The organism is Bacillus sp. OTU2372 (assembly GCF_038440275.1).
Taxonomy (GTDB): Bacteria; Bacillota; Bacilli; order Bacillales; family Cytobacillaceae; genus Neobacillus; species Neobacillus bataviensis_B.
In genome coordinates this window covers 1-47,969 of record NZ_JASATK010000031.1, presented here as the reverse complement: position 1 = coordinate 47,969, position 47,969 = coordinate 1, and the positions used below count along the sequence as shown (strand labels likewise).

The window sequence follows — 47,969 nt, the reverse complement described above, 5'->3', positions numbered from 1 at the left end:
AAAAATTTAATACCAAAACCCCCCCAAAAAAAAAAAACCACCACAACCCCCCAAACCCCCCCCCCAAAACCCCCCAATTCTCTTCTTTTTGTATTCAGCGCCTTTTTTGCAAAAAAATGTTGTTATTTCGTGGTTTCAGTCTTGTTTTGATAGCTTTTGTCAAGCGGCAGGAAAAGTATATACCCGATGGTGAATAACTAGATATATGACCAAAAATTTTCCTATATAAATAGAGAGAGGAATGAATCTTATGAAGACCTATACCTTAAAAGAAGTTTCTAAAAAAATAAATGTATCTCCTGGGACATTACGAAAATGGGAACAAGACTTTGAAGATTTACTTGATATCCCTCGTACAAAACAAGGAGCTAGAATATATACGGATTTAGAAATTGAATTATTGTTAGAAATAAAACAGATGGCTGACAAAAAGGTTAATAAAGAAGCCATCCGTCAAGAAATTCAAAAAATTGAAGAGCCTGAGGATGTCGAGATACCAGCTATGCAAGAGGATTCTTCAGAAATGTTCCTAAAAGAAGTCATGCCCTCGGAACCTGAGCTCTCTTTAGACATTCCCCTAGAAAAGTCCAGCGCTCCCGATCACGAAATACCTTTAGAAACTGTCACTGCTGAGGCCATAACACCGGTGCCAATTGAGGAGATTGCCATGAAAAATACAGAACTTTTTTTTGAGGCTATGGAAACCTACAAAAAAACGTTCTTAAGTGAAGTAAAGGATGAAATTCGAAGTGTCATGCGCAAAGAAGTTCTAGACGAAGTGAGAAAAGAAATTACGAAAGGTACTTATGTAACCGTAAAATCAATCTCTGATTCCATTTATAAATCCACAGAGAACACTAAGGCGGAGATTCAAGAATTATCGGAGTCTGTAGAAAAAATATCAGAGGAAACGACAGACAGCTTGAAGCAGCTTGCAAATAAAGTGACACATGCATCATTAGAAACCTCAGAAGAAATCTTTTCAATTTCAAAGCAGCTGTCGGAGACTTCTGAAGAACTTTCACATTATGTGGATGTAACTAACAACGAAATCTCTGGTCTAGCTGAAGCCATCACAAAAGACCGTGAAATCCTGATTGAAGAGCGAAATCAATACCGAAACGAAGTTACCCAAAGGGAATTAGCCTTCCAACAAATGTTAACCAATTTTCGTGATGTAGCCGCTGCAAAAGAAAAGAGATGGTGGAAGTTTTGGACATGAGTTCATTACTTATTATTTATTGTCATGTTCCTTTATTCTTTTAGGATTAATTATCGTTCGTCACTCTTGGTTTTTAGGCTTATTCTATCATTAAGGGGGATGCGGCATGAATACTAGTGAAGTAGCAAAATTATTAGGAGTATCCGCGAGCACCATCCAGCGATGGGTAAAGCAGCTTGAACTGCCTATGGAAAAAAATGAACGAGGACATTATCATTTTAGCAGCGAGGATATTCACCAATTAAAAGAAATTCATGAAAAACTGCAGGCCGGAACACTTCTTCATGAAATCAGCCCAGTTGGTGAGAAAAAAAGCATGCGAAAAGGGACTGTAAAGGCGGTTGAAAATGATAAAGCAATGGAAAAGTTATTTGAGAAGGTCCGAGAGTTAGAGCTTAGTTTACATGCAAAAGCAGATTCCGTTGCCTCCTATCAATTGCTGCAGCATCGGCGGGAAATAGAGGAGTTACAAGATCAAGTTAAAAAATTAACCCAGAAAATGGAACATCTCCAAGGCCAGCTGAACGAATTGAACTCACCATTACAAACTGAAAAACCTATCGTCTTTGACCAAACAAAAGCTAAACGGAAAAAGAAGAATTTAATGAGCAGTCTTTTAAGTTTTTTATAATTCAAAAGTCGAACGTATCGTACGTTCGACTTTTTATGTTCCATTATCCAGTTTTAACCTTAAGCTCCACCAGTGGCCGTGTATATTTTTTTATAAAATAACTGCCGAGTATTTGACAGATGAAAAACGACAGAAAGAAAAGTAAAATGTAGTTTCCTGATAGAAAAGCTAAACCTTCATCCGGCACGATTACTTGGATTGATTTTATAATAAAACCATGGAATAAATAGACGTATAATGTTCTTTCACCAATCTTTGTAAGTTTGTATTGTGTTGAAGGAATTAACGCTAAAAATCCAAACACTACCAATAATGTCAGAGCATACTGCATAATCCGCACAAGGCCATCCGACCATTGCATCCCGCCCATATTCGAGTAAGAGGTATCTCCTAACAGCCATGGCACTGCATCTTTTGGGAAGCCTAATCTGAAGAATAACATGGTCGCGATAATCACTAATATTCCAATTGGAAGTGAATACTTAGCCCGTACAACCCTTTTTAACTGATTAGCATTTAGTAGAAAGCCTAATAAGAAATAAGGGAAAAAGACAAAGGTTCTTGAAAGGCTTAAAAAACTCCCGGCATCCTCTACGTAACCAATCGCAATACCTAATATGATCGCTACTCCAAACCCCAGCCACTTTAGCTTAGCAAAGACATATAACAGTAAATTCCAAAAGAATAAACTTAACAAAAACCATAATGACCAATGAGGATGTAAGAAGTCAAAAGCTAACTTTTCTTCCTTACCAATTAGATAATAATAAATGGAGTAAATAATTTGAAAGATAAAATATGGTATTAATATCTTCTTTACTGACTTCTTAAAGTAGCCCTTCTTTTTATACCCTTTTGCAAAGTATCCTGAGATTAAGATAAATGCCGGCATATGGAATAAAAATATTGCCGTATACAAAGTAAAAAGTATTCCATTCTGCTCCTTAAGCGGACTAATGATATGTCCGAAAACAACAAGAAAAATTAAAATAAATTTGGCATTGTCGAAGAATTTACTCCTTTTTGAAGTTGCAGCCATTTTATCACCTCGGTTGTTTTTCGTTCAAAAAGGTATAGTAATAAGCTATTTAGTGTTAATCCTCATCACAATAGAAAACCTTTTATACTTTGTTAAAATGAAGATAATTATCCTTATACCAAGAATAGCATAAAAATATTACAGTAGTATGTATTAGATTTTACCAACTATTGCATATAAATTACAATTCTAAAATAACTATACTATTTACCTAAGAATAATTTACCAGTTACACCTTAAGAAAACCTTAATAACATAAAAAAAGAACTTAGGAGTCCTAAGCTCTTATATATTCATAATATCGACAAAGTTATTACTAATGATTTCGTTATAGTTTTCTTTCAACTCATCTATGGATAGATGAAGAAATGCTGACAACTGTTTCAAGTATTCTTGGTCAAATCGGAGCCATGAAGCATGATTTCTTTTCAGAGAGCGCTCAGCTTCAGGGAAACTGGAATACAGCGGTGCTTCCCTTTCCCCTTTATGGACAATATAAAAATTCCCATCCCCCGTTGGAACAATATAAGAAATTTCCCCATTATGGTTTTGATAACTTGTCCCGATTGCAGATTCCTTTACATTAAATTCGTTTCGGTCGGTGTCTGGCTTCAGTGGGTTTAAGCCAAATACCTCGACAACAAAAGTTTCGAAGGCCTCTTTAGACAAATCTGCTCCAGATGCCTTTGGATGTCCCCCACCACCAAATTTTTGGGCAAACTCTGCCACATTTACTTCATCATGAATGGTCCTGAAGCCCATTTTCTTACCCGAGACATTTAAAAGGACAATCATATCTAAATGAGTATAAATATTATTTAACGCGTTCCCAAGCTCAGACAAATACTGTTCAGCATGAACGATTCCAATACAATAATTATTCACAAAGGTCTGTATCGTCTGCCTGCTCTTTGAGTGGATATATCGATTAATCTTTTGTTCCTCAAGATCAAGAATCATATTTTCCGTGTCTGTTAACGAAAAGGATTCTTTATTTTCAGTCAGCCGCTTTAGCATTTCTTCTTCAAACTGTTCTCTGTTCAGTATGTAAAATAAGTCATTTAACCGCTTTGCTGTGACATTGTTATTTTCATCCCACTCCCAGGTGTCATATTGACGGACTAAATCAATAAACTGCTCTAAAGCTATATTTCTTTCCATTTTTTTATGTTCGATTAAATAATCATAAAATAAAGAGGTTGCACATGTCTTTTTCCCATTATCATATTCTGGAATCACTTTTCCCCATTTATATTCGTTAAAATGCATGGCGGTAACATGATGATCAATCATCTGAACAGGTCTTCCATGCCGATATCGTTCTTCAAGCATTTTCTCGACCGACTCATTCACCGCTAAATCGGTTATAAAAATTTCTTCCTGATTATTACCAGGATGTGTTATAACTGCTTCCACTCGTTTATTTAAATTCCGATAAGAACAGTAATAAACATTCGCCTGATCACCAAAGGCGATTTTGGCAATCAGCCCGCATCCTAGGCCGTCTAAGTCAATATCCGTAAAAAGTCTTACCATACAAGACACCATCCAATCTTATTTCCATAACGCTTATTTTGTTTTTGTTGAACGCTTCCTATTCAATTTTCAGTACATCCTGATTTACTCTTTTCTTTCTATTTGCTTAATATATCGCAAATGGCAGATAAAATCGAATATTTTTTTACCAAGAATCTATAACTTACATTTATGACCAGGTAACAATTATCACTTACATACTCCTCTTTCCATGATAAGATTCATGGGAAGTTTCTTATTTTTATGAAAAGGGGTAATCATTTGAATTTTCCACAACTAAAAATAGGGCATATGATGCCAAAGGTTCCGATTCTCCAAGGAGGAATGGGTGTGGGTATTTCGCTTAGCAAGCTAGCTTCAGCTGTTGCTAATGCAGGAGGTATTGGAATTATTTCCGGAACTGGTATTTCCGTCGAGGAGATGCGAACACATATAAGAAAAGCAAAGGACCTAATTAAAAATAAAGGATTTATTGGTGTGAATGTTCTATTTGCCATGAATGACTTTGCGGAAAAAATGAAGGCTGCCCTTGAAGAAAAGGTTGATTTTATTATCTCCGGTGCAGGCATTTCAAGGGATATGTACAGCTGGGGAAAACAAGCAGGGATCCCTGTTATCTCGATAGTTTCCTCAGCGAAGTTAGCGAGGATTTCAGAACGATTAGGTGCCTCTGCTGTTGTCGTTGAAGGCTTTGAAGCAGGAGGGCATCTTGGCACAGATCGTCCAATGTTTGATATCCTGCCAGAGGTAGTAGAAGCAGTATCCATACCAGTAATTGCTGCCGGTGGAATTATGAACGGAGAAGATATTGCAAAGGCAATAGCCTTGGGTGCCACTGGAGTGCAGATGGGAACTCGGTTTGTAGCAAGTGTGGAATGTGATGCACCAATTGCCTTTAAGCAAAAATATGTAAATGCAAATAAAGAGGATTTAGTATTGCTTAAAACAACCGTTGGCTTAAAAGGAAGGGCCATTAAGAATAACTTTTCCAACCTTATTTCCGGCGAAAATAAAGTAAGAATCACTAAATGTCAAGATTGTTTGAAGAATTGTTCCTATCGTTTTTGTACTCTCGATTCACTGCTTACATCCATGGATGGTGATGTCGAGAATGGTCTTGTTTTTGCGGGGGCACGAGTGGCTGAAATTAAAGATATATTACCTGTGCAAACTATTATTGATAATCTCACAATCGAGTATCGAAATTTTTTGAAAAACAGCTCTGGTTCTTCAACACTAACATAAATCCTTAAATATAAAATCCAGCCACCCGATAACATTGGCTGGATTTTACTTTAAGGTAACCTTTTTATCTTTTCAGCAATCGGCTTTCGCGGTTTTGGCTCTGGAATTATTTCCGGATAGCCAACCCCTAATACACCGATGACTTCATATCCATCCGGAACTCCAAGTATTTCCCTGTTTCGCTCTGAAGCCCCGATTGATGACCAAAATGTCCCCACACCGTCTGCCCAAGCAGCTAAGTTAAAATTTTGAATAAAGCATGCTGTCGCTAATGCATTTTCTATCAATTCTATTTGTGTCGCACCATCCTTAGATAAAACGGTCATAACCACAGGGGCATTGCCAAAGTTTGTTTTATGGTTTAATTTTTCTCTTGTTTCCTTCCCGAGAAAAAGAATTTCCCACGGTTCTGTCATGCGATGATTAGGTGCCATTGACGCAGCCTGCAGCCAAGTCATAAGGTCTTCCTCTTTCACTTCATCCGGTTTAAACTTTTTAATATTTCTACGTGATCTAATCACTTCTATCATCCTGACCCATCACTCCATTTCGGACTTTTATCGTTTTGGATAATATATGCTCAGATCTTTTAGCTTAGTTCGAGAAATAAAAACTAGATAAAAAAAACACTCCAGGTGCAAAATAAGCACCATAAATATAGAAAGGAGGAATTTTAATGACTAACCGCAATGATAATCGGGAGCGTATGAATAAATATCCTAACAACAAAAAACAGGATACTGAATTCTCCAAAGAAACTAGCATACGCAGCGAAATCACTAAAAAAGATTTACAAAAGTAACTATTGAATTAGGTGGACTTACTCAGGTTGAGAGCTAGGTCCGCCTTCGTTTATATACCTACCTTGTAATAACCTCGTTTAAATCCATAAAAACAAAACCAAAGTGATTGCAGGAAGAAAAACAGCCCCCAAAATGCCGCAGGAAGAACCCCTGTTAACTGGGCAAGATTAGCGGCATCCCCTGCAGCTTGTGGCTGTAGAATGCTAAGGAATAAAATTTCATATGTGCTTTGTACAGAATCCACTAATAGAATAGCTGCAATTAACAATAAAAGGTGGTCTCTAACACCCTGACTCCCCTTAATCAGTAAAAACAGGAAGGCACATGCAAAAGAGAAGAGCCAAAATACCCCATAAGGATTACGCACCCAAAATATCAAATTCAAAAAAATAAACGCTAGTAAAAGGTCAATCAGCAGTATTTCCTTTTTTCTCCTTAATAACAAAAAAGACAAAAAGGCCATGAAGGATGCGAAGGTATAGCCTGCAAGACTTGTAAAAAAACTGCCCATCCATGTTGATTGATCGCTAATCGTTGCGCCTTCAGAGTTCATAAATAAAGAAATGGTTTCCACCTTTCCCCCAAATAAAGCAATGATCGCATGACCCGTTTCATGGATCAGTGTATTAATTATTTTTACATAGTTTCCTATTATCGGTACATGGATCAAAATAAAGGCAATCGCGAGGAAAAGGAAAAACTTCGCACTGAATTTGTCCCGGACAAAGCCCAAGTTAATTCTCCTCTTTTATCGTAACTTTTCATATCTTTATTTTACATTTTATATAAAAAATATCGCAAATATTCACTATAAAAATCTTGGTTTCATTTTTAGTTTAACTGGGTATATCCTCATTAGCTTCATCTGGGGTCGACAACCAACAACTTATATGTTACAATTAAGTTGTTACTATATTGATCTAATAAATTTAAGGGGGAATGAAATTGATAGAATTCAAGAACATTGTTAAGAAATATCGGACTAAAACCATTATCAATCCATTTTCATTAAAAATTGATGCGGGACAGTTAGTTGTCTTTATTGGTCCAAGTGGCTGCGGTAAAACCACATTATTAAAAATGATTAATAAATTAATCCAACCATCATCCGGGCAGATTTTTGTAAATGGAACTGATATCACCTCAATGAATCCCATTGAACTCCGCCGTAATATTGGCTACGTCATTCAAAACACCGGTCTATTTCCACATATGTCTATCAAGGAGAATTTAGAATTAATACCGAAGTTAAAGGGCGAAGACCCTGCTTCCATTGAGAAAAAGACAAATGAATTACTGGAATTGGTAGGCCTCGAGCCAAAAGAATATTTACATCGATACCCGAAAGAATTAAGTGGCGGGCAGCAGCAAAGAATTGGTGTTGCGAGAGCCTTTTCCACAAACTCTGATATTATTCTGATGGATGAACCTTTCAGTGCACTAGACCCTGTAACCAGAAGCTCCCTTCAAGATGAATTGTTCCAGATGCAGAAGGAATTAAACAAAACGATTATTTTCGTTACCCATGATATGGATGAAGCGATAAAAATAGCTGATAAGATTTGTATTTTAAAAGATGGGGATATTCTTCAATATGACACTCCGGAAAATATTCTTAAAAATCCAGCTAATCAATTTGTCGAAGACTTTATTGGAAAAAGAAGGGTTTGGAATAATCCAGAATTATTAATGGCCGAGGATATCATGATCCAAAATCCCGTCAAGATAACCGCGATGCGTACTGTTTTGCAGGCCATCGAGGTTATGAAGGATCATAAGGTTGATAGTTTAATGGTGACAGACAAACATAATATCCTAAGAGGCCTGGTGACATTAAAAAGTATCCAATTACTCAATCGAAATTTATCTATTGAAATGGTTATGGAGCAAAATGTCCTGTCTGTTTCAGAGGATGCCAATTTAATCTCAGTGTTAGCCACTATGAACGAACATAAAATCGGATATCTGCCTGTTGTGAACAGTACCAGCCAATTAACAGGTTTAATAACAAGAAGCAGTATCTTATCTGCGTTAAGCAGTCAATTAATTGATTTGGAGGTGGCATTTTAATGAGTGGATTTTGGAATTATCTTACAGATAACTATAGTCAAATCCTTAGCTTACTAGGAGAGCATTTATATTTAAGTATCGTGTCCGTTTTAATTGCCATAATTATTGGGATTCCATTAGGAATATTAATTTCAAATGAACCTAAACTCTCAAAACCGATAATTGGGACCACAAACGTAATTCAGGCTATTCCAAGTTTAGCCTTACTTGGTTTTCTCATCCCGTTTATCGGAATCGGCAGTACGCCTGCCATTGTAATGGTTGTACTTTATTCCTTACTTCCAATCGTTAAAAACACTTATACAGGTTTAACAAATATTGATGGAGACATTCTGGAAGCCGCCAAAGGTATTGGTCTGACCAAGAGTCAAACGATGAAAAAGGTACAGTTACCACTGGCCTTCCCAATGATTATGGCGGGTATCAGAATTTCAGCGGTAACAGCAGTCGGTTTAATGACTATTGCGGCTTTCGTTGGAGCAGGTGGACTTGGATACCTGGTATTCTCAGGGGTTCAAACTGTTGATAATCACATGATTTTGGCCGGAGCAATTCCAGCTTGTATTCTCGCTCTGCTCATTGATTTCACAGTTGGTAAACTAGAATCATCTCTTTCTTATACTAGCAAGCAAAAATCAATATCGAAAAAGGGAAAAACAGCAAAAAGGTCATTAATTGCCTTTGCCGCTATTTTATTGGTTGCAGCTGTAGGATTTAAAGCATATTCTACTGCACAAGCTGAGGATAAAATTGTTATCGGTTCAAAGAACTTTAGTGAGCAATTAATATTAGGTAATATGCTGGCTGATGTTATAGAAGCTAAGACGGATATACAGGTAGAACGTAAATTAAATCTAGGAGGTACACAGGTCGCTTTTGGTGCATTAAATTCTGGAGATATTGACATGTATGTAGAATATACGGGCACAGGTTTGGTAAATATTTTAAATCAGCCTCCGGAAAGTGATCCAGATAAAGTCTATAATTATGTGCAGAAAGAATTTAAGCAAAAATATGGAATTGAACTATTAAAGCCGCTTGGATTTAATAACACTTATGCGTTAGCCGTTCGACAAGATACGGCAAAAGAGTATGGTCTAAATACTATCTCAGACTTAGCTAAGGTAAGTGGAAACTTAATTATGGGTCCTACCATTGAATTTCCAAACCGTGAAGATGGGTTAATCGGACTTTCAAAAACCTATAATATGGCATTTAAGGATGTTAAAGCAATTGATGGCGGCTTGCGCTACACTGCTTTAAAAAATCATAAAAGCGATGTTATTGATGCCTTTTCCACCGATGGTTTACTTCAAGCGTTTGACTTAAAAGTATTAAAAGATGACCAGCAGTTTTTCCCACCGTATTATGCGGTGCCTTTTATAAAAGAGGAAACTTTAAAAGAGCATCCCGAATTGAAAAAAGTACTCAATAGCTTATCCGGAAAACTAACGGATGAAAAAATGCGGGAACTTAACTACAAGGTTGACAGTCTTAAACAGTCTCCAGCTAAGGTTGCCAAAGAATTTTTAGAAAAAGAGGGATTATTAAATTAATAATTAAAGCCGGTCATCTTGACCGGCTTCTTTGTTATAGTCCAGCTTATGTAATTATGTGTTTCGATTAGTCTTCTAAAAAATGAACGACCCTATCATATGTCTCATCATCACCAATTACAAGTAAAACATCCCCTTCAAGGATTAGTGCATACGGTCCGGGTGAGATGATTAACTCCCCCTTACGCTTCATTCCTATAACCGTCCCACCTGTATTTTGCCAAAATTTCGTTTCTGAAATTGTTTTTCCGATATGAATGCACCCTGGAAAAATTTCCACCTCAATAGGTGCTAAGGGATTGGTGTGCCTGAGCTTCCCTGAATAATCCATGATTTTTCTTAACGTATCAAAAAGTTCCTCATCCAGCCTATTCCTCTCTGAAATGAGGCTGTTCATTTGTTTTTCTAGATCCTTTATACTGGCCAAATTGGAAAAACGGTGAATATATTTATAAGCATTCTCCCTCGATGAGATGATAATTCCACTTCCTTTAGTGGATTGGACAATCTCTACATCTTCTAGTATCTTGATTGCTCTTCGGACCGTTTCAGGTGAGACTTTATATTCACTTGCAAGGGTGGACCTTCCATGAATCTTTTCTCCTACTTTAAACTTTCCATCGTAGATTCTATTTGCTAAATCAATTGCAATCCGTTCATATGTTGGAATTTGTGCCTTTTGCATTGAACCACCACCAAGTTTCATCTTTTGAAAATTTTCATACATTATTACTATACCGTTTCTACTATCACTTTGCGAGCCGTACCTATACCTTTATAATTAATCACTTTTGGACATAATTGTAAGGAGTGATTTTGATTTGAGGTGAGCAGGTGAAAAGGAAGGTTGTTATTGCATTAAGCATATTATTTAGTCTGGGTATGACTGCATTGTTTATTTATTACTTGATGAAACATGACCATACTAGGTGGCAAGTAGCACTTGGAGGCATTTTCGTCAGCTTGCTGCCGCTTGGCTTACTAAAGATGAAAAATAATCCCTTTAACATTCCCATTATCATCTCTTATTATCTTTTCTTATTTTGTTCCTTATATTTAGGTTCCATCTCAAGCTTTTATTTGCATTATAAATGGTGGGATTCTACCCTGCACTTTTTTAAAGGAATATTTGTAGGGGTTGTGGGAATAAGTCTTTATAACTACTGGATACCACAACATGCACGAAGGAATGTTTCTGTAGGGATTCTTGTTCTGTTTGTCCTCTCACTTGCTGTTTCCTCGAGTGTCCTCTGGGAGATTTATGAGTTTGTAGGCGATTTGACTTTAACACACACGATGCAAAGGGGTGGCAATAAGGATACCATGTACGATCTTCTGTGCGGTTTGGGAGGAGGTCTTATCACCGCGGTTTATACCCTTTTTAGGAAAAGAAGTCTAATTAAATAGAGGTGCTGTAATGAAAAGAAAACTTGTGATAATAGTCAGTTTATTGTATATCGTATTCATGGCCATCTTGGCAGTGTATTACCATAGTATTGATAAATCCTTTAAATCAACTGTGGCAATTGGCGGAATTGTTTGTGGAGCTGTGCCGCTTTTGTTAGCCCTGTTTACTAAGCTGAAATTTAATCTGCCCATCGTCTTTTCCTATATCATTTTCTTAGTAGGTTCACAATATTTGGGTTCAATATTAGGCTGGTATGGACTTGGGTGGTGGGATACCTTTATGCATTTCGTCAGCGGTGCCATCCTTGCGTTCGCGGGAATTGCATTATATGAAAGGTTAATTCACAGGGATGCAGGGAATGATATTTCCCCTTGGTTTGTTTTCCTTTTTACCGCATCGTTTGCAGCATTAGGTGGTGTGATGTGGGAGGTCTACGAGTTTAGCTGCGACCAGCTATTTGGGATGACCTTGCAAGGCGGAGGAAATAAAGATACAATGACAGACTTAATTGCTGACACTCTAGGCGGCCTTGTTATCGCTTTATGGGCGTTGATTCGTACAAAACTGAAATTGAAAAAGGTACGTCGTGATTAACGTACCTTTTTTAATGAAAAGAAAATCAAACAGTCACAGGAACAAAAAACTCCTCATAAAGAGCCTGAACCGCTCGCTTCTCATCTACCTCTTTGACACCAAACATCATACTAACCTCAGATGAACCTTGATTAATCATTTCAATATTAACCCTTGCCTTTGCAAGTGCCTTCGAAGCTCTTGCCATGGTCCCAACATTTCGGCGCATTCCCTCTCCAACCACCATAATGAGGGCCAGACTATGAGCAACTTTCACTTCATCCGCATGTAACTCATTTTTGATTCGATTAATCACTTCATCCATGACTTTCTCATCAAGCTGATTCTCCCGTAAGATGACAGACACATCATCAATACCTGAAGGCGTATGTTCATATGAAAGACCATAATCTTCTAATACACCTAACAGCTTGCGTCCAAATCCGATTTCTCTGTTCATTAAGTATTTGCTGACATAAATGCTGCAAAACCCTTTATCGCTGGCGATGCCAATGACAGGTCCATTTGTATTGTCACGTTCGTTCACTATAAGTGTTCCTGGTGCTGATGGATTATTTGTATTCTTAATATTAACAGGGATTCCTGCTCTAAAAGCTGGTACAAGTGCCTCATCATGTAATACTGTGAATCCGGCATATGATAATTCTCGCATTTCCCGATAAGTTAATTCTTTTATTTCCTTTGGCTTTTGGACAATTGAAGGATTTACAGAGTAAACCGCATCTACATCTGTAAAGTTTTCATATAAGTCTGCCTTTAGCGCATTTGCAAGGATAGAACCGGTAATATCCGAACCGCTCCTTGAGAAGGTAAACACCTCTCCACTGAGGCTAAAGCCAAAGAATCCTGGAAAAATTTGAATGCCAGACTGCTCTTTTAATGAATTTAGTCGTAAATAGGATTCCGGCAATGCTTGGGCATTTCCCGGCTCATCACTGACAAGAAGGCCTGCTTCCTTAGGGTCTACATAATGAGCTTCTACACCCTGTGCTCGAAAATAAGCGGCTACTAATTTCGCATTATTATCCTCACCGCTGGCTTTTAGCAAGTCGATAAACCGACCCGGTTTGCTTTTGTCACTGGCAATTCTTGTTAATAAGTCATCATGAATTTCCTGGATCACTCCATCTGAAAGATTTAATTCATTTGCAATAGCTGCATATCTCTCAAGGACAGCCGCTACCTTTTCCTTTGGATCCTTATTTTGTAAGCAGTCATCAGCACATTCAATCAATAAATCTGTTACCTTTATATCTTCTGCATACCTCTTTCCCGGAGCTGATACAACGACCACTTTACGTTCACGGTCAGCAGTGACAATTTGAAATACTTTTTCTAGTTGTCTTCCGGAAGCTAAAGAGGATCCGCCAAACTTTACGACCTTCATGGATACATCCCCTACTCTATAAAAATATAATTTTAATTTTATTACAATTTAAAAAATAATCAAGTGTTTTTTCCGCTCATCACAAACAATTGTCCTTGTGAAAAAGACAATCGAGAAAAAAATGAAGAGGTAAGCTTATACACAAGTAAAAATCACTGTTTTATTACTTATTTTCCTTATTAAACCTATTCTGCTGATTTAGCTAATCAGTTCTATGAAATGGGCTAGAATTCTTGCCGTTAGTCCCCAAATTGTTTTACCGCCATAGCGATAAAAATATTCGTCCATCCCTCTAGCCCGCCAGTTATATTTTTCACCACCGGGTATTAACTCAAACGGAAAATTTTCTTCCGGCTCCGCTTTCAGAGACACACGATAGATTTCCGGCTCATTATGGATCAAGAACGATAATGGTACCGTAAATATTTCCCCAACCTCAGCTGGGCTTGGCTGAATTTTTTCCGGGTTATTAATATAACCTACATATGGATAGAGAATCATCCCAAAGGGTGAAATCATATAATCCAATGGAAATACATCGGTAATATCTTGTTTATTTATCCCTAACTCCTCTACTGTCTCACGGATGGCTGCATCTCGCTCATCTATATCTTGTGCATCTATTCTGCCTCCCGGAAAACAAATTTCTCCCGGCTGACGCCTCAATTCTAGTGACCGAACCTCAAATAACACATGAATTCCGTCCTCTTTTTGCAATAATGGAAGCAGGACAGCATATTTTGAAAATCTTTCACTGCCCAATATCTTGGGCGTATGACTATTTAATTTAAATAAAACGGAAGCTAAATCCATAATTTCACCTCACTCTATATGTATTACAAAGAATGCTTAATACTACAATACCACTTTCTTCTAATGAAAAAAAACAACCCAGCGAATTTCGATGGATTGCCCCTCTCATTATTTATACCAGGAATACATATAGCCTGGGTCCTCTATTTCTTGAGCATACTTAACCATTTTTAAAGGGTGAAAGGTATCAATCATAACAGCAAGTTCCAATGTCTCTCTTTTACCAATACTAGCTTCTACTTTTCCAGGGTGAGGGCCATGAGGAATCCCCCCAGGATGGAGTGTAATCGAACCCTCCTGTACCCCCTTACGGCTCATAAAGTTTCCTTTTACATAATAGAGCAGTTCATCGCTATTGACATTACTGTGATAATAAGGGGCTGGTATGGCTTCTGGATGATAATCAAATAGTCTCGGAACAAATGAACAAACCACAAAATGATTACCTTCAAACGTTTGATGAACCGGCGGCGGCTGATGGACCCTTCCTGTAATGGGCTCAAAATCTTCAATATTAAATGCCCAGGGATATAAGTATCCATCCCAGCCCACCACATCAAATGGATGATGACCAAGTATATGTGAGGAGATGACTCCTCTTGATTTCGTAAAAATTTCAAATTCCCCTTTTTGCTCAAATGTCTCCAAGTTCTCAGGTCCGCGAATATCGCGCTCACAAAAAGGACTATGCTCTAAGAGCTGGCCATATTCATTTCGATAACGCCTTGGTGTAGTAATCTGACTGAAGGATTCAATAAACAATAATTGAGTGGTTTCCTGTTTATTAGGTATGACCCGATAAATGGTTCCAATCGGAATTATTAAATAATCACCTTCACGATAGGAAATGGTACCGAACATGGTCTCGAGCTTTCCGGATCCGTAATGAATGTATAATAGTTCATCTCCATCTCCATTTCGATAGAAGCATGACATCCGTTCTGTCACATTGGCCGTTCCGATAAGGAGATCTTGATTTCCCATTAAATAATTCCTTGCTTTAAGCGCATCTCCCTCTAGATTCGCTTTACTAGTCATAAAGTGACGGTGTTTTAAAGATTGCTGCTCCTCATATTCCGGCAAATAACTGCCGACTAGTTCCGACTTAACTATTTCAGTTGGCATATGGTGATGATACAAAATCGATTGTGTTCCAGCGAATCCACGCGTTCCCATTACCTGTTCTCGAAATAAACTCCCATCCGCTTTTTTAAACATCGTATGACGCTTATGAGGAATCTGGCCCATTTGACGGTAATACATCATTTCACCTCTTTTTTAGTCGATGATTGTATTCTTCAGTACGCCAAGCCCCTCAATCTCAAGTTCTACCAAATCACCCGGTTCCAGCCAGCGGTGTACTTCAGGACCAAGCTCGAGGATACAGCCGGTTCCAACTGTTCCTGACCCAATGATTTCACCAGGATAAAGGGTGACCCCCTGTGAGGCTCTTGAAATCATTTCTCCAAAGGTATAGTAAATATCCTTCAGGTTCCCCTCAGAAAGCAAAATCCCATTTACACGAGCCTTCATAGTTAGATTAAAACCTCCATGTTCTTTAAGCGGTTCTAGTTCATCTTTCGTAACAATCCATGGCCCAATTGAGGTGGAAAAATCCTTCCCCTTTGCCGGCCCTAATCCAACCTTCATTTCTTCTCTCTGCAGGTCCCTCGCGCTCCAATCATTTAAAATACAATACCCAAAAACATATTCATCTGCTTGATCGGCTGGAATATCCCTGCCTTCCTTTCCAATGATACAAGCAATTTCCAGTTCATAATCCAGCCAACAACAATTTACAGGTCTCGAAATTTTATCTCCTGGCCCGCTTATAGCAAGATGATTGGAAAAATAAAAAACAGGCATCTTATACCACTCAGGAACTACTGAAAGCCCACGTTTTTCCCGTGCCGTCTTTACATGCTGTTCAAAAGCATAAAAATCGCGAAAACTTCTTGGGTTAGGTAGAGGTGCTTTTATACGGAGCTCCTTTAATGGATAGACTCCCTCCTGACCTGGGAGCAGGGAGCAGCCTTTTGCCTGTTTCAAGTATTCTTCACTATTGTTGAGAAAATCTAATAGATTATTAGGAAACCGTTGACCTAAAGCTTCACACATATCTACTGCATGTTCATCATCTATTAACCATCCTGCACTAATCCTTCCATCGCTTTTTTCAAAGGTTATAAACTTCACATATCTCACCTTTCTAGGTTCTTTTTTATTGAAAGGGAGAAGATGCTCTCCCTTGACCGATCGATTTAGACCCCCATTTAAACCTTTACCTACTGATCTATTTTTTATAAGTTTCCGCGTCTTTCCTGTTCACGTTCAATCGATTCAAAAAGTGCTTTAAAGTTTCCTTCGCCAAAGCCACGGGCTCCTTTACGCTGGATGACTTCGATAAATAATGTCGGCCGGTCCACAATTGGCTTAGTGAAAATCTGTAGTAAGTACCCCTCATCATCCCTGTCTACTAAAATATTAAGTTCACGAAGCTTCTCAATCTCTTCGTCTATTTTCCCAATCCGCTCTGCTAATGACTCATAGTAAGTGTCCGGTGTTTTGAGAAACTCCACCCCATTCTTTTTCAAAGTGGTGACTGTCGAAACAATATCTTCTGTTAAAATGGCCAAATGCTGAACCCCGGGACCATTGTAGAACTCCAGGAATTCTTGAATTTGTGATTTTCGTTTTCCCTCGGCAGGTTCATTAATCGGGAATTTTATTCGACCGCCATTATGCATGACTTTAGACATAAGAGCCGAGTATTCCGTGGTAATATCCTTGTCAGAGAAATGTTTCATTTCAATAAAGCCCATCACTTTTGAATAATATTCCACCCATTCCTCCATCCGCTCGACATTTCCGACCACATGATCTATACCAATTAACCCCGCATCTTCAACCGGCAGCTCCGCCGATAAAGGTTCATAACCAGGTAAAAACGCTCCTTGATAATTTTTCCGCTCAATTAACGTATGGATAGTGTCTCCATATGTACCGAGAACGGCCTTTTTTACCACTCCATTTGCATCCTTCATTTCATATGGAGCAGTATGAGCAATCGCACCTCTTTTTACAGCTTCTACAAAAGCTTTGTCTACATCATCCACCAGCAGGGCAACATCCTTGACGCCGTCTCCATGCCTTTTAACAAATTGGGCAACTGCACTATCTTTAGTATAGGAACCCGTCAGTACGATCCGAATATTACGTTGTTTCAAATAATAGGAAGCGGTTTCACGATTACCAGTTTCAAGACCTGAATAGGCAACTGGCTGAAAACCATAGGCAGTACAAAAGAAGTGACAAGCTTGCTTAGCATTACCTGTATAGATTTCAATATAATCAACATCACGGACCGGAAAAAAATCATTAGACAACTGGTCTGCTCTTTTTCTCTTTTCTTTCATCAAATGACCCCCATCTCATCTTAAATCAGGAATATTCAGAATTCATTTTAAGTGATAGGTTTTTGTCCACTCAAGAATAGGAGATAAAGCAATAACGCTTTTAGGTGATAAAGAATCATAATTTGACGAAATCATATTTCCCAGAAAAAAGAAAAAACACACCTTATTCGGTATGTTTTCACTGTTTAAAAATTGGAAATAATATTAGAAATGCCACAATGTCTAAAAATGTAAAAAAATTTATTACATTACGCCAGTATGGCTCGATCACTTGCCATTTGCGTACCGCGAATTCGTTTAAATTCACTTAATAATCCTTCAATTGTCAGCTTGTCCTTATCCTCTTCATTCACTTCTAATATGATTTGACCCTTATCCATCATGATTAACCGATTCCCTAGGTCAATTGCTTGCTGCATATTATGGGTAACCATTAAGGTTGTCAGATTATATTTAGCAACAATATCCTTTGTTAAGTTGGTAATAAGCTCTGCACGAGAGGGGTCAAGTGCAGCTGTATGTTCATCGAGCAGGAGGATAGAAGGCTCAGTGAATGTTGCCATTAACAAGGAAAGTGCTTGCCGTTCCCCGCCAGAAAGTAACCCAACCTTTGCACTAAGGCGGTTTTCTAAGCCTAGATGAAGGGATTCAAGAACCTCCCGGAAATAGTCCCGTCTCTTTTTCGTTACTCCTTTTCGAAGTGTTCTCGTTTTATTCCGTGAATAGGCCATTGCAAGATTCTCTTCAATTGTCATACTAGGAGCCGTACCTGCCATCGGATCCTGAAACACACGTCCAATCATCGTTGAACGGTTGTACTCTGACATGCTCGTAACATTCTTTCCTCCTATATGAACATCACCCACATCTGGAATTAAAACCCCCGAAATGATGTTCATTAACGTGGATTTACCTGCACCGTTACTTCCAATAACTGTTACAAAATCCCCTGCTTTAAGGGAGAGGTTGACATGATCAATCGCCACTTTCTCATCCGGGGTTCCCTCATTAAAAATCTTATGAATCTGATTTAAGTGCAGCATGATTGTCCCCCTTTCCTTGTGCAGAGGCCTGAATTAGATTCATTCTTTCCGCTTTCCTTCGAGCCTTACGCTTTTTCTCTTTTGAAGCATCAATGATTTTTGGTGCCGTTAGAGCAATAATGACAATGATGGCAGTAATTAATTTCATATCTCCAGGGCTCATAAACTCCGCTCGTAATGCTAGAGTTACGACAATTCGATAGATAATAGATCCGCCAATAACAGCCAGTGTCGTTCTTGCCATTGTTTTGGTACCAAAAAGTGCCTCACCAATAATAACAGAAGCTAAACCAATAACGATCATTCCAATTCCCATACCAACATCGGCAAACCCGCCTTGTTGAGCAATAAGTGCCCCTGAGAAAGCAACTAAGGCATTGGATAGGCCAAGACCTAGAACAACTAGAATATTGGTATTTGCTGAAAGACTGCGGATCATTCTCTTATTATCGCCGGTAGCTCTGATAGCAAGACCAATTTCAGTTTGTAAGAATAAATCTGTTAGGAATTTGATTACGAATGTCAAGATAATCATAAATATCAAAATTCCCCATGTTTCTGGAAGGCTATCGCCAAGTCCAACTTTGGTTAGAATTTGATTGAAGAATGAATCAATTCCCCATTTTTCAAAAAGGTCACCAATTTTTGTAAAAGCAGTATCAGTATTTAATAAAGGTATATTTGCTCGCCCCATAATTCGTAAATTAATAGAATATAACGCGATCATCATTAAAATACCGGAAAGTAAATTATTAATTTTTCCAAACGTATGAAGAAGGCCAGTCATACAGCCAGCAGCAAATCCGGCGATTAATGCCGTAATTGTAGCCAAAAAAGGGTTTACTCCATTTGCTATTAATACCGCTGAGATCGCGGCACCTGTAACAAAACTCCCATCCACCGTTAAATCTGGAAAATCTAAAATACGAAAGGAAAGGTAGACGCCCAGCGCCATAATCGCATAGATGATACCTGCTTCAAAAGATCCAAATATGGCTGTAAACATAGAGATCATCCTTTCTTTGAGTGTTTGGGCCCAATGTATTAGAGCCATTGTTTACTCTTATGTACGAGTCAAGGAGGTAACCTTGAGGCATAGGTTACCTCCTTGAAAAAGATCATTACTTAAGATTATTTTCCATCATAAAATTCGCCAAGTTTACTCCATTCATCCTTCACTTTTAAGCCTTGGGCTTCAGCAGCTTTCTTATTAATGACTAGTTTTAAGCTTTTTGGAAGCTCAACTGGGATTTCCGAAGGTTTTTTCTTACCTGATAAAATATCTGCAGCCATTACTCCGGATTGGTAACCAAGGTCGTAATAACTGAATCCACTAGCGGCTACTGCACCTTTCTTCATTGAATCCAGCTCTCCAACAAAAAGAGGGATTTTCTTACTATTGGCAACGGCAATAACAGCATCAAGAGCTGTAACAACTGTATTATCGGTAGGAATATATATTGCATCAACACGACCCGCTAAAGACTCAGCAGCCTGCTTTACTTCTGAAGTATTTGCGACTGAAACATCAACAAGTTTAGCACCTTTTTCCTCAACAAGTTTTTTCACAGCTTTAACTTGAACCTCTGAATTTTGCTCACCTGAATTATAAATCACGCCAACATTTTTAGCTTTTATTTCATCCGTAATAAAGCTAATCGTTTTCTTTGTTGCATCAGGATGATTATCAGTGGTCCCAGTAATATTATTACCTGGTTTATCAAACGATTTAACTAGACCTGCTCCGACAGGATCCGTTACAGATGTAAAAACAATTGGAATATCCTTTGTAGCATTTAAAGCGGCCGTTGCACTCGGTGTAGCATTTGCAAATATCAAATCTACTTTATCGCCGACAAAATTATTCGCAATGGTTTGTGTATTATTCATATCCGCCTGAGCATTTTGTTCATCAAACTTTACCTTTAACCCTTTGTCCTTCAACGCCTGCTTGAATCCTTCTGTTGCAGCATCTAATGACGGATGCGGTGCGAATTGAGTAATACCTACATTGAATTCTTTTTCTGCTCCTGATTTTTCCGAACTTCCTGAAGACTCCTTGCTTCCGCATCCAGCTAACAGCAACATTCCTGCTAATGCGATCGAGACTGCCTTTACCTTTCTTTTCATGAACATGCTCCCCCAATTTCATTGCAATTTTCTAATAATTTTTTATATATTAAAAATTATTATTATTCTAGTATCTTTTTTCGATAAAAGCAATAGAAAAACCAAAAATATTTTTTCGCTTTAAGCTCGAAACTTCAAGTTATTAATATTACTAGGTAAAATCGCTTTCATTGTGGAGCGTTATTTATACTATAAAATGAAAAATGCCCTCTATTTAGTAGAAGGCATTTCATGGTGTATTATTATTTAAATGTCGTCATTTTACTTACCAATTACGAGTATTTTCAAGAAGTTGGTCAATCTCCACTTTTTTCACTTTATTATTGTTTTTCTCAGATGTTAGATCTGAAGTGGCTTCTAGTAGTTTGTCGATATCGATTAATTTGATTCCCATCTCTAACCTCCATAGAACTTTTAATAGTTAATGTAATCTACTAAACTATTCGAGCTTCAAAAAGAGAACATGGGGGTCGTTTTTCAAAAATGTTAATTAAGCTGTTATTTTTATATCTTTTTGACTCTGACTTTTTTTAAAAAAGTATTTCATCATTGGCGGTGTCACTAAAGTAGTTACAAGAACAACAATAACTAAAATGGCGAAAAGCACTTGGCTGATTAAATGACTCTCTAGACCAATTGCAGCTATAATTAAGGCTACTTCTCCCCTTGAAACCATTGCCGCACCAATTCCAAGTGAACTGCTCCATGAAAATTTCGCCAGTTTTGCACCTGCTGCAGCTCCTATTAACTTTGTTAGGATTGCGAGAATGCTAAGCCCGATGATGGTACTAAGATGTTGTGAAATACCCTCAAAGCTTGCTTTTACTCCAATCGAAGTAAAGAATACAGGTACGAAAAGGGAGTAACTAATTGTTTCTGCCTTTTTTAAAATTTCATGTTTAAATTTAGTGATATTTATGGCTAAGCCGGCAATGTAGGCCCCAATAATCGCAGCAACCCCGGTTAATTCTGCCAGATAAGCAAACAAAAAGCAGATGATTAATCCACCGGATATAACGGATTCTGTTACCTTTAATGGTGCAAATTTCGTTAAAATCCACGGGACTAACTTCCAAGCTGCCAAGATCGCTCCTGCGAAAAAGAGAACCTTTTTCAATATGATGATACTTAAATTGACATCCCCACCTGCCACGCTCATTAAAAAGGCCAGAGCGATAATGACTACTACATCATCGATAACAGCTGCACCTAAGATTGCTGTCCCTTCTTTTGATTGCATTTTATTTAATTCTTTAAGTGCCTGAACAGAAATGCTTACACTAGTAGCGGAAAGCAATAAGCCTAGAAAGGAAGCCTCAATGGTAGACATATTCATGAATACTCCAGCTATAAACCCGATAAAAAACGGAACAACGATTCCACTTAACCCTACAGAAGTTGAAGCTTTCCATGAGCGTTTAAATCCATCAATATCCGTTTCTAAACCCGCGATAAACATTAACAGGATAACACCAATCTGGCTAAGTTCTTCCAATGTACTCGTATTCGAAACAAGCCCTAAAACAGCCGGCCCTAGAAGAATTCCTACAAGAAGCTTTCCTAAAACGGACGGCTGTCCTAACTTAACACTAATATCCCCAGCTATTTTAGAAGCTAATAAAATAATCGCTAACTCGAAAATGAAATCCATCTGATTCACCGTTCCTTTCGAAAAAAATAAAAAGAGTCTGTGCTTTAAATCCACAGACTCTTTTTTAGTAAAAATCAAAAAAGCCCGTCAACCAATGGACATAATTATCCCTTGGTGACAGGCTCCTCCAATAACGTACTATATAATTAGTTGTATTATAACATATTTTATAGTAAAAAACAACAATGTGAATGAGCATTGTATTAGTTCCACTTTCGTATCTTATCAATAATGTTAACTTTCAGGTAGGTAATAAAAGTGGACTCTCCCTTTTGAACCTTTTGTTTATGCCATTCATTAAAGCTTGCGATTGTGATTAAGATTATCCCCGCTATCAACAAGTATACCCACCAAGGCATGTTGCCCCAATATGGTCTCGTTTGCAGAAAAACATTTAACAGTAATACGCTTGCACCTACAAAAAAGTACGACTTTAGTTGAATATACATTCCTGCCACCATTGATAACAAGGAAAGTGAACCTAAAATAATTGCATCATAAATGGTATGGCTTAACAATGCATCTTGGATTAAAATCAGCGCTACAAACAATAATACCATCCATTGAAGAGCCTTCACTACCTTTTCATATTTCCCCTTTAAACATTTCCGGATGAAAATGGTCAACAGGATATAGGGAAGAACGTATACCTCACGCAGCCAAAGTGACGGAATATGGATCGTACTAATTATTGCATAATAAGGCTGTAACGTATAACCGCCCGCCGCAATGGTCATAAAAGCAGCATATTCAGCAGGTACTCTTTTCCGTTGAAGCCAAAAAGTTAGTACAATCAGAGTTCCCGGCAATGCATGACTCCAAAGTTGTTGATTCTCTAAAAAATACATATACGCAAAATACATAAGACCAGTAACTGTATATCCGTCTATTTTCAATTCCAATAACTTTGCGCTTGGCTCAACTAGCTTCTTATAAAGGATTTTACCAGCTAAAATTAAAACCATACCAATGAAGGCAAAAACAAGCATTTTTTCAGGCGACGTCAAATCGCTTACATACGTGTACTCTACAGTGGCCAAGAAAGCGAAACCTAAAGGCACAATGCCTAAAATGTCCCATTTTACTTTATGCAAATAATACAGGATTCCAATTACATACAGGCAGGTGATTAGATATGGGATGAAACCATATGGATAGACTATTAGCAAGGAAGCTATCCCAATCATGGAAAATGGCACCAAATAAAAAGTTGTTCTTTCTTTAAATTCCTCGTTGGCAAATAAGTAAAATGCAAGCATTAGTAAACTGCTGATGGGGAATGCAAATCTTACATCGGACTCAAGATGTATTCTCTCCATCCCTGTTGTAATAACAAAAAATAATGCTGTAAAACTTCCGTAAAGGAAAACCCTTATTTTCCACTCCCTACCAGCCAATTTGGCACTAACTGCATATCCCACTAGGGCCATTATAAAGCTAAAGACGGCATCTTCTTGATAGATTAACCAAGTAATCGCAAGGACAAGAGGAAGAATGAGGTGTCCGACCCAAGCAAATGCTGCCTCGAGGTCAGGATTTGATTTTCGATAGAGACCTGCGATCACAAGCAGAAGGATCGCACACATAGATGACACTAATGAATTGGTCAAATGATTAAATGCAAACTTCTCTGTAATAGCATTTATAACGGAAAAATAGCAAAGAAGCGTCGTTAAACTGATAAAATAAGGTATCCAATTGGTCCTAATCCTTTTATAAAAATAGGAATACATTCCTATTCCCGCTAGCATAACTAAAGGCTGGACCCAAGTGTGATTGATAGGACTAACAATGGCATGGATTATGGCTAATGTATAAAGGGCTTGGGTGATAATCAGTGAACTTTTTGCAAAATCTTGCTTAGAAAGCTTTCCCCAAACAATGCTTGAAACTAAAATAAGCACAGCTCCGGCTGCGAAATTAACCGCATACCCATATTCAGAATAGTACGTGAGGGAGTTTACATTAAACTCCTCACCAAAAGCGGCGGTGGAAAGGCCTAGTGAACTAGGCAATACCCATAAGGCAGCTTCCTTTAGAAGAATTCTATCTTGATATTGATGAAGTAAATAGGCGGCAACAGCTAAAAGCAAGAGCATCACTCCCAATTCCCACCAATAAAGAAAAGCAAGCGTAAGGATCATGGCAATTGTCATAATGGATAATCCTATCTCTACTGCTGCATTTCGTATCTGCTGTATATACTTAAAGAAATAGAAGATTCCAAAGACACTAAAGAGAATAAATCCTGTAAAAAATAATTTAAGAGCGAAATTGATTTCTTCAATTGGTCTTGTTAATAAAGAAACAGCTTCATAGATGCCTGATGACAGTAAAAGTGCACTTAAATAAGGAAAAATAAATCGCGAACTATGGTGGGAAAGGTAAATAAAATTTGCTGCCATAATAAAATAGGCAATCAGAAGCACAATTGCCGGTTGTCCCGAACGGAGAAAAATTCCTTCAAAACTAATATATATAAAAGCAAAACCTGAAATAACAGCACTGGTATACTGAAATGCTTTGTCTAGTGAGAATTTATTATCTAATACTTTAGGAACAAAGATAATCCCAAAGGCCACTAATGCGTAAACAATCCCGCCCACATTTTCAAGGAAACTATTCTCAACGAGCTGATAAGCACCATAAACCAGCATGACAGTAAAAATAAAGTGATATTCCTTCCTGCCAGTAACATACATCATCGATAAATAAATTACAGCAGTTAACAGGAGGTTAAAGCTGTACAAGACCTCACTATCAAAAATGTATAGCATAAATAGTGTAGATAAAATCAAATTCACTTGGATAAATGGTATAAATTCTTTAGTAAATAGTTGTAGTCCGCTAATCTTTTTCACCCGTTTGAAAACAAGGATAAGGACTGCGTTATATAGCACCATTCCTAGATAGAAAAGATCAATCTTCAAATGAAGGGCCGCCAGTAAAAAAGCTGCTCCTATAGAAAAACAAACAAACGAGAACCAGACAAATAATCGCGAACCTAATTTTCTCGCAAACCGTATATACACCACAAGTGATAGTAGACTTCCGAGCAATCCAAGCAGATAACGTCCTCCACCGTCAATCGATAAATACGAGCCTAAAAGCCCAAACCAGCCTAAGGAGAGAATAAAAATCGGTAAGAATAAGCTCCCTAACACTGTGAAGGCAAAAGCTGTTTTATCAATATGAAGTATTCTATTGGCAATAAGGGCAATAGAATAAAATAACAATGAAACAATAGCAATTGAACAGCTTTTCATTAAGCTTGTCATAGATTCCCAATTACTTGTTGCTACAAATAAACCGCCGATTAATAGAAAAATAACACCTATATTTAAAGACCAGGTTATGTTTCTTTCTCGAGCCTCTTCGGGTGAAAGTGTTTTTCTGACTTTGGCAGGTTTCGGAGTGGCAGCAGGTATTGACTTTGATTGTAATGACTCATGTTCAACCGCGTGCACATCTTCTTCTTTTAGTAAATCGAGGTGGTATTGGTGATGTGCCTTCGCCACTGTCTCAACCATAGCATCTGAAAGATACCCTTCTTCTTTCAACTTATATAACTCATACCTAAAGGTTCTTCCTCTCTCTTCCATTTTATTGGGTGCCATTTAAACTCCCTCCTTATTTCATTCCATCCAGTTGTTTTATGTGTTTTATGTAATTTATGGGATTATTTACAACATTACTCCTTTAGTGTAATTTTACACCATTCCATTTAAATTTCAATCCTTTTTCTTTTTCAACTATATTCGAGTTTACGTTTGGGGAAAATATCTGTATGATAAGAGAATATTTGTTAAAAAGAAGGAGTTTTATATGCTGACATTTAATGAAAAACTAGCCATTATTGAATCTTACCCGGAATTAGAGAGGAAAGATGTTTCTCTAAAACGTGTTAATTTTCAGCTTCCAGAAAGTATTTCTGATAAAAAAAATATTGTTTATCATCTGCATCCGAATGGAAATGGCTTTGTTTATGCCGGTCACCTGGATCAATATGAAACAGATGAAAAGGGAATGGTCAATATCCGAGATTTTTCAGCAGAGCAGCTTCGGAGTATCTTAACTGAGTCCATTGCAGCCTTATCGCCCCTAGAAAAATCAACCAATGAGGAAGCCATTATTGGAGAATTACAGGAAGAGCGCTGGGTCGACGAAGAGGGCAACGTTCTCATTTTGCTTTATGAAAATGAAGTATGGAATATTTACTTTGGCTTAAACCTTGAAGAAAGCTTTGATACATACGAAGAAGCTATAGCTTTCATGCAAGAAGAAGGCTTTAAACAGGGATAAGCAAAAAGGCTGTGCTAATGGAAGCACAGCCTTTTTCTATTGATGATTATCTTCTTCATCAATCCACTTGTCTAAACGAATAATACTTTTTTTTGCACGTTCATATTCAATCGTCCGATAATGATGCATTCCACCTTCTTCTTCATCTTTTTCATCCGCCCATTTTACAACTTGCTGTAATGGTGTCCTTACAATATCATTTGAAGGCAAAAATGAGTCGGTATGAAATAGAATCGCAAGTGCAATCGTCTTGGCCTTAATTGGGTTTTCCCCAAGGCGGATCAATAGCTTATGCGCGCGTTCAGCGCCTTTTATTGGATGAATATCATTTTGTTTATACAAGTCATAATCCCATTTTCCGTTCTTATACCAAGTATAGTGTCCCATATCATGGAGAAGCCCTGCTTTAGCAGCAATATCAACATCAAGCTGATGTTCTTTGCTCAAATGAAAAGCATGGTATGCCACCGCAATCGCATGGGCAAGTCCTGAGCGGTTTAAATACTTTTGGGCAATGCGGTGTTCAAATATATCCAATAAAGTTACGTCTCTCATGCGATCCACTCCTGACTGTTCGTCAATGTATTTCACTTATTATATGCTAACCTGTCCAAATTGGCTAATCCTTTATTTTAGTTCCATTTAAATAATAAAAAAGAGAAGGACAAAGTCCCTCTCTCAATAATTAATTGTCTTCAGTTGTTTTTGTTGTTTTTCCCTTTGGTCCTAAATACTCATAGTCATTAGGATTAATTGGGGTATATCCTTCAGGCTTATAGAATCTTAATAAGTCTTTATAGACAATTTCATCTGACATCTGCAATTCTGTTTTTACTTTTTCATCAATGCTCTTACATGGGGTATTATCCGTTAATTCTTCAGTTGTCTCATATCCGTAACATTTTTCATTGATTTGAATGCCGTCCGATGATACAAAGTCACCATTTCTAAACAACGCCCAATTACGATGATCTTTAGAAAGTAAGTCAGAACCAAATTCCATATAATCCTTTGTATCAGTACCTAATAAATGAAGGACAGTTGGACGGACATCCACTTCGCCCCCAATTTGATGCTGAACTCCACCTTTTACACCAGGCACGTGAATAAATAAAGGTACACGCTGTAATTTTGCATTAATGGCTGGTGTAATTTCATCCACACCTAATACTTTCGCCATTGCTTCATTATGGTTTTCAGAGATACCGTAATGATCTCCATACATAACAATTACTGTATTATCGTACAATCCACTAGCTTTTAAGTCATTAAAGAACTGTTCAAATGCCTGGTCCATATAATGGGCAGATTGGAAATACTGGTTAACAACCGAATCACCATAATCACCAGCTGGAAAATCTGTATCCTCTGGATCCATTTCAAATGGGAAGTGGTTAGATAACGAAATGAACTTTGTATAGAATGGCTGCTTTAAGCCTTGCAACAAAGGCATAGATTCTTTAAAAAATGGTTTATCTTTCATTCCATAGTTTTTGGTATTTTCGTCCGTCATGTTATAGTATTCAGCATCGTAAAACTGATCATATCCAAAAGCTTTATAGATAACATTTCTGTTCCAGAATGTTTTATAGTTTCCATGGAAAACAGCAGATGTATATCCTTGTCCTTTTAGAATTGAAGGCATCGCCTGGTAAGTATTTTGTGCTTTATTAACGAAAACGGCCCCTTGTGCCATAGGGTATAAGGAATTCTCCATTAAGAATTCCGCATCAGATGTTTTACCTTGCCCTGTTTGATGGTAGAAATTATCAAAATAGAAAGTACTACCATCATGTGCCAATGAATTCAAAAATGGTGTTACCTCTTGTCCGTTTGGCATCTTATAATCAATCATAAAGCTTTGGAAGGACTCCATTGAAATATAAAGTACGTTCATTCCTTTTGCCTTACCAAAGTAAACCGGATTTGGAGCAGCGTAGTTTGCTTTACGATAGTTTTCTACATCCGTGATATCACTGCTGTCAGCTAATGCCCGCTGACTAGAAGATTTAATATTTTGAATTACATCATAAATCGTAAAGTTGTATGCACCTAGGTATTTAACTAAGTAGTTGCGATCAAAAGAACGTGTTAATAATTGTGGACGATCCTTTTCCGCTAACCCCAGGTTAAAAAGAAACGTAGTGATTGCAAACAATAAAACCATTTTATAAGACTTTCTATTCGTTACTGTCACTTTTTTGAAAACAGTTAACGCCAAAACAATTAAAATGATTGTATCAAGAAAGTATAAAATATCAAATGGAGAAATTAGAGATAGTGCACTATCCCCCAATTGTCCAGCATTTGTTTTTGTCTGCATTAATACTGGTACCGTAATAAAGTCATTAAAAAATCGATAATACGCGATATTAGCGTACAACAAGAATGATAAAAAGAAGTTGATAATAATCATGACTAGCTTGGTACGTCTCTTAAAGAGCAAGGCTAAACCAAGAAAAAAAAGCGCTGAACTTAAAGGATTGATCAGCAGCAAAAATTTCTGCAGATTATTATCAATTCCTAAGTTAAATTCAATTTGATAGGCCGCATATGTTTTGATCCAGAATAATAAAACGGCAATTACAAAGAATGAAATATGGCTGTTATTTAATGTTTTAGGTAATCTAATTTTATTCATTACATAATTCTCCTCTCACTTACCAATAAGCTCCGGTAAACGAACCTCAATTACTATACCACACTTTTTTTAAAAATTAAAACATAAAATATGCCATTTTATGTATGATTTATTAATACCGTACAGGTTATTTTTACTTATTTTTCAACATTTCTCGACAACCTGTCCTTCTGATTAAATTCTCCTTTATCATATGACCGTTTTATGTAGGACATGACTGTTTTATTCTCAAATATATAAGACGATGTCCATGGTGTTTTGGTTTCACATTCATAAAAATTGTTTTTTTATGTGCCTAATATTTGATCTTCCCCAAAGTGTTACCTCACTTTATTTCACCTATCATAAACCCGAACGAATCAGGGAGGCAATAAGAATATAGACTTATCTTTTACGGATTGGATATCGAATAATTATATAATTATTGGTAAGCATAAGCACGATGGAAGTTATAAATCAAACTTTCCTGAGACTCTTTTTATTATCATTATGATTAACTATTGAAGGAATAAGGGAGTGAGTTTATGCCTAGAAAGAGGCCGGAGTTTACAAAAAGCTCGTATTTTGTTGATGAGCCTGGAAATTGGCATTTAAAACCTGGTGCACCAAAGGAAATGCAAGTGGAACTTGAGAACTATCTTAGCAGCCTAGAGAATTTACATGAAGATGGGACAATTAACGGCAACCAAATTGATATCTATTCCACTCATTAATATATAATAAAAGAAAACGGTTACAATATATTTGTACCTAAATTACCATCATAGAATTCAGGAGTGAAAAAAATGAATGTTAATCGAGTAAAGCAAATTCTATCGTCTTCTGCTGATATTGAAGTTAAATATAACGGAACTTCCGTTTGGATTGATCAGTTAAATGAAGACGGAAGAACAGCCACTGTACATTTACGGGGACCGCTTGAAGAACGATCAATTGTTGAGATTCATGAATTAATGGAAGATTAATCAGATTGCCATCTTTTCGCTGAAAAGATGGTCTTTATTTTTACTGAATAAAAAAGAGCAGGACAATTCCTGCTCTATTAGACCATGTCTTCATTTTCTTTTTCAATCTCACTAGGCTGGGGCTGTTCATTTTGTACTATACTCCCAAGGACTTCCCGATTGTATTTACCAGCGTCTTTGCCAGCTCCGGGAGCAATATTTGCCATTGGGAGCTGCTCTAATTCTTTACCTCTTGGCATTCTTCCTCACTCCTTTATCTTAAGATACCCATAGATATAAATAAATAAGCATCTATTAGTAATCTCTAAAGTTCTTGTCGAATGCCGTAGAGTTATAAATTATTTTGATGGATAAAAATGCTTCCCTTAGCCAAAAGCTCAATGGTCATATCATCCATTGGAGGATTATGCAAGCCTGCCCGGACATCGCGATAATATCGTTGAAGTGGGTTTTGGAGGGATAAACTTTTTGCTCCCACTATTCTCATCGCTAAATCCACAATTGAAATTGCCGCATTCGTGACCGTTAACTTAACAGCCCCTAGTGACGGAAGCATCATTTCCCGCTCATTTTCTGCAGCGGAATCCCATTGTTTTGCAATGGAGTATAAAAAAGACTCCGCCTGCATTATTTTTAGTTCCATTTCACCAATCTTTTGCCTTACGTTGGGTAAATCAATAATAGTACCATTGATACTGTTTGGAGAATATTCGCTTGCAAATTGAACCGCATACCTTTGGGCTGCCTTGGCAATTCCAAGATAACAGGCAGGAATATGAAGCAGCCATCCGTTAGCCTTTCTGCCTTTTGCATTTGGCATTTCAACAAGATATTCTTCAGGAATGATCACCTTCTCAAGGATTAAATCATGACTTCCCGTTCCTCGTAAAGCGATACTATCCCAGGTTTCTTCAATTTTTACTCCCTTGGTTTCTCTTGGGATTAAAAAGTTGGCCATTTCATTGGTTTCCTTTATTGTTGCATTGACAATAAAATAATCCAATACAGGTGCCATGGTAGTAAAGGTTTTTCTGCCTGTAATCACCCAGCCCTGGTCTGTTTTTACTGCGTTAGTTTCTGGTCTTCCTCCCCGTGTTGGACTGCCTGTTTTAGGCTCAGTTTGTGCGCTGTTAATCAATGCACCATTGTTTACTTTTTCACACAAAAACTTAAATAATGATTCACCCCATGATCTTTTCTCATGGAGATTCATGATAATCCCCATATGCCAGCCAATAGAAAGCGCAGTAGCCCCATCACCTTCTGCAATCATTTCCTGCAGGCGAACTAGTTCATATAAGGAAATCTCCTTGCCCCCATATCTTGAGGGAACTGTTAAGGTGGTATAACCTGTATTTTTCAAATCTTCAATATTGTCAAAAGGAAAGGCCCCCTCTATGTCCACTTGATGCGCTCTTTTTAAAAACTTTTTTGCAAGAGATTTCATTAGTTCTAGTCGACCTTCAAAGGTTTCAATTTGTGGAAAGTTCATTATATTCACTCCAATCTGTATCTCTAATGTTTAAATTTTATCATAACCATAGCAAAAAAGACTCCTGTTTGGTTTAACAGGAGTCTTACGAAATCATTATCCAATCATAATTTTACCTTTAGGATAGCGGAACGGGTCAGGGTTTCTCCGCATAGTCACGGCAAATGCAATCGTTAAAGGCCCCACCCTTCCGGCAAACATGGTCAACATAATCAAGATCTTGCCAATATCTGATAATTCAGGTGTTAATCCCATTGAAAGCCCCACAGTTGCAAAGGCAGACGTCACCTCAAAAAGAATGGCTAAAAATTCATGTCCTTTTTCAGAAATAGTTAATACAAGTGTCATGAACATCACGAGAAACAGTCCACTAAATGTTACCGTTAAAGCTTTGTATATAGTTTCATATTCAATACGCTGACGGTAAAAAATAACATCCTCTTTCCCGCGAATTTGTGACCAAACTGCCCCTAGTAATGTGGTAAAGGTAGTCGTTTTTATCCCGCCTCCCGTTGATCCAGGCGAAGCACCGATAAACATCAGCAAAATAATTAATAATAAGCTGGATTGAGTTAAATCCCCGATACTTAATGTATTGGCACCTGCCGTTCTAGCTGTGACAGATTGAAACAAGGAACCTAGGATTTTTCCTGTCAGGGATAATGGCTTTAATGTCAGGTGATTGGAATACTCTAATAAAAAAATGCCGATAGTTCCAACAATGACTAAAATAGCACTTGTTAAAAGGACAATTTTTGTATGCAGTGAAACGCGTTTAATAGCTCGATATTCATATAGTTCATTCATGACAATGAAACCAATTCCACCCAAAATAATTAGTAAACAAACGGTTAGGGTTACAGTTGGGTCCTCCACATAGCCTGTTAAACTATGAAATTCCCCCATTAAATCAAATCCTGCATTATTAAAGTTGGAAATGGAATGAAAAATACCAAAATAAATAGCTTTTCTAAGCGGCATATCGAAGGAAAAACGAATCGTTAATATAAGCGCTCCAATAAATTCAATCACACCCGTAAAAATAATAATCCTTCTAGCAAGCCTGACAATTCCTTCCATCGAAAGATTATTTAAAGATTCCTGCAGTAGTATTCTTTCCTTTAAAGAGATTTTTTTTCCTAATAAAAAGGCAAAAAAAGTTGCGAATGTCATAAAGCCAAGGCCTCCAACTTGAATCAATGACAAAATAACAATTTGACCAAATATTGTAAAGGTTGTACCCGTATCCACTACAACAAGACCTGTGACGCAAGTTGCTGATGTAGCAGTGAACAATGCATTTAAAAAAGACAGACCATGTCCATTTGTAGTTGCAGCAGGAAGCGTTAATAAAATGGCCCCTATTAAAATAATAGAAGCAAATCCAACAACAAGGATTTTAGGAGGATCAAGAAAATACTTTTTTTGTTCCATTTTATATCCTTCCTAACCGATTTATTATTTTTGAAGAAAAATTTACTTCATTTAAATTATGGTAATAGTAAAACACCTATTACAGGAAAAATATACAACTACAATTAATATATGTAAATATATTTATCTGGCAGTGTCGAACCTCACTGTATTCTCTCTAATTGTTGTTTATAATACTTAGGGAAATCAAAGGAATTTAGCTAATAAATGGTCAAAACACTCGTTCAAAATTAGGATAAAACGGCTTTACAGGGAGGAAGACAATGAAAAAAGGTAAAGGACAATTATTTATTCAAACAAGTAGTTTAATTGCAGGGTTTATGGTTTGGGTATTAATTTCTTCTCTAATGCCATTTATTAAGGAAGATATTCATCTAACAACAACTGAAATTGCCTGGGCAACGGCAGTACCCGTTATCCTTGGGTCCCTATTAAGGGTTCCAATAGGCTATTGGACAAACAGATATGGGGCCAGAATTTTATTTAGTATAAGCTTTATCTTCCTTCTTTTTCCCATTATCATCATCAGGTATTCGAGCAACATTCAAATGTTGATCATTGGTGGGTTATTGCTGGGGCTCGGCGGTGCAGTTTTTTCTATTGGCGTTACTTCTTTGCCAAAATATTACGAAAAAACCAAACATGGATTTATTAATGGAATATATGGAGCTGGAAATATAGGAACAGCAATAACTGCTTTTTTAGCTCCTGTTCTTGCCAATGCTTTTGGATGGAGATCTACAGTAAACCTTTTTCTTTTTTTAATGCTTCTATTTGCCATTTTAAACTTTTTATTTGGTGATAAACAAGAACGAAAAATAACCCACTCCTTATCAGAGCAATTAAATGGAATTTATAAAAATCCAAAACTATGGGTATTAAGCATATTCTATTTTGTCACATTTGGTTCATTTGTTGCTTTTACAATCTATTTACCATCTTTCTTAGTAAATCAATTTGAATTAGATAAAATTGATGCTGGAATACGAACCTCTGGTTTTATTGTGCTTGCAACCTTGTTCCGTCCAGTAGGGGGATGGCTTGGTGATAAAATTAATCCCTTTTTAATACTAATGGCTGTTTTCTTTAGCTTAACTCTTGCAGGTTTTTTGTTATCATTTACACCATCATTGCCTATTTACTCATTTGGATGCTTGTTAGTCGCCTTCTTTGCTGGGTTAGGAAACGGGGCAATCTTTAAGCTGGTCCCCTTATACTTTTTCAAGCAAGCAGGAATTGTCAACGGGATAGTTTCAGCCATGGGTGGTCTAGGGGGTTTTTTCCCGCCGCTTATTCTCACCATTTTCTTTAATTTGACTGGGCACTATGCGATTGGATTTATGTCTCTTTCTGAATTTTCTTTAGCTAGTCTTGTGATCGCAATTTGGCTATATTACCAAGAAAGATTAGAGCTTTCTCAGAAAATAGTTAATCATGCCATTGATGGTATTTGTATAACAGACGTAAATGGAATCATTCAAAATGTAAATCCTGCCTTTTCAAGAATAACTGGTTATAGTTTAAAGGAAGTAATCGGAAAAACGCCAAGTGTACTTCAATCAGGTGAGCATACCAATGAATTTTATCAAGCAATGTGGAAAAGTTTACTTACAAATGGATATTGGGAAGGCTTTATATGGAATAAGCGCAAAAATAATGATATATACAAAGAATGGCTTACAATTACCGCAATTAAAGATGATTCTGGAGATGTCAAAAACTATGTAGGCATGTTTTATGAAGTGAAAGAGCAATTCAACGAGAAACATATTTATACAAGAAATCCTCATGTTTGAGGATTTTTTTTATTTTTCATCTTAGCTTTAACCAAGCTTAATTATTACAACTTTTTGTCTAATAGCAGGTGTTCACATTTCCTTCACTATTTTTGTGACGTTCGTCACAAATTTCAAGTTGGCATGTAGTTTATAGTAAAAACACAAGCAAGCCAATGCTGAAAATAAATAAATACACTAACCATTAAGGGGGAAAATCACATGGCCCGAATTAATTACTGGAATCCAGAAGATGAAAAGTTCTGGAAAGCCGAAGGAAAAAAACACGCAAATAGAAATTTATGGATCTCTGTACCATCACTTATGTTGGCCTTTATTGTTTGGCAAATTTGGTCCGTTGTTGCCGTTAGACTCAATGACGTTGGCTTTCATTTTTCAGAAGAGCAATTATTAACACTTGCCGCTATTCCTGGACTTGTGGGCGCAACACTTCGTTTCATTTATACTTTTGCAGTAGGATTTTTTGGAGGAAAGAACTGGACCGTTATCTCTACTGCCGTACTTGCAATCCCAGCAATAGGAATTGGTTTTGCTGTTCAAAATCCGGACACACCGTATACAATTATGTTATTACTCGCTGCATTATGTGGTCTTGGCGGGGGTAACTTTTCATCATCATCCGCTAATATTAGCTTCTTCTATCCAAAAAAAGAAAAAGGTACAGCTCTTGGAATTAACGGTGGTCTTGGAAACATGGGAGTATCAGTGGTCCAATTTGTTACACCATTAATTATTACATCAGGAACTATTGCTTTCGTTGGCGGCAAACAAGTTTTAGCAACTGGTCAAACCGTATGGTTACAAAATGCAGCGTTTATCTGGGTAATTCCAATTATCATCATGACCATTCTTGCTATTTTTAAAATGGATAACGTACCAGGTGCAAAACAAACGGCGGCAGATCAATTTGTTATCGTTAAACGTAAACACACATGGATAATGACCGCTTTATATGTAGCTACATTTGGTTCATTTATTGGTTACTCTGCTGCATTTCCGCTTCTTTTGAGATCACAATTTCCTGAACATCTTTCACTCGCCTTCCTTGGTGCATTAGTTGCAGCAGCTGCTAGACCTGTTGGCGGCTGGATGGCCGATAAGCTTGGAGGAGCAAAAGTGACAGCCTATGTATTAGTCATTATGGGGATTGGTGCAGTTGGTGTTATTTACTTCTTAAATGGAAAGCAATTTAATGGATTCCTGTTCTCTTTCTTAATTCTTTTCCTAGCATCAGGTATTGGGTCTGGTTCAACATTCCAAATGATACCAACCATTTTTATTCCAAAAGAAGCAGCACCTGTTATCGGGTTCTCAGCAGCCTTTGCCGCATATGGATCATTTTTTATTCCAAAACTTTTCGGATGGTCTATTAATTCAACAGGAACTTATGTCACTGCATTCTACTTCTTTATTGGATTCTATGTCATCTCATTTATACTAAACTGGTTCTTCTATCAAAGAAAAGCCTCTGTTACAAGTTCTGTAGTAAAACAAGCTAGTTAATTAAACACAAAAAAACTGCCTAGTTGGCAGTTTTTTTAATCTATTATTTTAACCGTAATGTGTTTATTGCCCCATTCTAGAGCCCCGTGCTCTGTCGGGATAAAAACATCGATTCTATTTCCTTTTATAGCACCGCCTGTATCTGCGGCAGTAGCCACTCCGTAACCTTCTACATATACTTTACTTCCAAGTGGAATAACTTTTGGGTCAACGGCAATTACTTTAGCATCAGGATTGGCCTTCAGATCTACCCCTGTTGCTGTAGTTCCTGAACAACCTTCACATGAAGCTGTATAAGCTGTGGCCTTTACCGTGATTTCTTTGCTGTTATTCTCTTCACTGCTATCTGTTTTCACTGAATTCGCAGCTGTTTTAGCCGGCTGAGAAACTGGTGCTGGCTTAACAGGCTCAGCAGCCGGAACTGGTTCCGTAATGGTGGTGGTCGTCGGTTCGGCTGCTGTTACCACTGATTTTGCAACAGGTTTTTCTAAATTATTTGTAACAGGATTTTCCTCCTTAAGATCTGTTGCATCAGCATTTTTAACACTATCCGTTACCTTATCATAAATAATGAGAGTTAAGCCTGGATGAATGAGGTCTGTATTTAATTTATTCCATTGTTTAATCTGGTTAACTTGCACTTGATATTTTAACGCAATATCACCTAATGTATCATCCTGTTGTACGGTATATTGTTTTTCCGTTGCAATTGTTAATACATCTCCTGGATGAATCAGGTCAGTAGAAAGGTGATTCCAGGTTTTAATTTTATCTACAGATGTATTATGTACCTGTGATATCCCCCAAAGGGTATCTCCATCTTGAACAGTTATTTCTTCGGCATGTACATTAGCGCCTACAGTCCCTGAGAGTGCAGCAACTGCTAGGAATGCTTTTATTTTTTTGATCATTTCTATATCCTCCCATGTTCTTCGCTACTAACTGTTCTCATCATAACATGTTTTTATCCGAGAAAAAGAACAGGGGGATGTTAATTGGTTTACAAGAATGGCAATTATATTACAATAGCATTTCTGAGTAACTAAATATTCAGAATAATATTATACTAAAAAAGTGCAGCGGAGCCGCTGCACTTTTTTGGGAATGATCTTAAGACACCTTTGTTATAGCAACAGCACAAGCTTTGTATTCGGCAGTGCCTGAGATGGGGTCATATTCATTCAATGTTAATACGTTAGTTGGTGTTTCACTCCAATGGAAGCTCATAAATACAAGTCCAGGAACCACTTGTTCAGTAATTTTCACCTTTACTTGAAGCTCCCCTCGGCGGGAAGTAACCTGTACCACCTCGCCATCCTGTATCCCAAGGGAGCGGGCATCTTCGGGATGGATATCAATCGTTTCTTCTGTTTGTTTTACTTTAACTCCAGCTGCATAGAAGCGGGTCTGCGAATGGGTATTATAAGATTCATAACGCCTGCCTGTTGTTAACAAAAATGGATATTCCGGATCCGGCAATTCTAATGGTTCAGTATAATCAACTGGAACGAATCGTGATTTTTTTATATCAGAATTCTGTTTATGGAACCGTTCATGCATAATGAAAGTTCCTGGATGATTTTCATCGGGACAAGGATAGTGAATACTATATTCTTCTTCTAGACGGTCATAGGTTATACCACCATACATCTCCCAGGCAAGCTTTCTTACCTCATTCCAGATTTCCTTACTATTATGATAATGCATCGGATAACCCATTAATGTCGCAAGGTCACAAAGAATTTCCCAATCTTCTTTGGTATTAGGATGTGGTTCAACAGCCTTACGAACCCGCTGAATTCTACGATCTGTATTGGTATAGGTTCCATCCACCTCACCCCAAGAACGAGCTGGAAGAACTACATCGGCCAATTGGGCCGTTTCTGTTAAGAAAATATCCTGGACAATTAGTAAATCAAGCTTTTCAAATAATGTTTTCGTATGATTCATATGAACATCAGCTAAAAGCGGATTCTCACCAATTACATAAAGAGCTTTTAACTCACCCATCTCTAAACGGTCAAAAGTTCGTGTTTGCGTATCACCTGGGTATGGGTTCAGTTTAATCCCCCACTCCTTTTCATAGCGGGCACGAAATTCATTATTCGCTAAGCTCATCCCTCCGGCGAGTTGATTAGGAAGACAGCCCATATCACCCGCTCCTTGGACGTTATTCTGCCCTCTCAGCGGCATAATCCCTGTTCCTTGTTTACCGATGTTCCCAGTTAATAGAGCTAAATTCGGATATCAAAAACATTATTTACACCGCAATGATGCTCTGTAATACCTAGTGTATAGGCTATCATAAAGCCGCTGGACGTCGCATACTCTCTGGCAGTTGTTACAATATCATCAGCGGAAAGACCAGTAATCATAGCAGCATACTCAGGTGTATAAGGTTCTACCTGACTTTCTAACCGATCAAAATCAACCGTAAATTTCTTAATAAACTCGGCATTGTATAGACCTTCTTTTAAGATAACTCGTATGAAAGCATTTATAAGAGCTATATCTGTACCTACATTAATCTGTAAATGCCGGTGAGCCACTTTAACCATATCAATTCTCCGGGGATCAATGACAAAGATTTTTAGTCCCGTTTTTACAGCATTTTTCATGCGGTTCGCAATAATAGGATGGGCTTCAGTCGTATTTGAGCCCATTAACAGCAGCACTTCTGCACGATCAAAATCTTCAAGGGTATTGGTTGGGGAACCGCTTCCAAAAATAGTTGCCAGACCGGCAACACTAGGTGCATGTCACGTTCGGTTACAGCCATCAATATTGTTGCTGTTGATAACCGTCCGCATAAATTTTTGCGTTACATAATTAGATTCATTAGTACTGCGCGCACATGCAAACATACTGATGGCATTAGGTCCCCAGGTAGTTTTTATCTCCGATAATTTGCTCGCAATATATTGATAAGCCTCTTCCCATGTCGCTTCTATTAATTTTCCAGCTTTACGAATAAGTGGTGAGTTTAATCGACTTTTGGCGTTCACATATTCATACGCAAATGCTCCTTTTACGCACGTTTGTCCTTTATTTACCGGTGCTTCCTTATCTCCGCGGATTTTGATTATTTTGTTATCCGCCACTTCTAAGACAAGACCACAGCCTGTTCCACAGTAACCACAAATGGTTTTTATCAATTTTGTATCTGACACTCAGGTCCCCTCCCATAGAATCATAAAACCTATATATTCATCATAATCGATTTCATACATTTGTAGATTCAAAATTATTAAAGTTTTAGGAACTTTTATGATAATAAAAAAAACGAGAGTAACTCTCGTCCTAGGCAATTTTTGCAGGTAATAAAATATTAAACGTTGTTCCCTTATTTGGTTCACTTTCGACAAACACTTTTCCATTATGACTCTCAATGATTTTAAAACTTACCATTAAACCTAGACCGTTTCCATTTTTCTTCGTTGTGAAAAATGGTTCTCCCAGTTTCTTTAATTTTTCTTTTGGAATTCCAACACCTGAATCCTGGATAGAGATTTGAACATTATTATCATGAATGACAGTTTTCACATTCAATTCTCCGCCATTTGGCATGGCCTCAATTCCATTTTTAATAAAGTTAAGAAAAACTTGCTTTAACCGGTTTTCATCACATTCAATTTGGATAATCTCTTGATTGCAGTCAAATGACAAGCGGACATTTTTTTTCCTAGCTTCAAATTCCAGCAAAGAAACAACATTCCGAATCACTGGAACAACATTTTTTTCCTCTAATTCAACCGCTTTAGGTTTCGCTAGTACCATAAAATCCTCCACAATGGTATTAACCCGCTCAATTTCATCCAGAATAATATTTAAAAATTCCATCCGTTCTGGATCCTTTTCGTCTAACTGTAAGAACTCAGCATACCCTTTCATGGACGTTAACGGATTACGGATTTCATGAGCAACACCTGCCGCCAATTGTCCTACTGCAGCAAGCTTATCCTGACGGTGGAGGACTTCTTCTGTTTTCTTTCGTTCGGTGATGTCGTTACGAATGGCTAAATACTGATATGGTTTGCCCTGTTCATTTAAAAACGGAACGATAGTTGTGTCAACCCAATAATAAGTCCCATCCTTCGCTTTATTTCTTAATTCGCCCTTCCATACTTTACCAGAACCGATTGTTTTCCATAAGTTCTTGAAAAATTCCTTGGAGTGATAGCCAGAATTAAGGATTCGGTGATCCTGCCCTAGAATTTCATTACGATTGTACTTAGAAATTTCACAAAACTTATCATTTACACTAGTGATTTTCCCTTTGGCATCTGTAAAGGCTACTATAGACGATTGATCTAAAGCAAATTTTATATCAACATTCTCTTTAATCATTTCTTTTAGATGTTCTTCAGCCTTTTTCCTGTTAGAGATATCAGACCGAATAGCAACATATTGGACAGGCTTCCCTTTGTAGTTCAAAAAAGGAACGATGGTCGTGTCAACCCAATAAAAAGAACCATCCTTGGCTTTGTTGCGAATCTCACCACGCCATATCGTGCCTGCCTGAATGGTTTGCCATAAATTTCGGAAGAATTCTTTTGAATGATAGCCTGAATTAAGGATTCGATGATTTTTTCCGATAATTTCCTCTTTTTTATATTTGGAAATTTCTTCGAATTTATCGTTAACAAAAGTAATAATACCTTTAGGGTCCGTAATAGCTACAATTGTCGAGGCATCGAGGGCTGCTGTGATATCCTTTAAGTTCGTATCAGTTGTTGCTAATTGCTTGCTTATCAACATACTTGAAATGATCAAGCCGCCAATAATTAATACTGAAACAAACAATACCAAATAAATAAAGAACGGACTGTCTGCTTGATCTTTAGATATCGCCCCGCTGGTCGTAATAGCAGCTCTTTTTAATAAAAAGTGTCCTTCCGCTATGGCTACTGTTATGATAATTGCACTTATCGGTTTTAACCAAACTTGATTCCCTTGGGAATAGGTCGAAGAAAAAAGAATCCACATTGAAAATAAAAAGGAGCCAAATATTAACAATCCTGAAAAAATCATAAGGCCGATATTATAGTCTATATTTACATTCATTGCATATAAACCAATAACCTGAATGGCGATTACAGCAAGGGTTAAAAATAAGCTGCCAATTAGTAAGTGAAATATGTTAATCGTTTTTCCAAAAAACCAAAGAAACGCCATCCCAGTAAATGCGATCCCGATAAAAATAGAAAGAATCGTGAGAGGTATATGATAACTGGTAAAGCGATTCGTGTCCGCCGAAATTAATGCCATAAAGTTCATTACCCATATCCCAATCCCCATCGATAAGGTCCCGCCAAGAAACAACAGTCTTTTATTTTGATTTGACGATCTTATCAAGATAAACATATCTAGTGCTGTATATGATGCCATAATTGTTAAACCAATGGCGATAATAATAAAGTATGGATGAAAAATTCCTAGCATTGCCCCCATTAAACTGCATCCCTCCAATGTCTACAAGGTATTTCTACTATGATTGTAATGTAAATTAAATAGGTATGGAAGTGATATTTTTGAAACATGCCTTTATTTTATCCTCGGGTTATCTCCCTCATTATAAATGAAACTAAAGGAAAGCATAAATAGAATTTCGGGACAAAAGTCTTATTTTTTTAGAAAGGATAAATTTTTCTAAAAAAAGTCTACACAAAAAGGAGTTTTTTGTTTATACTGTACTATAACAAGAGGATGTTTAATAAACTGTATTAATAAAGGAGGGGTTATACATGTTAATGAGTCCAGTTGAATTTTTCCGCAGCTTACCAAAAAAGGAATGCCCAGAGTGTGGTCAACATATGGAGGAACAAGCTGAGAGTTATCTAATGGAATGTGACCGCTGTTTATCTAAAAGAGAAGAGTAGTTCACAGTAATATTCCATCTTTCAAAAGCCAACAAAAGTTTATTTTTTTTATTTATACTGTACTACAACAAAAGCGAATACAATAAACTGTATTATTCGAGGAGGGGTTTTAAATGTTAATGAGTCCAGTTGAATTTTTCCGCAGCTTACCAAAAAAGGAATGTCCAGAGTGTGGTCAACATATGGATGAACAGGCTGAAAGCTACTTAATGGAATGTGATCACTGCTTATCAAAAAAAGAAGAGTAACACAAAGGCCCTCCATTCTATATGGAGGGTTTTTATTTTATAGACAATATATTCCGCTTAGGAAAAAATTAGGAAGGCATAAACCAATTTCTCTATGTGAAACCTTTTACTATAAGGAGATGATACTGATGGCTAAGAAGAAAGATTATTTGACACCTGCAGATGAACAACCGCTAGTGACCATCGATAACGGCTCAGTTTTCCCCAATAAAAAAAATTCACCGGGAGATTCAGTCAACGAGCACAAGGCACTTGAAGAAGCTAATATGATTATAACTGGGGATGAGATAAGACAGCAAAACGAAAATTTGTAAAGGATGGTTATTCAATATGAGTATAATTGATTTAGAAACTGCCAAACCCGGGGATGAAGTATATGTCATCTACCGTAATCCGCATGTTCCTTCTGTAGCAAATGTTCAACCGGCAGAGATTGTTCAGCACCCGAAAGACCCAAATGCCTTAGCATTATTTCTTAATGAAACATTTCATGTCATTGAGGATGATGATGCAATATTCACATCCTCAGAATCTGCCAAGAGAGCATATGAAGAACATTTTTTTGATTTCGTTGAAGAATAAAAGACTGTCCACTACAGTGACAGTCTTTTTATAAATAGAATATTTATTTAGATTTTTGGAAGCTCTCTTATTTCTTGTAACATTTGGTTGCCGCACATTGGACATAGCAAATCGTCTGCGACAAAATCCTTTCTCATCCAGCCGATACAAGCATCATCCGAGCAAGAGTAAACCTCAGTATCAACAAGTATGGTTTCAATCTCTTCTTCTTTAGCCCTTTTACCGTAAAAAATGGGAACCGCCTCCTTTTTTTACTAGTATGGACAAAAATGTTACTTTTCATTTCCACAAAAAATTTCTTTAGAGATTGGAGTGAAATTCAGATGTCATTTGAACAGAAACGGTATAGCAAAGTCGGTACGGATATTGAAGAAGTAAAACGGCTGAATAGTCAATCCGGCTTAAGCTATAATGAAGTAAAACTCCTTCTTGCCCAACAATATGCAAATCAAAAAAAATAGGCCTTTGTCTTATTAACTAAGGACTACAGGCTGTACAATTCTAAAAACAAGATGTCTCAAAATAGGTTGTAACAAATGCATTCGTTAGACGAATTACACCAATAAAGATGGACAATTTTAGACAATCTCTTAATAAGCACTTTAAAATGTTTAATCAAAGGTAATTAGGAGAATTCGTGAAAATATGTTACACTTTGTTTACCATTTGCCCTACTCATTCGTGAGTGGGGCTTCTTGTTATTAAAAGAAGAAATAAAAAAAACAGACTCTATAAAGAGCCTGCTTTAGTTTGTTCTTATTATTAAGCTTTACGCACGTTAGCCGCTTGAGCTCCACGTTGACCTTGCTCAACGTCAAAAGTAACTGTTTGACCTTCGTCTAAAGATTTGAAACCTTCGCCTTGGATAGCTGAGAAATGAACGAATACGTCTTCTCCGCCTTCACGCTCGATAAATCCGAAACCTTTTTCTGCGTTAAACCATTTTACTTTACCTTGTTCCATTTTGTTTCCTCCTGCTGTGTGCTTTGCACACAATGTGTTACTATCCTTGCACTCAGTGATCATCAAGACGAAAAGTTAATCTTATACTATCCTTTACACCGATCAAAAATAATTCTTCTAAAGTTTAACATTTTTTAAAAATATTTGCAAGAAGACATAAACACAACCATTTTTGTCACTCATAAATTATTACAACAAGTTTGGATTCTTATGTTGTTCTTTTCAAGTTCAAGTATAGCACCCATTTGTTTAAGTGTAATTTTTCACAATATCTTATCTGTTCACAAACTACTCAAGCCCATTAATTGAATGAAATAACCTATATTATACATAATAATTACACTTAATATTAGAAAAATGAGTGTGGTAACAAATTGTTTTGAGTTCTTCAGGTACTTCCACTCCAGAATAGACTGAAAACTCAATAATAAAATTAATGAATTAGGAGGGATTAATCTGTATTATTTCTATTTTAATATTTAATTACAATATTAAACTATCCTACCCGTTAATTGAACGACTCAACGTGCGGCCAGCCTCATCAGTTCGAGTTTACTACTAATCGCTATTCCTAGACTCAAGTTTGCACTTTCCTATGCCGTTTTCGGGAAATTAAGGTTTATCGTTTACTCAACCGGCCAGCTTCTAATTCCTTTCATACCCGCTTTTGAAGCTATTATGCTGCGGATTCGGTTTTCATTATTCCTTATTTCTAAATAAATCCACCATTCGCGCGGATTGTTTGTCCTGTCACCCACTGCGACTCTTCGCTCGCAAGAAAACGGACGACTGCTGCGATGTCCTCGGCTTTCCCAAGACGCCCGAACGCGTTCATGTTGGCAAGCCCTTGGATTTGTTCCTGCGTTTTACCAACCGTGAAAAGCACGGTATTGACAGGGCCCGGCGCTACTGCATTAATCGTGATTCCTTTCTTTCCAAGCTCCTTCGCCAATTGACGCGAAAACTGTTCCACCGCTCCTTTGGAGCCAGCGTACAAACTGTAGGCTGGGAACATCTGCCCCGCCACAGAAGTGGAGAAGTTGATGATGCGGCCGTTCGGACTTACATGCTTGGCCGCAAGTTGACTTGAAAAATATGTTCCTTTCACATTAATCGAGAATAGCCTGTCATAGTCCGCTTCCGTGATCTCGACAATCGGTTTGGTAATAATGATCCCCGCGTTATTGACAACAATATCAAGCTTTCCAAAGGCCGTAAGCGATTCTTTATATATTCTCTCCAGCTCGCTCAAGCGGCTGATATCGGCTTGGACCGCCACCGCTTCTCCGCCGTTTTTTTTAATGGACTGTACGACCTCGGTGGCTTGCTCCGAACTGCTCGCAAAATTTACGACCACCTTCGCGCCATGTTGTGCCAAATCTTCGGCTATCCTCTTGCCGATTCCTCTGGATGCGCCAGTGATTAAAGCGACTTTTCCGGCAAGCTTCTTTACCATTCTAGCCATCTCCTTTTGCGGATTCTAAAAAACGATAATGGGATGCGTTCATGCAAACGGGTAGTCCACGACAACGATCCCTTCCACTAATGGGCCGATTCGCTGTAACAAATTCTGATGCAGCGGATGTTGAATATAATCCCGGCAAGCCTGCCGATTCGTAAAGGTTACCCGAATGCCTAACGTATAACCCTGCTTATGCTCCACTTCTTCCGAGACGTTAATTCCGGCGCTAAGGTCTACAATGCCCGGAATTGTATCCTTGAATGCATGGGCGTACTCCACCGCTTCTTCTTGTTCGTCGATTGTAACGTTAGGCCCCAGTTTTAATAATACGATATGTTCATACATATTCCTTTCCTCCTTGGTTCTTGTTTGAGTATGTTCATTTTGCGTCTTGCAGCCCTTTCAGTCGGGATTGCTCCTTCATCCATTTCACGAAGTTTTCCGCTACGAGATCAAGATACTGAATGGTAGGTTCGTCCGTCAACTCACCCTTTCCATCAAACTTTTCATGAACCAAGCCAATGTACACTTCATTTCCCGGCAGAAGTGGTGAGGAAATGCCCGACGCGAACAGAATATCGCGCAGATGGCTCTGCCCTTTTACCGAACCCAGCATCCCCATGGAAGACCCTATGATCCATGAGGGCTTCCCAATCATGACTCGATCCACGCGGGATAACCAATCAATCGCATTCACCATCACGCCGGGAATTGTCGAATTATACTCTGGGGTTACCCATAATACCGCATCTGCTGCTGCAACCTTCGCCTTAAAATCGATAACCGATTGCGGTGGAGCAGCCTCAATATCCTGGTCATAAAAGGGGAGCTCCCGAATGTTTAACACCTCCAACTGGAAAAAGTGCTTGTAACGTTTTTGAATGTAGCGGGCCAACTTCATATTATACGATTCCTTACGAATACTTCCGACAATTGCTGCTACTTTCATTTTCATCACCTCAATTATTTTGGTTTGAATGGACATGAACAGGTTCAAACTCTATCCTCTGCCCCTTTCTATTCTTGCTTCATCCCGAAGGATGATATAATCTAGTGTATACGGACCCGACAAAGCCAGGAAGAGATCTGGTTATCGTAGGATTGGGAATCCTACTTTCATCATTCGATAGGAGGCATGGTAATCATGTCGATCAAGCTGGATCGTTATGAGGAATTAGCCCGTTTTTTGCGCATCCGCCGGGAACGGATTACCCCTAAGCAAGTGGGATTGCCGGAGTCCGGACGCAGACGCACGCCTGGACTTCGCCGCGGCGAGGTTGCCTTGTTGGCGGACGTGGGATTGGATTGGTATACCTATTTGGAACAAGGCCGCCATATCAACGTATCTACTGAGGTCCTTGAGCGAATAGCCGTTGCGCTTAGGCTTGATGAATCGGAACGCAGGCATCTGTTTTTTCTTGCACGCAAACAACTCCCCTTAGTAGAAACGAAGGTATCTACTCAGGTGAGCCGGGCGCTTCAAAGTTTTTTGGATAGCCAAAACACTTCCCCGGCGAATGTCATGGATGCACGCATGAACATCATTGCCTGGAATGCTGCCTACTGCGCATTGAACGGGGATCTCGCCATCTTGTCGGACAAAGAGCGAAATTTTGTTTGGATGACCTTTACTTCTCCCCGTTTTCGCTACATCAAGGGAGACCAATGGGAACTGCATGCGCGCCGGATAGCCGCTAAATTCCATGCAGGGTATGCGCGTCACGTTGACGACCCTTGGTGGTCTGAACAGTTCAATGCGCTGTGTCAAGCCAGCCCTGAATTCCAGGAATTTTGGGAGTCTCATGAGATTCTCGACGCCATTGATGCCCCAAAGGCGCTTCGTTGTCCGAATCTCGGGATCTTAAATTTCGATCTTGTTTCGTTTCAATATTTGGAGGATCCAAGCTTGACTGTTTCCATCCACGTCCCCCATCCGGACGGCACGGTGGAAAAAATGCAGCGGTTGTTAAGCGATTACCAGCACCATCATTCGGGATCATTTGCTTCTTCAACTTAAAGAGCGACTAACAAAAGGATACTCAATATATGGGCGCTTAATGTTTGGTTTTATTAGCGTAATCTGCCCGATATAGTTCAACGCCCAGCAGTACATTGTGTAGATCTTTGATAAGCAGAAAGAGACCCACAGCAACGTGGA

General features: G+C 37.9%; 51 protein-coding genes. 20 read left to right on the top strand and 31 right to left on the bottom strand.

Features of this window, described 5'->3' with window-relative positions; genetic code table 11:
• From AAHB15_RS26910 to AAHB15_RS26900, 3 genes are all read left to right on the top strand, one after another.
• Positions 1-197 (top strand): hypothetical protein (locus AAHB15_RS26910; RefSeq protein WP_342043676.1); only part of this gene is annotated, 197 nt, incomplete at its 5' end.
• A gap of 53 nt (positions 198-250) precedes the next feature.
• Positions 251-1,222: a MerR family transcriptional regulator gene (locus AAHB15_RS26905; RefSeq protein ID WP_335572227.1), complete on the top strand. Its 972-nt coding sequence runs from the start codon at positions 251-253 to the stop codon at positions 1,220-1,222.
• Positions 1,223-1,328: 106 nt separating this feature from the next.
• The gene (locus tag AAHB15_RS26900; protein WP_335572228.1) at positions 1,329-1,853 is read left to right on the top strand and encodes a MerR family transcriptional regulator; all 525 of its coding nucleotides are present in this window, start codon (positions 1,329-1,331) and stop codon (positions 1,851-1,853) included.
• Between the two features lie 43 nt (positions 1,854-1,896).
• Here AAHB15_RS26900 and AAHB15_RS26895 read toward each other — a convergent pair whose 3' ends face one another.
• Positions 1,897-2,892 (bottom strand): acyltransferase family protein, encoded by a 996-nt coding sequence (locus tag AAHB15_RS26895; protein WP_342043675.1) that lies wholly within the window; start codon positions 2,890-2,892, stop codon positions 1,897-1,899.
• A gap of 285 nt (positions 2,893-3,177) precedes the next feature.
• Positions 3,178-4,428 (bottom strand): DHH family phosphoesterase, encoded by a 1,251-nt coding sequence (locus AAHB15_RS26890; protein ID WP_335572230.1) that lies wholly within the window; start codon positions 4,426-4,428, stop codon positions 3,178-3,180.
• 243 nt (positions 4,429-4,671) lie between these two features.
• Between AAHB15_RS26890 and AAHB15_RS26885 the strand changes: the two genes are divergently transcribed.
• Complete coding sequence (locus AAHB15_RS26885; protein ID WP_335572231.1) at positions 4,672-5,673, top strand: NAD(P)H-dependent flavin oxidoreductase; 1,002 nt, start codon at positions 4,672-4,674, stop codon at positions 5,671-5,673.
• Positions 5,674-5,723: 50 nt separating this feature from the next.
• On the opposite strand, the gene AAHB15_RS26880 is transcribed toward AAHB15_RS26885, so the two are convergent.
• Positions 5,724-6,203 (bottom strand): nitroreductase family protein, encoded by a 480-nt coding sequence (locus AAHB15_RS26880; protein WP_335572232.1) that lies wholly within the window; start codon positions 6,201-6,203, stop codon positions 5,724-5,726.
• 146 nt (positions 6,204-6,349) lie between these two features.
• Between AAHB15_RS26880 and AAHB15_RS26875 the strand changes: the two genes are divergently transcribed.
• Complete coding sequence (locus tag AAHB15_RS26875; protein ID WP_261380804.1) at positions 6,350-6,475, top strand: hypothetical protein; 126 nt, start codon at positions 6,350-6,352, stop codon at positions 6,473-6,475.
• Positions 6,476-6,525: 50 nt separating this feature from the next.
• Here the strand turns inward: AAHB15_RS26875 and AAHB15_RS26870 are convergent, their stop codons facing one another.
• Positions 6,526-7,209, bottom strand: coding sequence for a M50 family metallopeptidase (locus tag AAHB15_RS26870; protein ID WP_335572233.1), 684 nt, complete (start codon positions 7,207-7,209; stop codon positions 6,526-6,528).
• A gap of 212 nt (positions 7,210-7,421) precedes the next feature.
• Here AAHB15_RS26870 and AAHB15_RS26865 point away from each other — a divergent pair, with 212 nt between their 5' ends.
• Positions 7,422-8,546 carry an ABC transporter ATP-binding protein gene (locus AAHB15_RS26865; protein ID WP_098529243.1) on the top strand — a complete coding sequence of 375 codons (1,125 nt, stop codon included), beginning with the start codon at positions 7,422-7,424 and terminating at the stop codon, positions 8,544-8,546.
• Positions 8,546-10,102 carry an ABC transporter permease/substrate-binding protein gene (locus AAHB15_RS26860; protein ID WP_335572234.1) on the top strand — a complete coding sequence of 519 codons (1,557 nt, stop codon included), beginning with the start codon at positions 8,546-8,548 and terminating at the stop codon, positions 10,100-10,102. The genes AAHB15_RS26865 and AAHB15_RS26860 overlap by 1 nt, the downstream gene beginning before the upstream one ends.
• 67 nt (positions 10,103-10,169) lie before the next feature.
• Here AAHB15_RS26860 and AAHB15_RS26855 read toward each other — a convergent pair whose 3' ends face one another.
• Positions 10,170-10,787 carry a TrkA C-terminal domain-containing protein gene (locus tag AAHB15_RS26855; protein ID WP_335572235.1) on the bottom strand — a complete coding sequence of 206 codons (618 nt, stop codon included), beginning with the start codon at positions 10,785-10,787 and terminating at the stop codon, positions 10,170-10,172.
• Between the two features lie 149 nt (positions 10,788-10,936).
• Between AAHB15_RS26855 and AAHB15_RS26850 the strand changes: the two genes are divergently transcribed.
• Both AAHB15_RS26850 and AAHB15_RS26845 read left to right on the top strand, forming a co-directional pair.
• On the top strand, positions 10,937-11,509 hold the full coding sequence (locus tag AAHB15_RS26850) for a membrane-spanning protein (protein ID WP_335572236.1): 573 nt from the start codon (positions 10,937-10,939) through the stop codon (positions 11,507-11,509).
• Positions 11,510-11,519: 10 nt separating this feature from the next.
• Positions 11,520-12,104, top strand: coding sequence for a hypothetical protein (locus tag AAHB15_RS26845; RefSeq protein ID WP_335572237.1), 585 nt, complete (start codon positions 11,520-11,522; stop codon positions 12,102-12,104).
• A 25-nt stretch (positions 12,105-12,129) separates the two neighbouring features.
• Here AAHB15_RS26845 and AAHB15_RS26840 read toward each other — a convergent pair whose 3' ends face one another.
• The 11 genes from AAHB15_RS26840 to AAHB15_RS26790 form a co-directional block, all read right to left on the bottom strand.
• Positions 12,130-13,491 (bottom strand): aspartate kinase, encoded by a 1,362-nt coding sequence (locus AAHB15_RS26840; RefSeq protein WP_335572238.1) that lies wholly within the window; start codon positions 13,489-13,491, stop codon positions 12,130-12,132.
• Positions 13,492-13,689: 198 nt separating this feature from the next.
• Complete coding sequence (locus AAHB15_RS26835; RefSeq protein WP_098529254.1) at positions 13,690-14,304, bottom strand: NUDIX hydrolase; 615 nt, start codon at positions 14,302-14,304, stop codon at positions 13,690-13,692.
• 108 nt (positions 14,305-14,412) lie between these two features.
• Complete coding sequence (locus AAHB15_RS26830; protein ID WP_335572239.1) at positions 14,413-15,567, bottom strand: homogentisate 1,2-dioxygenase; 1,155 nt, start codon at positions 15,565-15,567, stop codon at positions 14,413-14,415.
• A 15-nt stretch (positions 15,568-15,582) separates the two neighbouring features.
• Positions 15,583-16,500, bottom strand: a complete 918-nt coding sequence (locus tag AAHB15_RS26825) for a fumarylacetoacetate hydrolase family protein (RefSeq protein ID WP_335572240.1) — start codon at positions 16,498-16,500, stop codon at positions 15,583-15,585.
• 104 nt (positions 16,501-16,604) lie between these two features.
• Positions 16,605-17,720 (bottom strand): 4-hydroxyphenylpyruvate dioxygenase, encoded by a 1,116-nt coding sequence (hppD, locus tag AAHB15_RS26820; protein WP_342043674.1) that lies wholly within the window; start codon positions 17,718-17,720, stop codon positions 16,605-16,607.
• Between the two features lie 248 nt (positions 17,721-17,968).
• The gene (locus AAHB15_RS26815; protein WP_098529262.1) at positions 17,969-18,763 is read right to left on the bottom strand and encodes an ABC transporter ATP-binding protein; all 795 of its coding nucleotides are present in this window, start codon (positions 18,761-18,763) and stop codon (positions 17,969-17,971) included.
• On the bottom strand, positions 18,738-19,769 hold the full coding sequence (locus AAHB15_RS26810) for an ABC transporter permease (RefSeq protein ID WP_342043673.1): 1,032 nt from the start codon (positions 19,767-19,769) through the stop codon (positions 18,738-18,740). Before AAHB15_RS26810 ends, AAHB15_RS26815 begins: the two co-directional genes overlap by 26 nt.
• A gap of 125 nt (positions 19,770-19,894) precedes the next feature.
• Positions 19,895-20,893 (bottom strand): ABC transporter substrate-binding protein, encoded by a 999-nt coding sequence (locus AAHB15_RS26805; protein WP_335572242.1) that lies wholly within the window; start codon positions 20,891-20,893, stop codon positions 19,895-19,897.
• 265 nt (positions 20,894-21,158) lie between these two features.
• Positions 21,159-21,287 carry a hypothetical protein gene (locus AAHB15_RS26800; RefSeq protein ID WP_255286609.1) on the bottom strand — a complete coding sequence of 43 codons (129 nt, stop codon included), beginning with the start codon at positions 21,285-21,287 and terminating at the stop codon, positions 21,159-21,161.
• A gap of 96 nt (positions 21,288-21,383) precedes the next feature.
• The gene (locus AAHB15_RS26795) at positions 21,384-22,544 is read right to left on the bottom strand and encodes a cation:proton antiporter (protein ID WP_335572243.1); all 1,161 of its coding nucleotides are present in this window, start codon (positions 22,542-22,544) and stop codon (positions 21,384-21,386) included.
• Between the two features lie 203 nt (positions 22,545-22,747).
• Positions 22,748-26,161, bottom strand: a complete 3,414-nt coding sequence (locus tag AAHB15_RS26790; RefSeq protein ID WP_342043672.1) for a hypothetical protein — start codon at positions 26,159-26,161, stop codon at positions 22,748-22,750.
• Positions 26,162-26,369: 208 nt separating this feature from the next.
• On the opposite strand from AAHB15_RS26790, the gene AAHB15_RS26785 reads away from it, so the two are divergent.
• Positions 26,370-26,846, top strand: coding sequence for a hypothetical protein (locus tag AAHB15_RS26785; protein ID WP_342043671.1), 477 nt, complete (start codon positions 26,370-26,372; stop codon positions 26,844-26,846).
• Positions 26,847-26,882: 36 nt separating this feature from the next.
• On the opposite strand, the gene AAHB15_RS26780 is transcribed toward AAHB15_RS26785, so the two are convergent.
• Positions 26,883-27,401, bottom strand: a complete 519-nt coding sequence (locus AAHB15_RS26780; RefSeq protein ID WP_335572246.1) for an HD domain-containing protein — start codon at positions 27,399-27,401, stop codon at positions 26,883-26,885.
• 130 nt (positions 27,402-27,531) lie between these two features.
• Complete coding sequence (locus AAHB15_RS26775; RefSeq protein ID WP_335572247.1) at positions 27,532-29,487, bottom strand: LTA synthase family protein; 1,956 nt, start codon at positions 29,485-29,487, stop codon at positions 27,532-27,534.
• A 524-nt stretch (positions 29,488-30,011) separates the two neighbouring features.
• On the opposite strand from AAHB15_RS26775, the gene AAHB15_RS26770 reads away from it, so the two are divergent.
• Complete coding sequence (locus AAHB15_RS26770; RefSeq protein ID WP_342043670.1) at positions 30,012-30,200, top strand: hypothetical protein; 189 nt, start codon at positions 30,012-30,014, stop codon at positions 30,198-30,200.
• Positions 30,201-30,272: 72 nt separating this feature from the next.
• Positions 30,273-30,452, top strand: coding sequence for an H-type small acid-soluble spore protein (locus AAHB15_RS26765; protein WP_098529276.1), 180 nt, complete (start codon positions 30,273-30,275; stop codon positions 30,450-30,452).
• Between the two features lie 77 nt (positions 30,453-30,529).
• On the opposite strand, the gene AAHB15_RS26760 is transcribed toward AAHB15_RS26765, so the two are convergent.
• The 3 genes from AAHB15_RS26760 to AAHB15_RS26750 all read right to left on the bottom strand — a co-directional run bounded on the left by AAHB15_RS26760 (position 30,530) and on the right by AAHB15_RS26750 (position 33,378).
• Positions 30,530-30,691 (bottom strand): hypothetical protein, encoded by a 162-nt coding sequence (locus AAHB15_RS26760; protein WP_176541147.1) that lies wholly within the window; start codon positions 30,689-30,691, stop codon positions 30,530-30,532.
• 92 nt (positions 30,692-30,783) lie between these two features.
• A complete protein-coding gene (locus AAHB15_RS26755; RefSeq protein WP_335572249.1) occupies positions 30,784-31,944 on the bottom strand; it encodes an acyl-CoA dehydrogenase family protein in 1,161 nt (386 codons plus the stop codon).
• Positions 31,945-32,040: 96 nt separating this feature from the next.
• A complete protein-coding gene (locus AAHB15_RS26750; RefSeq protein ID WP_335572250.1) occupies positions 32,041-33,378 on the bottom strand; it encodes a TrkH family potassium uptake protein in 1,338 nt (445 codons plus the stop codon).
• A gap of 263 nt (positions 33,379-33,641) precedes the next feature.
• On the opposite strand from AAHB15_RS26750, the gene AAHB15_RS26745 reads away from it, so the two are divergent.
• Positions 33,642-35,174, top strand: a complete 1,533-nt coding sequence (locus tag AAHB15_RS26745) for an MFS transporter (RefSeq protein WP_342043669.1) — start codon at positions 33,642-33,644, stop codon at positions 35,172-35,174.
• A gap of 201 nt (positions 35,175-35,375) precedes the next feature.
• Positions 35,376-36,677, top strand: a complete 1,302-nt coding sequence (locus tag AAHB15_RS26740; protein WP_342043668.1) for an MFS transporter — start codon at positions 35,376-35,378, stop codon at positions 36,675-36,677.
• Positions 36,678-36,712: 35 nt separating this feature from the next.
• Here AAHB15_RS26740 and AAHB15_RS26735 read toward each other — a convergent pair whose 3' ends face one another.
• From AAHB15_RS26735 to AAHB15_RS26720, 4 genes are all read right to left on the bottom strand, one after another.
• Positions 36,713-37,588, bottom strand: a complete 876-nt coding sequence (locus AAHB15_RS26735; protein WP_335572253.1) for a LysM peptidoglycan-binding domain-containing protein — start codon at positions 37,586-37,588, stop codon at positions 36,713-36,715.
• 199 nt (positions 37,589-37,787) lie between these two features.
• Positions 37,788-38,870 carry a molybdopterin oxidoreductase family protein gene (locus AAHB15_RS26730; RefSeq protein ID WP_342043667.1) on the bottom strand — a complete coding sequence of 361 codons (1,083 nt, stop codon included), beginning with the start codon at positions 38,868-38,870 and terminating at the stop codon, positions 37,788-37,790.
• Between the two features lie 41 nt (positions 38,871-38,911).
• Positions 38,912-39,778: a molybdopterin oxidoreductase family protein gene (locus AAHB15_RS26725; protein WP_342043677.1), complete on the bottom strand. Its 867-nt coding sequence runs from the start codon at positions 39,776-39,778 to the stop codon at positions 38,912-38,914.
• 199 nt (positions 39,779-39,977) lie between these two features.
• A complete protein-coding gene (locus tag AAHB15_RS26720) occupies positions 39,978-42,128 on the bottom strand; it encodes a PAS domain S-box protein (RefSeq protein WP_335572255.1) in 2,151 nt (716 codons plus the stop codon).
• Positions 42,129-42,421: 293 nt separating this feature from the next.
• Here AAHB15_RS26720 and yhfH (AAHB15_RS26715) point away from each other — a divergent pair, with 293 nt between their 5' ends.
• The 4 genes from yhfH (AAHB15_RS26715) to AAHB15_RS26700 all read left to right on the top strand — a co-directional run bounded on the left by yhfH (AAHB15_RS26715) (position 42,422) and on the right by AAHB15_RS26700 (position 43,386).
• Positions 42,422-42,556 (top strand): protein YhfH, encoded by a 135-nt coding sequence (yhfH, locus tag AAHB15_RS26715; RefSeq protein ID WP_098529294.1) that lies wholly within the window; start codon positions 42,422-42,424, stop codon positions 42,554-42,556.
• A gap of 113 nt (positions 42,557-42,669) precedes the next feature.
• On the top strand, positions 42,670-42,804 hold the full coding sequence (gene yhfH / locus AAHB15_RS26710) for a protein YhfH (protein WP_098529296.1): 135 nt from the start codon (positions 42,670-42,672) through the stop codon (positions 42,802-42,804).
• A gap of 128 nt (positions 42,805-42,932) precedes the next feature.
• Positions 42,933-43,118: a hypothetical protein gene (locus tag AAHB15_RS26705; RefSeq protein ID WP_335572256.1), complete on the top strand. Its 186-nt coding sequence runs from the start codon at positions 42,933-42,935 to the stop codon at positions 43,116-43,118.
• Between the two features lie 16 nt (positions 43,119-43,134).
• On the top strand, positions 43,135-43,386 hold the full coding sequence (locus AAHB15_RS26700) for a transcriptional regulator SplA domain-containing protein (RefSeq protein WP_335572257.1): 252 nt from the start codon (positions 43,135-43,137) through the stop codon (positions 43,384-43,386).
• 47 nt (positions 43,387-43,433) lie between these two features.
• On the opposite strand, the gene AAHB15_RS26695 is transcribed toward AAHB15_RS26700, so the two are convergent.
• Complete coding sequence (locus tag AAHB15_RS26695; RefSeq protein WP_098529302.1) at positions 43,434-43,619, bottom strand: cold-inducible protein YdjO-related protein; 186 nt, start codon at positions 43,617-43,619, stop codon at positions 43,434-43,436.
• Between the two features lie 90 nt (positions 43,620-43,709).
• Here AAHB15_RS26695 and AAHB15_RS26690 point away from each other — a divergent pair, with 90 nt between their 5' ends.
• Positions 43,710-43,847 carry a hypothetical protein gene (locus AAHB15_RS26690; protein WP_335572258.1) on the top strand — a complete coding sequence of 46 codons (138 nt, stop codon included), beginning with the start codon at positions 43,710-43,712 and terminating at the stop codon, positions 43,845-43,847.
• Between the two features lie 301 nt (positions 43,848-44,148).
• Here the strand turns inward: AAHB15_RS26690 and AAHB15_RS26685 are convergent, their stop codons facing one another.
• The 5 genes from AAHB15_RS26685 to AAHB15_RS26665 form a co-directional block, all read right to left on the bottom strand.
• On the bottom strand, positions 44,149-44,349 hold the full coding sequence (locus AAHB15_RS26685; protein ID WP_042463323.1) for a cold-shock protein: 201 nt from the start codon (positions 44,347-44,349) through the stop codon (positions 44,149-44,151).
• Between the two features lie 281 nt (positions 44,350-44,630).
• Positions 44,631-44,774 (bottom strand): DUF4181 domain-containing protein, encoded by a 144-nt coding sequence (locus tag AAHB15_RS26680; RefSeq protein ID WP_335572259.1) that lies wholly within the window; start codon positions 44,772-44,774, stop codon positions 44,631-44,633.
• A gap of 287 nt (positions 44,775-45,061) precedes the next feature.
• Positions 45,062-45,805: an SDR family oxidoreductase gene (locus tag AAHB15_RS26675; RefSeq protein ID WP_342043666.1), complete on the bottom strand. Its 744-nt coding sequence runs from the start codon at positions 45,803-45,805 to the stop codon at positions 45,062-45,064.
• A 48-nt stretch (positions 45,806-45,853) separates the two neighbouring features.
• Positions 45,854-46,156, bottom strand: a complete 303-nt coding sequence (locus AAHB15_RS26670) for a Dabb family protein (protein ID WP_335572261.1) — start codon at positions 46,154-46,156, stop codon at positions 45,854-45,856.
• Positions 46,157-46,190: 34 nt separating this feature from the next.
• Positions 46,191-46,760, bottom strand: a complete 570-nt coding sequence (locus AAHB15_RS26665) for an NADPH-dependent FMN reductase (protein WP_335572262.1) — start codon at positions 46,758-46,760, stop codon at positions 46,191-46,193.
• Positions 46,761-46,955: 195 nt separating this feature from the next.
• On the opposite strand from AAHB15_RS26665, the gene AAHB15_RS26660 reads away from it, so the two are divergent.
• The gene (locus tag AAHB15_RS26660) at positions 46,956-47,828 is read left to right on the top strand and encodes a helix-turn-helix transcriptional regulator (protein ID WP_335572263.1); all 873 of its coding nucleotides are present in this window, start codon (positions 46,956-46,958) and stop codon (positions 47,826-47,828) included.
• Positions 47,829-47,969 lie beyond the last annotated feature (141 nt).

Coding starts and splice junctions, on each gene's coding strand:
- AAHB15_RS26900 (WP_335572228.1), top strand. CDS start 1,329: ATGAATACTAGTGAAGTAGCAAAATTATTAGGAGTATCCGCGAGCACC.
- AAHB15_RS26790 (WP_342043672.1), bottom strand. CDS start 26,161: ATGGCACCCAATAAAATGGAAGAGAGAGGAAGAACCTTTAGGTATGAG.
- AAHB15_RS26705 (WP_335572256.1), top strand. CDS start 42,933: ATGGCTAAGAAGAAAGATTATTTGACACCTGCAGATGAACAACCGCTA.
- AAHB15_RS26805 (WP_335572242.1), bottom strand. CDS start 20,893: ATGAAAAGAAAGGTAAAGGCAGTCTCGATCGCATTAGCAGGAATGTTG.
- AAHB15_RS26860 (WP_335572234.1), top strand. CDS start 8,546: ATGAGTGGATTTTGGAATTATCTTACAGATAACTATAGTCAAATCCTT.
- AAHB15_RS26730 (WP_342043667.1), bottom strand. CDS start 38,870: ATGCCGCTGAGAGGGCAGAATAACGTCCAAGGAGCGGGTGATATGGGC.
- AAHB15_RS26675 (WP_342043666.1), bottom strand. CDS start 45,805: ATGGTAAAGAAGCTTGCCGGAAAAGTCGCTTTAATCACTGGCGCATCC.
- AAHB15_RS26845 (WP_335572237.1), top strand. CDS start 11,520: ATGAAAAGAAAACTTGTGATAATAGTCAGTTTATTGTATATCGTATTC.
- AAHB15_RS26690 (WP_335572258.1), top strand. CDS start 43,710: ATGTCATTTGAACAGAAACGGTATAGCAAAGTCGGTACGGATATTGAA.
- AAHB15_RS26785 (WP_342043671.1), top strand. CDS start 26,370: ATGCTGACATTTAATGAAAAACTAGCCATTATTGAATCTTACCCGGAA.
- AAHB15_RS26720 (WP_335572255.1), bottom strand. CDS start 42,128: ATGGGGGCAATGCTAGGAATTTTTCATCCATACTTTATTATTATCGCC.
- AAHB15_RS26735 (WP_335572253.1), bottom strand. CDS start 37,588: ATGATCAAAAAAATAAAAGCATTCCTAGCAGTTGCTGCACTCTCAGGG.
- AAHB15_RS26700 (WP_335572257.1), top strand. CDS start 43,135: ATGAGTATAATTGATTTAGAAACTGCCAAACCCGGGGATGAAGTATAT.
- AAHB15_RS26855 (WP_335572235.1), bottom strand. CDS start 10,787: ATGCAAAAGGCACAAATTCCAACATATGAACGGATTGCAATTGATTTA.
- AAHB15_RS26810 (WP_342043673.1), bottom strand. CDS start 19,769: ATGTTTACAGCCATATTTGGATCTTTTGAAGCAGGTATCATCTATGCG.
- AAHB15_RS26750 (WP_335572250.1), bottom strand. CDS start 33,378: ATGGAACAAAAAAAGTATTTTCTTGATCCTCCTAAAATCCTTGTTGTT.
- AAHB15_RS26890 (WP_335572230.1), bottom strand. CDS start 4,428: ATGGTAAGACTTTTTACGGATATTGACTTAGACGGCCTAGGATGCGGG.
- AAHB15_RS26685 (WP_042463323.1), bottom strand. CDS start 44,349: ATGGAACAAGGTAAAGTAAAATGGTTTAACGCAGAAAAAGGTTTCGGA.
- AAHB15_RS26815 (WP_098529262.1), bottom strand. CDS start 18,763: ATGCTGCACTTAAATCAGATTCATAAGATTTTTAATGAGGGAACCCCG.
- AAHB15_RS26830 (WP_335572239.1), bottom strand. CDS start 15,567: ATGTATTACCGTCAAATGGGCCAGATTCCTCATAAGCGTCATACGATG.
- AAHB15_RS26795 (WP_335572243.1), bottom strand. CDS start 22,544: ATGGATTTCATTTTCGAGTTAGCGATTATTTTATTAGCTTCTAAAATA.
- AAHB15_RS26835 (WP_098529254.1), bottom strand. CDS start 14,304: ATGGATTTAGCTTCCGTTTTATTTAAATTAAATAGTCATACGCCCAAG.
- AAHB15_RS26765 (WP_098529276.1), top strand. CDS start 30,273: ATGAATGTTAATCGAGTAAAGCAAATTCTATCGTCTTCTGCTGATATT.
- AAHB15_RS26760 (WP_176541147.1), bottom strand. CDS start 30,691: ATGCCAAGAGGTAAAGAATTAGAGCAGCTCCCAATGGCAAATATTGCT.
- AAHB15_RS26840 (WP_335572238.1), bottom strand. CDS start 13,491: ATGAAGGTCGTAAAGTTTGGCGGATCCTCTTTAGCTTCCGGAAGACAA.
- AAHB15_RS26740 (WP_342043668.1), top strand. CDS start 35,376: ATGGCCCGAATTAATTACTGGAATCCAGAAGATGAAAAGTTCTGGAAA.
- AAHB15_RS26880 (WP_335572232.1), bottom strand. CDS start 6,203: ATGATAGAAGTGATTAGATCACGTAGAAATATTAAAAAGTTTAAACCG.
- AAHB15_RS26875 (WP_261380804.1), top strand. CDS start 6,350: ATGACTAACCGCAATGATAATCGGGAGCGTATGAATAAATATCCTAAC.
- AAHB15_RS26780 (WP_335572246.1), bottom strand. CDS start 27,401: ATGAGAGACGTAACTTTATTGGATATATTTGAACACCGCATTGCCCAA.
- yhfH (WP_098529294.1), top strand. CDS start 42,422: ATGTTAATGAGTCCAGTTGAATTTTTCCGCAGCTTACCAAAAAAGGAA.
- AAHB15_RS26800 (WP_255286609.1), bottom strand. CDS start 21,287: ATGGGAATCAAATTAATCGATATCGACAAACTACTAGAAGCCACTTCA.
- AAHB15_RS26660 (WP_335572263.1), top strand. CDS start 46,956: ATGTCGATCAAGCTGGATCGTTATGAGGAATTAGCCCGTTTTTTGCGC.
- AAHB15_RS26745 (WP_342043669.1), top strand. CDS start 33,642: ATGAAAAAAGGTAAAGGACAATTATTTATTCAAACAAGTAGTTTAATT.
- AAHB15_RS26665 (WP_335572262.1), bottom strand. CDS start 46,760: ATGAAAGTAGCAGCAATTGTCGGAAGTATTCGTAAGGAATCGTATAAT.
- AAHB15_RS26775 (WP_335572247.1), bottom strand. CDS start 29,487: ATGAATAAAATTAGATTACCTAAAACATTAAATAACAGCCATATTTCA.
- AAHB15_RS26755 (WP_335572249.1), bottom strand. CDS start 31,944: ATGAACTTTCCACAAATTGAAACCTTTGAAGGTCGACTAGAACTAATG.
- AAHB15_RS26670 (WP_335572261.1), bottom strand. CDS start 46,156: ATGTATGAACATATCGTATTATTAAAACTGGGGCCTAACGTTACAATC.
- AAHB15_RS26905 (WP_335572227.1), top strand. CDS start 251: ATGAAGACCTATACCTTAAAAGAAGTTTCTAAAAAAATAAATGTATCT.
- hppD (WP_342043674.1), bottom strand. CDS start 17,720: ATGAAAGAAAAGAGAAAAAGAGCAGACCAGTTGTCTAATGATTTTTTT.
- AAHB15_RS26895 (WP_342043675.1), bottom strand. CDS start 2,892: ATGGCTGCAACTTCAAAAAGGAGTAAATTCTTCGACAATGCCAAATTT.
- yhfH (WP_098529296.1), top strand. CDS start 42,670: ATGTTAATGAGTCCAGTTGAATTTTTCCGCAGCTTACCAAAAAAGGAA.
- AAHB15_RS26770 (WP_342043670.1), top strand. CDS start 30,012: ATGCCTAGAAAGAGGCCGGAGTTTACAAAAAGCTCGTATTTTGTTGAT.
- AAHB15_RS26885 (WP_335572231.1), top strand. CDS start 4,672: ATGAAAAGGGGTAATCATTTGAATTTTCCACAACTAAAAATAGGGCAT.